The sequence below is a fragment of the Paenarthrobacter sp. NEAU-H11 genome, assembly GCF_050573415.1.
GTDB lineage: Bacteria > Actinomycetota > Actinomycetes > Actinomycetales > Micrococcaceae > Arthrobacter.
Map to the genome: position 1 here is coordinate 98,358 of NZ_JBNZGA010000010.1, position 55,239 is coordinate 153,596.

At 66.9% G+C, this 55,239-nt stretch carries 54 protein-coding genes (1 of these 54 cut by a window edge); 16 read left to right on the forward strand and 38 right to left on the reverse strand.

All coding sequences use genetic code 11. The annotated features are described in order from the left end of the window. Positions 1 to 101: 101 nt before the first annotated feature. The 6 genes from ACQ3DC_RS13900 to ACQ3DC_RS13925 all read right to left on the reverse strand — a co-directional run bounded on the left by ACQ3DC_RS13900 (position 102) and on the right by ACQ3DC_RS13925 (position 8,155). Positions 102 to 1,577 carry a DHA2 family efflux MFS transporter permease subunit gene (locus ACQ3DC_RS13900; protein ID WP_157239722.1) on the reverse strand — a complete coding sequence of 492 codons (1,476 nt, stop codon included), beginning with the start codon at positions 1,575 to 1,577 and terminating at the stop codon, positions 102 to 104. Positions 1,578 to 1,714: 137 nt separating this feature from the next. Then, on the reverse strand, positions 1,715 to 2,281 hold the full coding sequence (locus tag ACQ3DC_RS13905) for a type 1 glutamine amidotransferase domain-containing protein (RefSeq protein WP_157239724.1): 567 nt from the start codon (positions 2,279 to 2,281) through the stop codon (positions 1,715 to 1,717). Positions 2,282 to 2,422: 141 nt separating this feature from the next. Continuing rightward, positions 2,423 to 4,252, reverse strand: a complete 1,830-nt coding sequence (locus tag ACQ3DC_RS13910) for a glycoside hydrolase family 13 protein (protein WP_323057840.1) — start codon at positions 4,250 to 4,252, stop codon at positions 2,423 to 2,425. After that, positions 4,249 to 5,058: a sugar ABC transporter permease gene (locus ACQ3DC_RS13915; RefSeq protein ID WP_430752503.1), complete on the reverse strand. Its 810-nt coding sequence runs from the start codon at positions 5,056 to 5,058 to the stop codon at positions 4,249 to 4,251. Before ACQ3DC_RS13915 ends, ACQ3DC_RS13910 begins: the two co-directional genes overlap by 4 nt. A 119-nt stretch (positions 5,059 to 5,177) precedes the next feature. Beyond that, positions 5,178 to 6,794 carry an ABC transporter permease subunit gene (locus tag ACQ3DC_RS13920; protein WP_430752504.1) on the reverse strand — a complete coding sequence of 539 codons (1,617 nt, stop codon included), beginning with the start codon at positions 6,792 to 6,794 and terminating at the stop codon, positions 5,178 to 5,180. A gap of 80 nt (positions 6,795 to 6,874) precedes the next feature. After that, on the reverse strand, positions 6,875 to 8,155 hold the full coding sequence (locus ACQ3DC_RS13925) for a sugar ABC transporter substrate-binding protein (protein ID WP_430752505.1): 1,281 nt from the start codon (positions 8,153 to 8,155) through the stop codon (positions 6,875 to 6,877). 233 nt (positions 8,156 to 8,388) lie between these two features. Here ACQ3DC_RS13925 and ACQ3DC_RS13930 point away from each other — a divergent pair, with 233 nt between their 5' ends. Then, entirely contained in the window at positions 8,389 to 10,149 is a 1,761-nt protein-coding gene (locus ACQ3DC_RS13930; RefSeq protein WP_430752506.1) for a glycoside hydrolase family 13 protein, read from the forward strand. Beyond that, entirely contained in the window at positions 10,128 to 11,156 is a 1,029-nt protein-coding gene (locus ACQ3DC_RS13935; protein ID WP_321215065.1) for a LacI family DNA-binding transcriptional regulator, read from the forward strand. Before ACQ3DC_RS13930 ends, ACQ3DC_RS13935 begins: the two co-directional genes overlap by 22 nt. Here the strand turns inward: ACQ3DC_RS13935 and ACQ3DC_RS13940 are convergent. Then, positions 11,153 to 11,686, reverse strand: a complete 534-nt coding sequence (locus ACQ3DC_RS13940) for a TetR/AcrR family transcriptional regulator (RefSeq protein WP_430752536.1) — start codon at positions 11,684 to 11,686, stop codon at positions 11,153 to 11,155. The two genes, ACQ3DC_RS13935 and ACQ3DC_RS13940, sit on opposite strands and share 4 nt — an antisense overlap. Before the next feature lie 211 nt (positions 11,687 to 11,897). Here ACQ3DC_RS13940 and ACQ3DC_RS13945 point away from each other — a divergent pair, with 211 nt between their 5' ends. Next, positions 11,898 to 12,161 (forward strand): hypothetical protein, encoded by a 264-nt coding sequence (locus tag ACQ3DC_RS13945; RefSeq protein WP_157239737.1) that lies wholly within the window; start codon positions 11,898 to 11,900, stop codon positions 12,159 to 12,161. 50 nt (positions 12,162 to 12,211) lie between these two features. Here the strand turns inward: ACQ3DC_RS13945 and ACQ3DC_RS13950 are convergent, their stop codons facing one another. From ACQ3DC_RS13950 to dacB, 17 genes are all read right to left on the reverse strand, one after another. Next, on the reverse strand, positions 12,212 to 12,922 hold the full coding sequence (locus ACQ3DC_RS13950; protein ID WP_157239739.1) for a GAF and ANTAR domain-containing protein: 711 nt from the start codon (positions 12,920 to 12,922) through the stop codon (positions 12,212 to 12,214). A gap of 9 nt (positions 12,923 to 12,931) precedes the next feature. Beyond that, complete coding sequence (locus ACQ3DC_RS13955) at positions 12,932 to 13,627, reverse strand: GAF and ANTAR domain-containing protein (RefSeq protein WP_157239741.1); 696 nt, start codon at positions 13,625 to 13,627, stop codon at positions 12,932 to 12,934. 117 nt (positions 13,628 to 13,744) lie between these two features. Continuing rightward, positions 13,745 to 14,011 carry a hypothetical protein gene (locus tag ACQ3DC_RS13960; RefSeq protein ID WP_430752507.1) on the reverse strand — a complete coding sequence of 89 codons (267 nt, stop codon included), beginning with the start codon at positions 14,009 to 14,011 and terminating at the stop codon, positions 13,745 to 13,747. A 172-nt stretch (positions 14,012 to 14,183) separates the two neighbouring features. Further along, positions 14,184 to 15,101 (reverse strand): pantoate--beta-alanine ligase, encoded by a 918-nt coding sequence (gene panC / locus ACQ3DC_RS13965; protein ID WP_321215063.1) that lies wholly within the window; start codon positions 15,099 to 15,101, stop codon positions 14,184 to 14,186. Between the two features lie 2 nt (positions 15,102 to 15,103). Next, positions 15,104 to 15,997, reverse strand: a complete 894-nt coding sequence (locus ACQ3DC_RS13970; RefSeq protein ID WP_321215062.1) for a Rossmann-like and DUF2520 domain-containing protein — start codon at positions 15,995 to 15,997, stop codon at positions 15,104 to 15,106. Next, positions 15,990 to 17,570, reverse strand: coding sequence for a PH domain-containing protein (locus tag ACQ3DC_RS13975; RefSeq protein ID WP_430752508.1), 1,581 nt, complete (start codon positions 17,568 to 17,570; stop codon positions 15,990 to 15,992). Before ACQ3DC_RS13975 ends, ACQ3DC_RS13970 begins: the two co-directional genes overlap by 8 nt. Then, positions 17,567 to 18,079 carry a PH domain-containing protein gene (locus tag ACQ3DC_RS13980; protein WP_157239748.1) on the reverse strand — a complete coding sequence of 171 codons (513 nt, stop codon included), beginning with the start codon at positions 18,077 to 18,079 and terminating at the stop codon, positions 17,567 to 17,569. The genes ACQ3DC_RS13975 and ACQ3DC_RS13980 overlap by 4 nt, the downstream gene beginning before the upstream one ends. Beyond that, positions 18,060 to 18,632 carry a DUF3180 domain-containing protein gene (locus tag ACQ3DC_RS13985; protein WP_321215060.1) on the reverse strand — a complete coding sequence of 191 codons (573 nt, stop codon included), beginning with the start codon at positions 18,630 to 18,632 and terminating at the stop codon, positions 18,060 to 18,062. The genes ACQ3DC_RS13980 and ACQ3DC_RS13985 overlap by 20 nt, the downstream gene beginning before the upstream one ends. Further along, entirely contained in the window at positions 18,629 to 19,174 is a 546-nt protein-coding gene (gene folK, locus ACQ3DC_RS13990) for a 2-amino-4-hydroxy-6-hydroxymethyldihydropteridine diphosphokinase (protein ID WP_430752509.1), read from the reverse strand. The genes ACQ3DC_RS13985 and folK overlap by 4 nt, the downstream gene beginning before the upstream one ends. Further along, a complete protein-coding gene (gene folB, locus ACQ3DC_RS13995) occupies positions 19,171 to 19,563 on the reverse strand; it encodes a dihydroneopterin aldolase (RefSeq protein ID WP_321215059.1) in 393 nt (130 codons plus the stop codon). The genes folK and folB overlap by 4 nt, the downstream gene beginning before the upstream one ends. An 8-nt stretch (positions 19,564 to 19,571) precedes the next feature. After that, the gene (gene folP, locus ACQ3DC_RS14000) at positions 19,572 to 20,492 is read right to left on the reverse strand and encodes a dihydropteroate synthase (protein WP_321215058.1); all 921 of its coding nucleotides are present in this window, start codon (positions 20,490 to 20,492) and stop codon (positions 19,572 to 19,574) included. A gap of 10 nt (positions 20,493 to 20,502) precedes the next feature. Further along, positions 20,503 to 21,147 carry a GTP cyclohydrolase I FolE gene (gene folE / locus ACQ3DC_RS14005; RefSeq protein ID WP_321215057.1) on the reverse strand — a complete coding sequence of 215 codons (645 nt, stop codon included), beginning with the start codon at positions 21,145 to 21,147 and terminating at the stop codon, positions 20,503 to 20,505. 10 nt (positions 21,148 to 21,157) lie between these two features. Beyond that, the gene (gene ftsH, locus ACQ3DC_RS14010; protein WP_323057831.1) at positions 21,158 to 23,221 is read right to left on the reverse strand and encodes an ATP-dependent zinc metalloprotease FtsH; all 2,064 of its coding nucleotides are present in this window, start codon (positions 23,219 to 23,221) and stop codon (positions 21,158 to 21,160) included. A 222-nt stretch (positions 23,222 to 23,443) separates the two neighbouring features. Beyond that, positions 23,444 to 23,995 carry a hypoxanthine phosphoribosyltransferase gene (gene hpt / locus ACQ3DC_RS14015; protein ID WP_104996440.1) on the reverse strand — a complete coding sequence of 184 codons (552 nt, stop codon included), beginning with the start codon at positions 23,993 to 23,995 and terminating at the stop codon, positions 23,444 to 23,446. A 30-nt stretch (positions 23,996 to 24,025) separates the two neighbouring features. Beyond that, entirely contained in the window at positions 24,026 to 25,114 is a 1,089-nt protein-coding gene (gene tilS / locus ACQ3DC_RS14020) for a tRNA lysidine(34) synthetase TilS (protein ID WP_157242780.1), read from the reverse strand. Between the two features lie 102 nt (positions 25,115 to 25,216). After that, positions 25,217 to 26,350 (reverse strand): zinc-dependent metalloprotease, encoded by a 1,134-nt coding sequence (locus ACQ3DC_RS14025; RefSeq protein WP_430752510.1) that lies wholly within the window; start codon positions 26,348 to 26,350, stop codon positions 25,217 to 25,219. Positions 26,351 to 26,700: 350 nt separating this feature from the next. After that, positions 26,701 to 28,251, reverse strand: a complete 1,551-nt coding sequence (gene dacB / locus ACQ3DC_RS14030) for a D-alanyl-D-alanine carboxypeptidase/D-alanyl-D-alanine endopeptidase (RefSeq protein WP_430752511.1) — start codon at positions 28,249 to 28,251, stop codon at positions 26,701 to 26,703. Positions 28,252 to 28,405: 154 nt separating this feature from the next. Between dacB and ACQ3DC_RS14035 the strand changes: the two genes are divergently transcribed. The 3 genes from ACQ3DC_RS14035 to ACQ3DC_RS14045 all read left to right on the forward strand — a co-directional run bounded on the left by ACQ3DC_RS14035 (position 28,406) and on the right by ACQ3DC_RS14045 (position 31,071). Next, positions 28,406 to 28,894: an inorganic diphosphatase gene (locus tag ACQ3DC_RS14035; RefSeq protein WP_157239765.1), complete on the forward strand. Its 489-nt coding sequence runs from the start codon at positions 28,406 to 28,408 to the stop codon at positions 28,892 to 28,894. A gap of 87 nt (positions 28,895 to 28,981) precedes the next feature. Beyond that, complete coding sequence (locus ACQ3DC_RS14040; protein ID WP_430752512.1) at positions 28,982 to 30,310, forward strand: carboxylesterase family protein; 1,329 nt, start codon at positions 28,982 to 28,984, stop codon at positions 30,308 to 30,310. Positions 30,311 to 30,318: 8 nt separating this feature from the next. Then, positions 30,319 to 31,071 (forward strand): DUF429 domain-containing protein, encoded by a 753-nt coding sequence (locus tag ACQ3DC_RS14045; protein ID WP_430752513.1) that lies wholly within the window; start codon positions 30,319 to 30,321, stop codon positions 31,069 to 31,071. On the opposite strand, the gene ACQ3DC_RS14050 is transcribed toward ACQ3DC_RS14045, so the two are convergent. Then, positions 31,064 to 33,460 (reverse strand): phosphoketolase family protein, encoded by a 2,397-nt coding sequence (locus ACQ3DC_RS14050; RefSeq protein ID WP_430752514.1) that lies wholly within the window; start codon positions 33,458 to 33,460, stop codon positions 31,064 to 31,066. The genes ACQ3DC_RS14045 and ACQ3DC_RS14050 overlap by 8 nt on opposite strands. 128 nt (positions 33,461 to 33,588) lie before the next feature. Between ACQ3DC_RS14050 and ACQ3DC_RS14055 the strand changes: the two genes are divergently transcribed. Continuing rightward, positions 33,589 to 34,188, forward strand: a complete 600-nt coding sequence (locus tag ACQ3DC_RS14055; RefSeq protein ID WP_157239772.1) for a hypothetical protein — start codon at positions 33,589 to 33,591, stop codon at positions 34,186 to 34,188. A gap of 14 nt (positions 34,189 to 34,202) precedes the next feature. Here ACQ3DC_RS14055 and ACQ3DC_RS14060 read toward each other — a convergent pair whose 3' ends face one another. Both ACQ3DC_RS14060 and ACQ3DC_RS14065 read right to left on the reverse strand, forming a co-directional pair. Beyond that, the gene (locus ACQ3DC_RS14060) at positions 34,203 to 34,787 is read right to left on the reverse strand and encodes a histidine phosphatase family protein (RefSeq protein ID WP_157239774.1); all 585 of its coding nucleotides are present in this window, start codon (positions 34,785 to 34,787) and stop codon (positions 34,203 to 34,205) included. 147 nt (positions 34,788 to 34,934) lie between these two features. Then, positions 34,935 to 35,792 carry an HAD family hydrolase gene (locus tag ACQ3DC_RS14065; protein WP_323057826.1) on the reverse strand — a complete coding sequence of 286 codons (858 nt, stop codon included), beginning with the start codon at positions 35,790 to 35,792 and terminating at the stop codon, positions 34,935 to 34,937. A gap of 258 nt (positions 35,793 to 36,050) precedes the next feature. Here ACQ3DC_RS14065 and ACQ3DC_RS14070 point away from each other — a divergent pair, with 258 nt between their 5' ends. Beyond that, complete coding sequence (locus ACQ3DC_RS14070) at positions 36,051 to 37,046, forward strand: hypothetical protein (RefSeq protein ID WP_430752515.1); 996 nt, start codon at positions 36,051 to 36,053, stop codon at positions 37,044 to 37,046. Between the two features lie 72 nt (positions 37,047 to 37,118). On the opposite strand, the gene serS is transcribed toward ACQ3DC_RS14070, so the two are convergent. Further along, on the reverse strand, positions 37,119 to 38,399 hold the full coding sequence (serS, locus tag ACQ3DC_RS14075; RefSeq protein ID WP_430752516.1) for a serine--tRNA ligase: 1,281 nt from the start codon (positions 38,397 to 38,399) through the stop codon (positions 37,119 to 37,121). A gap of 89 nt (positions 38,400 to 38,488) precedes the next feature. Here serS and ACQ3DC_RS14080 point away from each other — a divergent pair, with 89 nt between their 5' ends. Further along, positions 38,489 to 39,544: a diacylglycerol/lipid kinase family protein gene (locus ACQ3DC_RS14080; protein WP_430752517.1), complete on the forward strand. Its 1,056-nt coding sequence runs from the start codon at positions 38,489 to 38,491 to the stop codon at positions 39,542 to 39,544. Between the two features lie 3 nt (positions 39,545 to 39,547). Here ACQ3DC_RS14080 and ACQ3DC_RS14085 read toward each other — a convergent pair whose 3' ends face one another. The 3 genes from ACQ3DC_RS14085 to ACQ3DC_RS14095 form a co-directional block, all read right to left on the reverse strand. Beyond that, positions 39,548 to 39,751, reverse strand: a complete 204-nt coding sequence (locus tag ACQ3DC_RS14085) for a hypothetical protein (RefSeq protein WP_157239781.1) — start codon at positions 39,749 to 39,751, stop codon at positions 39,548 to 39,550. A 137-nt stretch (positions 39,752 to 39,888) separates the two neighbouring features. Beyond that, complete coding sequence (gene pheA, locus ACQ3DC_RS14090) at positions 39,889 to 40,827, reverse strand: prephenate dehydratase (protein ID WP_430752518.1); 939 nt, start codon at positions 40,825 to 40,827, stop codon at positions 39,889 to 39,891. 13 nt (positions 40,828 to 40,840) lie between these two features. Then, positions 40,841 to 41,167, reverse strand: a complete 327-nt coding sequence (locus ACQ3DC_RS14095; protein ID WP_157239784.1) for a rhodanese-like domain-containing protein — start codon at positions 41,165 to 41,167, stop codon at positions 40,841 to 40,843. A 195-nt stretch (positions 41,168 to 41,362) separates the two neighbouring features. On the opposite strand from ACQ3DC_RS14095, the gene ACQ3DC_RS14100 reads away from it, so the two are divergent. From ACQ3DC_RS14100 to ACQ3DC_RS14115, 4 genes are all read left to right on the forward strand, one after another. After that, complete coding sequence (locus ACQ3DC_RS14100) at positions 41,363 to 42,838, forward strand: amidase (protein ID WP_321215046.1); 1,476 nt, start codon at positions 41,363 to 41,365, stop codon at positions 42,836 to 42,838. Between the two features lie 136 nt (positions 42,839 to 42,974). After that, on the forward strand, positions 42,975 to 43,229 hold the full coding sequence (locus ACQ3DC_RS14105; RefSeq protein WP_321215045.1) for a hypothetical protein: 255 nt from the start codon (positions 42,975 to 42,977) through the stop codon (positions 43,227 to 43,229). A gap of 86 nt (positions 43,230 to 43,315) precedes the next feature. Further along, the gene (locus tag ACQ3DC_RS14110) at positions 43,316 to 43,528 is read left to right on the forward strand and encodes a hypothetical protein (protein WP_157239786.1); all 213 of its coding nucleotides are present in this window, start codon (positions 43,316 to 43,318) and stop codon (positions 43,526 to 43,528) included. Between the two features lie 545 nt (positions 43,529 to 44,073). Continuing rightward, positions 44,074 to 44,328: a lipopolysaccharide assembly protein LapA domain-containing protein gene (locus tag ACQ3DC_RS14115; protein WP_321215043.1), complete on the forward strand. Its 255-nt coding sequence runs from the start codon at positions 44,074 to 44,076 to the stop codon at positions 44,326 to 44,328. Between the two features lie 17 nt (positions 44,329 to 44,345). On the opposite strand, the gene ACQ3DC_RS14120 is transcribed toward ACQ3DC_RS14115, so the two are convergent. From ACQ3DC_RS14120 to ACQ3DC_RS14130, 3 genes are read right to left on the reverse strand one after another with little or no spacing between them, the layout of a single operon-like run. After that, positions 44,346 to 45,854 (reverse strand): carboxyl transferase domain-containing protein, encoded by a 1,509-nt coding sequence (locus ACQ3DC_RS14120; RefSeq protein ID WP_430752519.1) that lies wholly within the window; start codon positions 45,852 to 45,854, stop codon positions 44,346 to 44,348. Between the two features lies 1 nt (position 45,855). Next, positions 45,856 to 47,067 carry a CaiB/BaiF CoA transferase family protein gene (locus tag ACQ3DC_RS14125; RefSeq protein WP_430752520.1) on the reverse strand — a complete coding sequence of 404 codons (1,212 nt, stop codon included), beginning with the start codon at positions 47,065 to 47,067 and terminating at the stop codon, positions 45,856 to 45,858. Between the two features lie 53 nt (positions 47,068 to 47,120). After that, complete coding sequence (locus tag ACQ3DC_RS14130; RefSeq protein WP_157239794.1) at positions 47,121 to 48,485, reverse strand: SLC13 family permease; 1,365 nt, start codon at positions 48,483 to 48,485, stop codon at positions 47,121 to 47,123. Between the two features lie 131 nt (positions 48,486 to 48,616). On the opposite strand from ACQ3DC_RS14130, the gene ACQ3DC_RS14135 reads away from it, so the two are divergent. Both ACQ3DC_RS14135 and ACQ3DC_RS14140 read left to right on the forward strand, forming a co-directional pair. Then, a complete protein-coding gene (locus tag ACQ3DC_RS14135; protein WP_323057818.1) occupies positions 48,617 to 49,315 on the forward strand; it encodes a FadR/GntR family transcriptional regulator in 699 nt (232 codons plus the stop codon). Positions 49,316 to 49,486: 171 nt separating this feature from the next. After that, positions 49,487 to 50,917: an FAD-binding oxidoreductase gene (locus tag ACQ3DC_RS14140; RefSeq protein WP_430752521.1), complete on the forward strand. Its 1,431-nt coding sequence runs from the start codon at positions 49,487 to 49,489 to the stop codon at positions 50,915 to 50,917. Between the two features lie 125 nt (positions 50,918 to 51,042). On the opposite strand, the gene ACQ3DC_RS14145 is transcribed toward ACQ3DC_RS14140, so the two are convergent. Both ACQ3DC_RS14145 and ACQ3DC_RS14150 read right to left on the reverse strand, forming a co-directional pair. Beyond that, a complete protein-coding gene (locus tag ACQ3DC_RS14145; RefSeq protein ID WP_430752522.1) occupies positions 51,043 to 51,606 on the reverse strand; it encodes a DUF4190 domain-containing protein in 564 nt (187 codons plus the stop codon). 51 nt (positions 51,607 to 51,657) lie between these two features. Next, positions 51,658 to 52,629: an NERD domain-containing protein gene (locus ACQ3DC_RS14150; RefSeq protein ID WP_430752523.1), complete on the reverse strand. Its 972-nt coding sequence runs from the start codon at positions 52,627 to 52,629 to the stop codon at positions 51,658 to 51,660. A 181-nt stretch (positions 52,630 to 52,810) separates the two neighbouring features. On the opposite strand from ACQ3DC_RS14150, the gene pgm reads away from it, so the two are divergent. Next, positions 52,811 to 54,463 (forward strand): phosphoglucomutase (alpha-D-glucose-1,6-bisphosphate-dependent), encoded by a 1,653-nt coding sequence (gene pgm, locus ACQ3DC_RS14155; RefSeq protein ID WP_157239802.1) that lies wholly within the window; start codon positions 52,811 to 52,813, stop codon positions 54,461 to 54,463. Here pgm and ACQ3DC_RS14160 read toward each other — a convergent pair. Continuing rightward, a complete protein-coding gene (locus ACQ3DC_RS14160) occupies positions 54,453 to 54,965 on the reverse strand; it encodes a 2'-5' RNA ligase family protein (RefSeq protein WP_430752537.1) in 513 nt (170 codons plus the stop codon). The genes pgm and ACQ3DC_RS14160 overlap by 11 nt on opposite strands. 131 nt (positions 54,966 to 55,096) lie before the next feature. Further along, positions 55,097 to 55,239, reverse strand: the 3' end of a protein-coding gene (locus ACQ3DC_RS14165) for a malonic semialdehyde reductase (RefSeq protein WP_157239805.1). 463 nt of this gene lie beyond the right edge of the window; the window shows 143 of its 606 coding nt (coding positions 464–606); its start codon lies beyond the right edge, outside the window — the gene reads right to left on this strand; it ends in the stop codon at positions 55,097 to 55,099.

Consider the following 55,239-nt stretch of genomic DNA (forward strand, 5'->3'; position numbering starts at 1 on the left):
TCCCTACGCCCCCCTCACCCCCAGTTTCTGCCGTCCTTTCGGCCGCCCCCCCCCCCCCCCCCCCCCCCCCCCGCTACTCAGTTGGGCAGGCCGGGGGCGGGTTAGTGGGCGGCGTGACCCGGCCCGGCACCTTCGGTCTTGCGCATCATCGCGGAAAGTACGACGGCGGCAAAGGCTATGACGGTTGCCGTCAGGAACGCGGCGCTCATCCCCGCCACGAGGCCGGACGCTGCCGAAACCACCGCGAAGATCGACACCAGCAGGGCTGTGCCGGCTGCGCCCGCCACCTGCTGCGTGGTGCTCATGATCGCGGACCCGTGCGAGTAGAGGTGCGGCGGCAGCGGGTTCAGGCCGGTGGTGAACGCCGGCGTGAACAGCAGTGCCAGGCCAAAACTCAGCCCCACGTGCAAGGTGACGATCCACGCAACGGACGTGCCGGCGTCGAGCATGGAAAACTGCCACAGGGACAAAACCATCAGGATGGAACCCGTGACGGTCAGCGGCAGCGGCCCCACTTTGTCGAACAGCCGGCCGATGACCGGGCCGAGCAGGCCCATGGCAAGGCCACCGGGCAGCAGGGCCAGTCCTGTCTCAAGGGAGCCGAGGCCGCGGATTTCCTGCAGGTAGAGCGGCAGCAGGATCACGCCGCCGAACAGCGCCATCATGGCCACCACCATCAGCAGGACCGACACAGTGAACATGCGGAAGTTGAAGGCGCGCAGGTCGAGCAGCGGGGCTTCGGCCTTCTGCAGCCGCACCTGGCGAAGCACGAACACGGCGAGGCTGGCGACGCCGATCACCAGCGCGGCGATGGCGGGCGCTCCCGGACCGGCCTGGCCGCCGTGGCCGCCGCCGATCTGGCTGAGCCCGTAGACCAGCCCGCCGAACGCGGGGACGGTCAGGAGGACCGAGAGGAAGTCGAGCCTGGTCTTCTCCGTCTCCCCCACGTTGGTCAGGTACTTCGCGCCGATGGCGAGCGCCACGAGGGCCACCGGGAGGACGAACACGAACATAAAACGCCAGGTGAAATGCTCAAGGATCAGCCCGGACACCGTGGGGCCCATGGCCGGAGCCACGGAAATGGCGATGCTGACGTTGCCCATTACGGCCCCGCGCCTGGCCAGCGGGACCAGGGTGAGGATGGTGGTCATCAGCAGCGGCAGCATGATGGCCGTGCCGCCCGCCTGGACGATGCGCGCCAGCAGCAGGACCTCAAATCCGGGAGCTGCCGCGGCGAGCGCGGTACCGCCGGCAAAGAGCCCCATGGCGAGCAGGAAGACGGCGCGCGTGGAAAGGCTCTGCAGGATGAACCCCGTGGTGGGGATGACAACGGCCATGGTGAGCATGAAGCCGGTGGAGAGCCACTGGACTGTGGGCGCATCCACCCGGAGGTCCACCATGAGCCGCTGCAGAGCTACGTTCATGATGGTCTCGTTGAGGATCACCACGAAGGTGGCCACCAGCAGCGTGCTGATGATGGTCACCGATTCACGGGACATCTTCTCCGGCGCGGCAGGCCTGGTTCCATCGGTCTGGACTGACTGCCCTTTGGCGTTTGGAGAAACTTCGGTAGACATGGGTGTTCCCTCCGGGAGTGTATGGATGATGCGCGAACATGGCCGCTGCAGGTGCCAACACTCTACCGGGTGGAGTAATTCCTCCGCACCGGAACTTTTTCTGAAGCCTGAGGGAACTGCCGGGGTTGGATCCGGAACTAGGCGGTCTGGCCCGCGTGCCGGCCTTCCGCGATTTCCTCAACCAGTTTGGCGTTGAAGGCGGGCAGGTCGTCCGGCTTGCGGCTGGTCACCAGGCCCTGGTCCACGACCACTTCCTCGTCCGTCCAGTTGGCGCCCGCGTTCTTCAGGTCGGTCTGGAGCGTGTGGTACGAGGTAACGTTCCGTCCGCGGAGCACGCCGGCTTCAATGAGGAGCCAGGGCCCGTGGCAGATGGAGGCCACCGGCTTGTGCTGTTCAAAGAAGCTGCGGGTGAAGCTCTGGGCATCCTTGTCCACGCGGAGGTGGTCGGCGTTGACGACGCCGCCGGGAAGCACCAGGGCGTCAAAGTCACCGGCGTTGGCCTCGGCAACGGTCAGGTCGACGTCGAACGTGTCGCCCTTCTCCGTGCCCTTGAAACCCTGCAGCTTGCCGCTCTTCGGGGCCACCAGGGTGGGCTGGCCGCCGGCGTCCTTGACTGCCTGCCACGGGCTGGTGAGTTCAACCTGCTCGACGCCGTCCGTCAACAGGAATGCGACCTTCTTGCCTGCGATGCTCTGTTCTGACATTGTTCCTCCTCGACTGAGGCCGGGCCGGCGCCTTGTGGGCACCGGACCACGCCCCGGAAGCTATTGCCTGACAGTTTCCAGCCTAGGAACACCGAAAGTGATAAGCAAGCTGAGCATTTTCTCTGCCCCGGCGCAGTGCCCTTAAGCGGACGGGTCACAGCTCCACATGGCAAAACCCGGCCCTGCGCCGGGCAGGGTGACCATTCCATCTGCCGCAGCGTGAAGGTCCGGGGTTCCTGCCAGGCCGCGCAGGCTGGTTCCGACGACCTGGGCGGGAACCCTGATGGCGGCATGGTCGGCCCGGGAGGCGTGGATCAGCACCGTTTCGTTGGCTGATTCACGAAGGAAGGCAAAAGCATCATCTCCGATTGCCAGCCACCGCAGTCCGCCCTGTCGAAGGGCTTCCGACTGTTTCCGCGTTTGGAAAAGAGCACGGGTGGTGGCCAGCCTGCCATGATCCCATTCATCCGGTTTGTCCCAGGGAAAGGGGCGGCGGCCATCTTCACCGTTCACGCCCTCCTGTCCGATCTCATCTCCCGCCCACAGCATGGGGATCCCTGGCATCGTGGCCAACAGTCCAAAGGCCACCGTGACCAGCCGCGGGTCCCCGAGCAGGGTGCTCACCCGGAACGTGTCGTGGGACCCAACAAGGTTGAGGGCGTGCGCGGCCGCGCGCCAGGGTACGGCCGCGGCGAAGTCCCGCATTGAGCCGACCACGTCTTTCCCGGAGAGCCGGGGGATGGACACGAACGGCCCTGGCTCCAGCGGTACGGCGGTTGGCGGCTTCAGCCATTGCCATACCGGGCGCGTGAAACCGGCGTAATTCATCACGCCATGCCAGCCATCCACCTGCAGGTCCTGTGATGCGTCGTGACTGTGTTCGGCCAGCAGCAGGGCCTCCGGATCGGCTTCAGCCATGGTCCGGCGCAGCGTGGTGGACACCATGTGGTTGAGGTCGGTCGTGCCGTGCCGCCCCGTCATGTTGGCGACGTCGATGCGCCAGCCGTCGAATCCGTGCGGTCCCAGCCAGCGGGCCACGACGGAATCCTCGCCCTCGTACAGGCGCCGACGCAATTCCGGATCGCTGTGGTTGAACTTCGGCAGCGATTTATGCCCGAACCAGCACACGTACTCATCAGGGTGGTTGGTGAAGAGGAAGAATCCCGCTTCGACGCTTTGCGGATCTTCAACCGCTGTCCTGAACCATTCGTGGGCGTCCCCGCAGTGGTTGGTCGTCAGGTCACCAAGCAGGCGCATGCCGCGGTCATGCAGGGCCCCGGAGAGGCGGCGCAGAGCTGCATCCCCGCCAAGCAACGGATCCACCTGGTCGAAACTGGATGCGTCGTACCGGTGGTTTGAACGGGCGGGAAATATCGGTGTCAGATACACGGTGTCGGCCCCCAAGGAGGCAATGTGTTCCAGGCGGGTGGTGATTCCGTCGAGGTCTCCGCCGAAGTATTGGTACGGAGTTTCGGGTCCCCGCCCGATCACTTTGTTTCCCCAGTCCTCGGGGATGGCCCAGTCCGGTGCCGGCCGGTCCACTGATTTTGCAAACCGGTCCGGGAAAATCTGGTAGAGGACGGCACTGTTTGCCCAGGCGGGCGGCGGGGAGTAGGCGGTGATGCGGAAGTCGCAGGCGTCCGTTACGTCGCGGGTGTGCAGGCCAGTCCCGTTGAACCACTGGTACCCGCTCGGGGATCCGTCGAGCAGCCAGCGGTAGTTCACCACCGGGTTCTCCAGCGGGAAATCAGCCTTCAGCCAGAACTCGTCCGCGTTTTGACGATCGATGCTCGTCTCAAGCAGCGCCTGTTCGCCGTCTATGCATACGCGCAGCAGTGCCTTCGTTACGCCGCTGGCGCGGGGAACCCGAAGGAACACCGTGACTGCGTCCCCCAGTTCAGGAGTGGGGTTGGAAACGTACATTGCGGAACCGTCATGGTGTGGATGGTCCCACAGCTGCGTGGCGCTCATCCCTTGACCGCCCCGGCGGTGAGTCCTCCGGTGATGAACTTTTGCAGGAACTGGAAGAGCAGGACCACGGGCAGGCTGGTGAGGAGGGCTCCTGCGGCGAACACGCCGAGGTTCCCGGACCGGTCAGCGTCGATGGTGGCGTACAGTCCGACAGCCAGGGTCTTAACGTCGTTATCGGTGAGGAAGATTGATGCCAGCACAAATTCGCCCAGCACGCCGATGAAGGACAGCAGGCCGGTGACTGCCAGGATCGGGGTTATCAGGGGGAAGATGACGCGGAAGAACACGGTGGCGTGGCCCGCTCCGTCCATCATTGCTGCCTCGTCCAGCTCCTTCGGCACCGAGTCGAAGAATCCCTTGATGAGCCACACCTGCGAGAGCGCGCCACCCATGAGCAGGAGTCCGTAGCCCAGGAGCGTGTTGAGGCCCAGCTGGGGAATGACGTCACCGATGGAAGTGAACATGAGGTACAGCGCCACTACGGCGAGGAACTGGGGGAACATCTGGATGAGGAGAAGGCTGAGCAAGCCAATTCGCCGGCCGCTGAAGCGGAAGCGCGAAAAGGCGTATGCTGCCAGGGCGCTGCACAGAATCTGGCCAAGCGTGACGACAGTACTGATGATCAGCGTGTTGGCAAACCAGCGGAGGTAAGGACGGTTGGGGTCCGTGAAGAGGGCTTCGAAATGCACGAAGCTCACTTCACGGGGAATCAGGCTGGTGGACGCCACCGTGCCCAGCGGGTTCAGCGCGGCCGAGACAATGAACAGCACGGGGAACAGGGCTACGGACACCGCCGCGATTGCCACAAGGTGACGCCATCCAACTTCTGTGAACCATCGGTTTCCCGGGTGGCTGCGGCGGGACTCCGGAGTCCTTTGCGGTTCCTGCTGGGGTACCGGAGCGAGACGTGTCTGGGCAGACGACATCAGTTCACCTCTTCCAGGGTGCGCGTGAAACGGAACTGAATTGCGGCGATGATGCCGGTGATGACGAACAGCAGCACTGACACGCTTGCGGCAAAGCCAAGCTGTGCGCCCTGCCCTCCGAAGGCCAGGCGGTAGGTGTAGCTGATCAGGATGTCAGTTGCTCCCGCCGTCGGGTTGGCGGGATCGAAGGGCCCGCCTTCGGTCAACAGGTAGATGGCGTTGAAGTTGTTGAAATTGAAGGCGAAGGTCGACACCAGCAAGGGGGCGACAGTGACCAGGAGCAGTGGGAACGTGATTTTCCGGAAGCCCAGGAATCCGCTGGCGCCGTCAATACGTGATGCTTCCTTCAGGTCTGCGGGGATCGCCTGGAGGGCTCCGGTGCACACCAGGAACATGTAGGGGAATCCCATCCAGAAATTGGTCAGGAGGATGGCTGCCTTGGCCAGGAAGGGGTCGCCGAGCCAGTTCAGGTCCAGGCCCAAGGCGTTGTTGATCAGGCCGAAGTCTTTGTTCCAGAAGCTGGACCAGACCAGCAGGGCGATAAACCCCGGGATGGCGTAGGGGAGGATGAGGATGGCCCGGTAGAAGCGCTGGCCTTTGATCCGCGGATCGTTGAGCGCGGCAGCGAGGCCGAGCCCAAGCAGGAAAGTTCCCGCGACCGAGACCGTTGCGAAGATGAAGGTCCATGCGAAAATCTGCAGGAAATCGGAGCTGATTCTTGTGTCTGTGAAGATGCGCTGATAGTTGGCGAACCCCACATCTGCCAGCCAGGACTGGTCGGACAGCCGCTTTCCCTCTCCGTCGACGAAGTACTCCTTGTCGCCCTGCAGGACGGGTGCGTAGTCCACGCCGGTCACCGTGTTTGAGATGACATCGCGGGCTTCGTCGTATGTGAGCGGCGAGGCGCCCTCGAAGGCCTGGCGGATGCCCAGCTGCCGGATGGCGCCACGGTCAGTGGGCACCGCAAGATTTTTCAGCGCGTCGCTGGCGCTGTTGACCTCTTGGGGCGTCAGGAGCTGGTAGCCCTCGGCCGCAGTGACGAACCCGCCGCTGACGGTGACGTCGGCCGGTTCAAGCTCCCGCAGCCCGTCTCCGGGGGTGCCAAGGAACACTGATCCGCTTTTGGGCTCCACAAGCAGAAAAGCGTACGGTCCGGTCGCGGGATTTCCTTCAGTCGCCACGGAGAGGTTGTAGCGCGGCGAATCAGGGCTTTGAACGACTGAAGCGCCGATGATTTGCGAGACGGTTTCTTCCTTTGACGTCCTGGTTCCGTCACCGAAGTTGGTTGTGGACATCTGGAACGTCATCACGATGGGGTACACCAGGAAGACCACTAGGAGGAGCGCGCCGGGCACAAGGTACTTGGCAGGCACACCGCGGCCGGTGATATATGTCAGCAGCAGGATGCCGGCGATGCCCCAGACCGCCGCGAGGAAACCCCACTTTCCTGTAGCGATAAGGGCCGGGGTAAGTGCTGCGGCTGAGCCGGCAACGGTACCCAGTGCAAGGATTTTGGCAAAGAGGGACACCGGTTTGGTCGTGATGTCACGACGGGTGCCGGGATCGTTTGCTGCAGCCGACGAGGGACGCTGCAGGCGCGTGAGTGTTTTGATCATGGGGGTTCTCCTGGAGGTCAATCTGGGCAGCAGGGCCCAGGGGGCCGAAGACTTGTGCAACGGCCACCTGGGCCTGTTTGCTACTTGCCGATTGCAGCAGCGATGGTTTCCCGCACGGAGCGCATCGTGCTTTCCGGGTCAGCGCCGCCCACGAGGGCCGCAAAAGCCTGGCCGAGGGGGGCGAAGACGGCAGCCATTTCAGGAATGGCCGGCATGGGCTGGGCGGACTCCGCTGCGGAGGCAAACGTCTCAATGGCGGGGTTTTGGCCTGCGATTTTTTCCCGGACCGTGGTCATGGTCGGCGGCAGCTTTGCGCCTTCGAACATCTGCGTCATGCCCGCTTCGGTGTTCATCGCGTTCTCCACGAACTCGTGGGCGAAGGCTTCGTTCTTTCCTTTCGAAGCGACGTAGAAGCCCTGAACGCCGGCGAAGGGCTGGGCAGCGGCCTGTCCCTCGAAACCGGGAATGGGTGTCACCTCGAAGGGGATTCCCGCTTTTTCAACCTGGTTCAGGGCCCAAGGACCGGCAACAAGGTACGGCGCCTTGCCGTCAGCGAACAAAGAGATCGAATTGTCAACGCTGATGGAGCGCTTCAGGATGCCGCTGCCCGCTTCCCCAAGGGCGTGAATCTTCTTGGCAGCAGCGACAGAGCCTTCACCACCCACACCCAGGTCAGACGGATCAGGGTCACCCTGTGGTGTCGAACCGAAGAGGTAACCGCCCATTGACGTGTACAACGGCTGCATGTGGTAGGCGTCGCCGCTGTTCCCTTGCGGCAAGCTGAAAGGAACTTCCGCCTTCTTGGCGGCCACAGCCTCCTGTCCCTTGGCGAAGGCATCCTCCAAGGTCAGGGGCGTCTCAGGGACGAGGTCTGTGTTGCGGAACAGGCCGAGGGTTTCGATTCCATACGGCAGTGCGTACACCGACTCGTTATAGGTCACAGCCTTCACTGCCGTCTCGGCGTAGCCCTTGAGCTGGTCCGGGGCAATCTGCAGCGGATCAATGGAGCCGTTCTGGACGAGATTGCCGATCATGTCGTGCGCTCCGGTGAAAACATCGGGGCCATTGCCTGCAGCATTTGCCGTCACAAGGGCGGTCTGGAACTCGCCCGAGATGACCTGGACGGCCACGCTGATGCCGTTGTCAGCCGCAAAATCCTCGGCGAATGCGCGGATCGAATCGGCCTTCAGGTTGTCCGTCCAGATCACCAGGTCGGCATCCGCCCGCTCGGGGGCGGCGGTGGACCCCGCCGCGGCCGGTGCTGATGAGGCTGCCTGCTTTGGTTCGGCACCGTTTCCGCACCCCGTAAGCAGCAGCACCGCGGTAGCGGTAACCGCGAGAGCACCCTGAATCCTACTCATTTTTCTCCTTTGAAAGCGTGCCGTTTTTCCGCGGAAGGGAGCCGGCTGGTGATTTGCGTCACCCAACTGTAAGCGCTTCCATTTTTTATTGTCCAGCCCTTCACGAAAATGGCGTCACATGCACCATTGCCTACATGGTAGGCGGCTAAAGACGCGCCCTGTCACGGGAAGCATCGGTATTACCTTCTTGGAAGCCTTTCCATTCTTGGGGCAATTGCGGCTACTATGGCCCGATGACGAACACACTTCTCCCCGTAGAGCCTGACCTCTCCGCCGCCCGCCTGGTACCCGTCCACCCGGCAGACGAAGGCTCTGAGTGGTGGCGGTCCTCGGTGATTTACCAGATCTACCCGCGCTCGTTCCGGGACCTGAACGGCGATGGACAAGGTGATCTTCCGGGCATCACAGCCGAGCTTCACCAGTTGGCTGAGCTCGACATCGACGCCGTCTGGCTGTCGCCCTTCTATGTCTCGCCGCAGCGGGACGGCGGCTACGACGTCGCCGATTACTGCGACGTCGACCCCGTGTTCGGCACCCTTGGCGACTTCGACGCCCTGGTTGCCCGGGCGGATTCCCTGGGCATCCGGGTCATCATCGACCTGGTGCCAAACCATTGCTCCTCGGACCACGCGCTGTTCCAGGCCGCATTGGCGGCAGGTCCGGGAAGCCCCGAACGGGACATGTTCGTCTTCCGGGACGGCCGCGGTGACACCGGGGAACTGCCGCCCAACAACTGGCAGTCCCACTTCGGCGGACCGGCCTGGACCCGCATTACGGAGCCGTCCGGCGAGCCGGGCCAGTGGTACGTGCACCTCTTCGATTCCTCCCAGCCCGACTTCAACTGGGACAACCCCGCCGTGCATGCCGAATTTGAGCGCATCCTGCGTTTCTGGCTCAGCCGCGGCGTTGCCGGCTTCCGGGTGGACGTGGCCCACGCCCTGGTCAAGGCGGACGGACTGCCGGACTGGCATGGACGGCCAGACGGCGTCAGCACCGATGACTTCCCGGGCCACCTGGCGCCGATGTTCGGCCAGCCGGAAATCCACGACATCTACCGGCGGTGGCGCGAGGTCCTTGCCGAGTTCGACGGCGAGCGCATCCTCTGTGCCGAAGCAAGCATCGACCCCCTGTCCCGGCTGACCAACTGGGTCCTGCCGGACCAGATGCACCAGGCCTTCAACTTCGCGTACCTTGGCACGCCGTGGGATCCCGCCAGGCTGCGTGCGGTCATTGAAAGCTCACTGCGGATGTTCGACTCCGTGGGCGCGCCCACCACGTGGGTGCTTTCGAACCACGACGTCGTCCGGCACGCCACGCGCTTCGGCATCGTCGAGCCCCCTGCCCGGCCCGGTGACGGCCTGGGCGCGGAAGACGTCCAGCCGGACGCTGAGCTTGGCCTGCGCCGTGCGGTTGCCGCGTCGATGCTTATGCTCGCGCTGCCCGGCGGCGTCTACCTGTACCAGGGTGAGGAGCTGGGCCTGCCGGACCACACCACCATGGACCACACGTTCCGCCAGGACCCCTCGTTCCGGCGGACCGCCGGAGAACGCATCGGCCGCGACGGCTGCCGGGTACCCCTGCCGTGGCAGGCGGCCGCACCGGCATTCGGCTTCAACAGCACAGGTGAGTCCTGGCTGCCGCAGCCTGAGGGCTGGGCAGCATTGTCCCGGGACGCGCAGCGGCAGGACGGGTCCTCCGCCCTGTCCCTGTACACCCGTGCACTGGGGCTTCGCCGTGGCCTGAAGCTCGGCGCCGGCTCCCTGGCCTGGGTTGACGGTTTCACGTCGCCAGACTGCATCATGTTTGCCAACAACGGCGTGCTGGTGATGATGAATATGGGCGCAGAGCCGGTTGACCTGCCTCGCTTGGACATCCTGCTTAGCACGGATGGGGACGCTGCTGACCAGCGTAAGCTGGGTCCTGCGCAGTGCATTTGGCTGCGCATGGCGCCAAGCGGAACAGCAGAGGGTCAGTGGCAGGAATTAGGGACGTAGCGCGTCTGGCGGGGGTTTCACAGGCGACGGCGTCGCGTGCGTTGAGCGGCAAGGGCAGTGTTTCAAGCCGGGCCAGGCAGGCCGTGACCGAGGCAGCCAGCGAGCTTGGCTTCGTCATGTCCTACCACGCCTCAAGCCTGGCGAGCGGCCGCAGCCACAACATTGGCGTGGTGCTGCCCTTCGTCAACCGGTGGTACTTCGCCACGCTGCTGGAGGGCGCCAATTCCGCCCTGATGGATGCCGGTTACGATCTCACCCTTTACGACTTCCAGGGCGACCGGTACCGGGAATCGGTGCTGGGGGATTTCCTGCTGCGCAAACGGCTCGACGGCGTCCTGGCAGTCTCGCTGCAGCTCAACGCCCACGAGACCGAACAGATCCTCGCTGCCGGAATCCCGGTGGTGGGCGTGGGCGGCCCGCTTCCGGGGATTCCCACCCTTCGGATCGACGATGTCGAGGTGGGCCGCCGCGCAACAAACCACCTGATCAGCCTTGGACACTCCCGGGTGGCCCACCTCGGCGGCGAGCAGGAGTATGGAAGGAATTTCGAGATCTCCAGCGGCCGCCGCGCCGGATACGAGGAAGCCATGGCCGCGGCAGGACTGCCGGTCCACGAGGCGTGGTCCCTGATCTCCGACTACTCGGCGAACGGCGCGTACAAGGAGACAAAGCACCTGCTGGCGGACGCCGAGGAACGGCCGACCGCGATCTTCTGCGCCTCCGATGAAATGGCCTTCGGCGCAATGCTGGCGGCCCGCGACCTCGGGCTGCGGATCCCCGACGAGCTGTCCGTCATTGGCGTGGACGGCCACGAGATGGGCGAAATCCTCGGCCTGACCACCATCGACCAGTTTCCCCGTGACCAGGGAATGCGGGCGGTGGAGCGCCTGCTGGCGCTGGTGCAGGATGATGCGGAGACTGCCGGGCCGGCCGATGAGCTGATGGAGACCCGGTTAGTGGTGCGGTCCAGCACTTCCGCTCCCCGGACGCCGGAGCTCAGCTTCTAGCCCCTGTGGTGCTGGATCAGCCAGCCGGCCATCTGCTGCGCGCGCTTGGCGGCCTGCATGTCCCCTTCGGTGGCTGAGATGATCGAGCCCTTCATGAGGATGTGCCAGGACCGGGCAAACTCCTCCGGCCGCTGCAGCCCCGCTTCTTCGGCCAAGGCCTGCACGTGCCCGCGGATCTTTGCCAGGTAGTCGATGCTTGCCTGCCCCAGTGGATGGGCCGGGCCCATCTCGAGCAGGATGTTGATGAAGGAGCAGGCTTCAAAGTCCTCCCGGAGGAACCAGTCGCCAAACACGTCGAAGATGGCCAGCAGCTGATCGGCGGGCGTGCTTCCCCGGCGGCGGGCCTCCGAGACGATGGCGCCCACTGTCCATTGCCTGTCCCGCTGCTCCAGGAAGGCCAGGACCAGCGAATCCTTGGAAGGGAAGTGCCGGTAGAAGGTCGCCTTGGCTACCCCGGACCGTTCAATAAGCTCATTGACGCCAACATCCCGCACGCCCCGCTGGGAAAAAAGCTCATAGGCCGCCGCCATGATCCGGTCCACGGAATTTGCATTGCCCTCAGTTGACGCCACCGGTGCCGGCACGGGGGTCGGAGGGACTTCTGCCTCTGGACTCATAGGATCTTCAGTCTACTGCGGAGGGAGACAGACCGGTCTTTCCCGTTGTAGTGTTTTTCCAACATGCTTTTTGACGCCGTGGAGGCCCTGACCGGCCCCCTCGGATTGGTGCAAGGAGGCCCCAATGTCAGCAGAGCGGATGTTCCCAGCCGTGCCCTCGGATCCGGACTCCTGGATGGCCGTTGACACGCCGGATGAGATCCGGCAGTTTGCCATCGAGTCCCTCCGGTGGCAGGCCCAGGAAGTCATCGACGAAGTGCTCTGCGGCAAGTCACCCGGCGAAGAGCTGGCACGGGCCCGGCTCCGCCGCTGCGTCGCACGGCATCCAGGCGAGCCGGAGCAGGCACTGCTGGAGCAGCTCATGTACCGCGGGCACCTGCCACTCTGACTGCCAGGCACCGTTCCGGGCGCAGGCACGATTCGGATTAGCAGGCCCGGCTAAAGCGTGAGGCTGCGGTCCACGATCCGGCTGGCGGTCTCGTGGAGTCCTTCATTATGTGCACGGGCGTGGTTCCGGAGCAGCGAGAAGGCCTCGTTCATGTCCACACCGGCCGTGTGGGCGATGACTCCCTTGGCCTGCTCAATCAAGATTCGGCTGTTGAGCGCACGCTGCAGCTGCTCGTTCACCAGGACGGCTTCCCTGATGGTGCGTTCGTGCATGAGGCTGATGGTGGCGACGTCGGCCAGCGCCTGGCCAATGGCGGAATCCTCCGCAGTCAGGGAACCGGGCGCAGAACCGAAGAGGCCCATGGCACCGATAGTCCGGCCGTGTATCCGCATGGGAACGGCGTGTACGGAACGAAACCCCTGGGACAGCGCCGCCGCCTTGAATTGGGGCCACCGGTCAAGGACCTGAATGTCCTCAACGGTCACCGGGTTACCGGTTGCGTAGCACTCTACGCACGGTCCTTCCCCGGCCCGCAACTGGAGCACTTCCACCAACTGGCTCTCCTCGCTGGTTGAAGCCAAAACCTGGAGTTCCCCGCTGGGGTCGGCCAGGACCAGGCCCGCCGCCGCGATGTCGAGGAGCCCCACGGATTCCTCGACCAGGGTGTGGAGCAGGTCAAGGACGTCATAGTCCGCAACCAGTGTGTCCGCGATCTTCACGAACGCCCCACTGACGCGCTCAGCGCGGGTTGTCGTTGCCATGTCGCTATTTTACTGCAGGGGCCGGGCACCAGGACCGCCGCCATGGCCGGGCTCGAACTTCAGGCGGCCTTCGAGCACTGCCTGGGCCGTCTCCCTCAGCGTGAGGTCATGGGCGAACGCGTAGGCGCGCAGCAACAGCAATGAGTCCGCCGCGGTCGCGCCGGACTGGGCAAGGACCATGCCCGTTGCCTGGTGGATTTCACGGCGCGACATCAGGGGTGGATCGAGGGCAGGGTCCGTGTCCGGAGAGCCGATCGTCAGGATCTTCCGCAAAAGGTACCAGGACGTCTGGCCGGCAAGTGTGGCCGCCGTTGCCTGGTGGGACCTGTTCAGCGTTCCCGCGGCGGAGTGATAAAGCTCAACAACGCCCAGGTCCGCAGCGCCGATAGTCAGCGGGAAGACAAACAGTGCAGCCGCGTCCGTCCCGTTAATCGCCCTGTGGAACATCGGCCATTCCGGGTGCGGAACACCTTGTGCGTCAGGAACCAGCACAGGCAGCCGGGTCCGGACCGCGCGCCAGCGGGGCCCCTCGCCCAGGCTGAACTGCAGTTCATCAAGCCTTGCAGCCAAAGCGTCACTGGCACAGATCAGGGATTCAGCTGTCGCGCCGCCGAAAAGGGATACGGCGGCGCCGGTAACGGGCAGTTTCTCCAGATAGGGGCCACACAGGTCCTCTTCACCCGCCAGCCCGGGTGCAATGTCCATGGTGAGCCCCTGTTTCCTGATTCATTCCGCTGTCGCCGGGTTGGCTGCTGGCTGAACCGGAACGGTGGTGTGGTCACCTAAGGATACCCACCGTCGCCGGTCAGTTCAGCCGCAAGATCACGGCAGCGTTTCGCCGCCCTTCGGGTTCACCAGGCTGGATGTCTCCATCAGGTGGGCGAGCAACGCCAGCTCCGGGCGCCGCGGATAAGCGGCCAGGCAGCGACGGAGCCGGAGCTTTATTTCCGCCAGCCCGGGCGAAGTGTCTTCGAGGATGGACGAGATGATGTCCAGCGACTGCTCTGCAAGGGGGCTTGCGTCAGGTGCTGCGGGATACCGGGTCCGGTCCACGAGCCCGCGGATGGGGGTAGCGAGACTTTTGCCCATTTTTACTTGGTCCTCCTGGATAGCCGTGATGGGCCGATGCCAGGGTCCGGGGCAATAATTTGAGCATATCGGATCAGTTGCCGGCCCAACAGGCCTCCGCTCCCCTATCAACACCCCCTATCAACGCCGGCCTGGCACCGGCGACGGCAGGGGTACCGGCCAGGGCGCCGGGTCAGGAATGTAGCGGCGCGTTGTCGATCAGCCGGACCGGCCCGACCTTGGCCGCAATGAGCGCCAGGGCCTCCCCCCGGAACGGGGTCTCCCGGCAGTTCTCGGCCAGCGGCTCCAGGGTGCCCGGGTCCACAACGTCGAAGTAGTCCAGGGCCACCAGGGGCTGCGACTCCACCATCGCCTGCGCGGACTCCAGGTCCAGCGGTTGCCGGGCATGCGCCCGTTCCTCAAGCAGGCGGAGGGCCCTGAAAAGCACCAGCGCCGCCTCCCGCTCCTCGTCCGACAGGAAGCGGTTGCGGCTGGACAGCGCCAGCCCGTCCACGGCGCGCACCGTGGGCACCCCCACAATCTCCACCGGAAAATTGAGGTCAGCCACCATGCGCCTGACCAGCGCCAGCTGTTGGGCGTCCTTCTGGCCGAAGTAGGCACGGTAGGCGGGCAGGCCGGCACGTGCCGCGCCGCCGTCCGGCAGCCCTGCGGCCGGCATCCCGTAGTGGAGCAGTTTGGCCACCACGGTCAGGGCACCGTCGAAATGCCCCGGCCGGGACGCCCCCTCCCACTTTTCCCCGAGCCGGCCGGACGTCACGCGCACCAGCGGTTCGCCGCCGGGGTAGACCTCATCGACTGATGGCGCAAACACCAGGTCCACGCCTTCGGCTTCCAGCAGCGCAAGGTCGGCGTCCAGGGTGCGGGGGTAGCGATCCAGGTCCACGGCGTCACCGAACTGCAGCGGGTTGACGAAGACCGTGGCCACCACCACGTCATTCTGTTCGACGGCGGTACGCGCCAGGGCGGCATGGCCCTGGTGCAGCGCACCCATCGTGGGCACCAGACCCTGTGAGGCTCCGTGCTTGGAGGCAAGGAGCCGGGCTCCCTCAGCGTGGAGGCCTGCCACCGTGGTGACGAGCTTGATGGGCATCTTCAGTCCTCCTTCGGTTCGAGGGCTTGGCGGAGTCCCTCCAGCTGTTCGGCTTTCAGCAGCCCGCGCCCTTCGGCGCGCAGGGCTGTGGCCCGGGCCATCGCAAGGTAGGCCTCGAGGACGTCGCCGTGGCCGCCGCCGTCGAACTCCCGCAGCGCGGCCGCGTGCGCGGAGACGGTTCCCACGTCGCCGCGGGCTACCGGCCCGGTCAGGGCGGACTCCCCTGACGCCAGTGCATTCTCCAGCGTGGCCCGCAGGAGCGGGCCGAGCATGCGTTCCGGCAGCTCCACTCCCACCGAGCGCAGCAGCTCGGATGCCTGGGCCACGAGGGTCACCAGGTGGTTCGAACTGTGGGCCAGGGCCGCGTGGTACAGCGTCCGGTCCGCCTCGGCGATGGCCACCGGTTCCGCACCCATCTCAACCACCAGCGCCTGGGCGATGGGGAGCATGGCGGCATCTGCGGTCACTCCGAACGTGCAGTCCAGCAGCCGGGTCAGGTCCAGGCTCATCCCCGTGAACGTCATGGCCGGATGCAGGGCGAGCGGGACAGCCCCGGCAGCGCGCACCGGGTGCAGGACCCCCACTCCGAACCGGCCGGAGGTGTGGGCAACCAGCTGGCCCGGCTGCCAGGCGCCGAGCTTTGCCAGCCCGTCCACCAGGCCCGGCAGGGCGTCGTCGGGCACGGCCAGGAGGACCAGTTCCGCGCGCTCCACAATGTCCTGGACCTCCAGGACAGGCACGCCGGGAAGCAGCGCCTCCGCCCGTTCACGGCTCGCCTCGGAGACAGCTGAGACCCCGACGACGGCATGTTCGGCAGCGCGCAGGGCGGCACCGAGCACCGCCCCCACTTTGCCGGCACCAATGATTCCGACGCCGAGGCGTCCGGGCTTAGCCATGCTGCCCGCCTTCCTGTTGTTGGGGCGTCCGGGTTTCGGCCGGTTCCACTGTCGGGCCGGGCTCCCCCGCCGGAGCATCCGGGACTACCTGCCGGAGCCACTGTTCCGTAGTCTGCCGCTTCCTGGCCAGCCGGGCGCGTGCGGACTGTGCATCGAACAGTGCCAGCGCCTGGGCAGTGCCGGCCTGCGTGAGCCGGGGCGCAACGGGACCGGGCGTGGTGTGCAGCACCAGGTCTGCCACGCCGAACCGGCGCGCCAGCGGGCCCTGGTGCAGGGCCATGGACTGGGTGCGCTGGTGCGGAACCACCACCAGCTGGCGCCACCAGCGGCCGGAGCGGAGAAGCAGGGCCGTGTCCGTGGCCGTGAACCCGTTCCGCCGCCAGCCCAAGGGGGCAAGCCAGCGTGCGCTGCGCGGAGTGGTGACGAAGCCGCCGTCGGAATCCAGGCCGGTGAGGCCGGCGCCGAAGACTGCAGCGGGATGCGCGGTGCCGGGGTCCGGCAGCACCAGCGCCAGCATGGCCATCACGTCTCCAAGTCTGCCCACGGGCAGCAGCGTGGTCCGGGCCGAGCCCTCGCCGGCGTTCTCCACGATGCCGTAACCGGCCACGTTGACCTGCATCCGGTACCAGCCGAGCGGCCGCCATAACGGCGGCTGGGTGATTTTCAACGCCTGGATGCGTCCCGGCGGCAGCGTCTGCGCCTGGGTGTCCAGCAGGCCGTAGCGCAGGCGGATGCCGTCCGGTGAGATCGCGGCGCTGAAGTTGTAGCCCTTGTTGAACAGTCCCCAGTAGCTCGCGGCGAGGCCCACGGCGGCCGGAATGAGGTAAAAGTAGAACCCCTGGTGTTCGGTGATGGCCGAGAGCACCACGGAAACGATGCCGCCAAGCACCACGAAGAAGCTTTGCTCGCTGAGCAGCAGGGAACCGACAAGGCGCGACGGCGGCACCGAAAGCACCGGATATTCCGGCGCCTCGGGGGCGGGCTCGCCGGGGCGGTCCGGGCCCGTGATGACACCGGCCGCCCGGGCGAGGATCGTGGCACGCAGCTGCCGGGCGTCGTCGATCTTCAGGTAGGCGAGCCGCACCGCCGACTCTCCGGCGTCCGCCACCTCGAACTTGAGTTCTGCCAGGCCGAAGATCCGGGCCAGCAGCGGCTGAACGATGTCGATTGCCTGGACCCGGTCCAGCCGTGCCTGGCGCTGCTGCCGGAACAGGAACCCGGTATTGACGCGGACGTAGCCGCCGGACACCTGGTACTTGGTGAAGTACCAGGTGAGGATGAACCCCAGCACCGAGGCCAGTAGCACTGCGCCGCCGCCCACCAGCAGCAAGGGGGCACGGCCGGCGAAGTCTTCCTCAACAACGGGCCGGCCCTGCAGCGCGCGTTCAAACACGTCACGGCCAAGGAAGAAGCCAATGGCCGCCAGGGCAACCCAGCCGCGGACAAACGGCGACGCCGGGTGCACGCGCAGCCATTCGCCGTCGGGCGCGGTGCCCGGCAGCGGTTCAGGGGCGTTGTTGCCGGACGCAGTGGCCGGGGCGCCGGGCCACTGCGGAGGTCCCTCTGCCGTCACAGTCCTGCCAGCCTGGCTTCCCCGCGCGCCGCCAGCTGCTCGCGGAGCCGTGCGCCTTCGGCGGCGGGCAGGCCGGGGATCTGGGCGTTGGTACCCGGCGCTGCGGTGTGGAGCTTGAGCGTGCACAGTCCAAGAGAGCGCTCCACCGGGCCCACTCCGATGTCCACGTACTGCATCCGGCCGTAGGGGACGGCCATGGTGCGCTGGAAGAAGATGCCGGTCCGGATCAAGAGGTCATCGTCCCGTTCGGCGTAACCGATGGCGCGGACCTGCCGCGGGATGAGCGCGAGCCGCCAGAGGGCCACCACCAGCATGGCGGCCGGCACGGTGGCGGCAAGCCACAGCGGCGGCCAGGCCCACGCCTCCGCGAGGACGAGGACCAGCGGCAGGGAGAGGACCAGCACGGCGGCCAGGTTTCCAAGGGCCCACTGCACCACCCTCACGGTGACATATTTGGGGGACACCCGCTGCCAGGTGATGCCGGGAGGATCAATCGCCCCGGTATGCATATTCGCCTTCCCCGGACGCCTCGCCAACGGCACGGCCGGGCTTCCCGTCGAGGCCTTTGGTTTCGCCGTCCTCCGGCGGGATCCTGCAGAACCGTTCCACCAGCAGGCCCACCACGATCATCACCAGTCCCCCGCCGGCCATGGCAAGCGCGAGCCAGGTGATGGCCTGGTCGCTGCGCAGGCTCCAGATGCGCAGCTGGTCCAGGAAGATGCCCACGTGCCAGCCCAGCAGCACCGTCCCGGCGTAGGCGCAGGCCTGCGCGAGTACCAGGGTGCGGGCGGCGAGGAGCGGATCCAGCACCGGCCGCTTACGGGCGGCGCCGCCCTTGCCGCCGTTCTTGGCGCCGTTGGCGCTGATGCTGTTGCGCCACCTGAGGACCCTGATCCCGAGGATCAGCGTGATGGCCACGATCACGCCCATGGTTGCCAGTGCCGTGGGCGGCAGGACGGGGGTGGACATGCCGTACCGGCTGGTCACCACGGTCGCGGACCAGCCCGCCACGGCCAGGATGAAGCCGATGAGCAGCAGGCGCAGCGGGTTGATGGGCTTCATAGTTCCTCCACCGCCCCGGCCGTGGGCATTCCGTCGAAGTCGCCAAAGCCGTCAAAGGGGACGAGGTCGTTGAAGTCGCCTGCCTTGGCGGCAAGGGTGCTGATCCGTTCACCGTCCAGGACGGCGGCGGGTTCAATAAGGGACCACGGATAGAGGACGAACGCCCGGCTGGCCGCGAGGGGATGCGGCAGGGTCAGGGCAGGGTCCTCGCTGCGGACGTCGCCGTAGGTGATGATGTCGACGTCGAGCGTCCGCGGCCCCCAGCGCACCTCCCGGACGCGGTGGTGCTTGTTTTCCACCGCCTTGCAGTGCTCCAGCAACTGCCGCGGGGTGAGGCTGGTTTCAACCGTGATGACCATGTTCAGGAAGTCGGGCTGCCCGGCCGGCCCGCCTACGGCCTTCGTCTGCACTACCGGCGAGACCGCCAGCAGCCGCACCTCCGGCGGGTCTACGAGGTCCGCGACGGCCGCGCTAAGGGTATCGTTGCGCTCGCCCAGGTTGCTGCCGAGTGCAAGGACCGCCTTGGTATAACCGCTGTTCATGGCCCCTCCCCCTGGGCTTGCCTTTCCGCGGCATTCCGGGTGCGGTGGACGCTGACTGACACATCGCCGAAGGGAACCTCGATGGGAGCCTGCGGTTTGTGCACGGTGATGTCCACGGCCTGGAGCCGGAATTCGGCCAGCAGGCCCTCCGCGATCCGCACCGCCAGCGCCTCGATCAGGTTCAGCGGCTCGCCCGCGATCCACTCGGTGATACGCTGCGCCACCTCGCCGTAGTGCGCGGTGTCCCGGACGTCGTCCGACTCGGCCGCCTTGGCGAAGTCCAGGTACAAGACGGCGTCCACAACAAAAGGCTGGCCCTCGCGGCGCTCAAAATCAAACACGCCGTGATGGCCGACGGCGGTCACGCCGCTCAGCGTAATCCTGTCCATGGGTGCGCTTAACTGCCGGCGCGGGGTGCGGCCATGCGCGCGGCCACCTTGACGGCGTCAAGGCTGGGGCCGACGTCGTGCACGCGGACGGCCCAGGCGCCGCGGTAGGCGCTGATGGCTGTGATGGCGGCGGTGGCCCCGTCACGTTCCTCGGGGGCGGCGGACTTGCCGGCCACGGTGAGCAGGGTGCCGAGGAACCGCTTGCGGGACGCACCAACGAGGATCCGGTGGCCCAGGCCTTCCAGCTGGTCCAGGTTCTGCAGGAGCTCCCAGTTCTGTGCGTCGTTCTTGGCAAACCCCAGGCCCGGATCGATGATGATCTGTTCCTGGCTGACGCCTGCGGCGTAGAGCTTGTCCCGCACCCCGGCGAGCTCGGCTGCCACTTCCGCCGCCACGTCCTTGTATTCGGCCAGCGAGTTCATGGTGCGGGCGTCGCCGCGGCGGTGCGTAAGGATGTAAGGCGCTTTGGAGGAGGCCGCGAGCTCGGCCATTTCCGGTTCGATGGTGAGCCCGGAGACGTCGTTGATAATGGCGGCGCCGGCCTTCAGGGCTGCGGCGGCCGTGGAGGCATGGGTGGTGTCGATGCTGACCAGGGCGCCGGCCTTCACCAGCGCCTCGATGACGGGAACTACGCGCCGCTGTTCTTCCTCCGGGCTGACGTCCTCGGCGCCGGGGCGGGTGGATTCGCCTCCGACATCGATGATGTCCGCGCCCGCGTAGAACATGCGGAGCCCTGCCGCGATGGCGGTGTCCGCCGTGGGGTGGCTGCCGCCGTCGCTGAAGGAATCCGGAGTGACGTTCAGGATGCCCATCACCAGGGTGCGGCCGGTGGGCAGGTCTTCGAACCGGGCTGCCGGGCGCGGTTTGCGCAGGACGGGCAGTGGCGAGGTTGCGGGGCCGGTTCCCGGCGCTGCAGCTAGTGAATCCATGGTCTGTTGATTACCTTCCGAGGATGAGGCTCATGGCTTCGGCGCGGGTGGCCGGGTCATGAAGCTGCCCGCGGACCGCACTGGTGACGGTCTTCGCTCCGGGCTTGCGGATACCGCGCATGGACATGCACATGTGTTCGCATTCAACAACGACGATGGCGCCGCGCGGCTTGAGGTGGCGGACCATCGCTTCGACGATTTCAGTGGTGAGGCGCTCCTGCACCTGCGGGCGGCGGGCGTAGATGTCCACGAGCCGGGCCAGCTTGCTGAGGCCCGTCACCTTGCCCTCATGCGACGGGATGTAGCCCACATGGGCCACGCCGTGGAACGGCACCAGGTGGTGCTCACACGTGGAATAGAAGGGGATGTCCTTGACGAGGACCAGTTCCTCATGGTCCAGGTCAAAGGTGGTGGACAGGACGTCCGCGGGGTCGTGGTGCAGCCCGGCAAACACCTCGGCGTAGGCCTTGGCCACACGCCTGGGGGTGTCTACGAGGCCGCCGCGGTCCGGGTCCTCTCCAATGGCCAGGAGAATTTCACGGACAGCTGCCTCGATCCGGGGCCGGTCCACTTTGTTGTGCTTTGAGTGGTGGGCGCCGCCCTCCGCCGGGTAGCCGGCGGAGGCGGAAACGTCGTCGTCGTCGAAGTGGGTCACGTAAGAAAGCTTAGCCGCGAAGGGCGTCAGGCCCCGCGTCCGTTACCCCGCCCCGGAACGGTGCATCCTCGGGAACACCCTGCGGGTGCGGCGGCTGCGCGTCCAAAGGCTCGTCCAGGCGCGCCTTCTTGGCCTCTTCCTGGGCCTCGCGCTCCGCCCTTTCCTGGCGGGACTCCACGGGGCCCGCCATCTGGACCGGGCGGCTCTCCTTGGACAGCCACACCTCGCGGAAGTCGCGCTTGCGGATGTCCCTGAAGATATCGGCGATCTCGGCCTGGTTCAGCGTTTCGCGTTCCAGCAGTTCCAGGGCCAGCCGGTCCAGGACGTCCCGGTTCTCGGTGAGGATGGCGTAGGCCTCGTCATGGGCCTGGTCGATGAGGCGGCGCACTTCCTCATCCACCACGTAGGCGATCTGGTCCGAGTAGTTGCGCTCGTGGCCGGCATCGCGGCCCAGGAACGGTTCGCCGCCGCCCTGGCCCAGCCGGACAGCGCCAACCCGCTCGCTCATGCCGTATTCGGTGACCATCTTCCGCGCGGTGCCGGTGGCCTTTTCGATGTCATTGGACGCGCCGGTGGAGGGGTCGTGGAACACGATCTCCTCGGCCACGCGGCCGCCCATGGCGTAGGCCATCTGGTCAAGCAGTTCGTTGCGGGTCACGGAGTACTTGTCGTTGTCCGGGACCACCATGGTGTAGCCCAGGGCGCGGCCACGGGGAAGGATGGTGATCTTGGTGACCGGGGCGGAGTTCCGCAGTGCGGCTGCCACGAGGGCGTGCCCGCCTTCGTGGTAAGCGGTGATCTTCCGCTCGTGTTCCTTCATGACGCGGCTGCGCTTCTGCGGGCCGGCCATGACGCGGTCAATGGCTTCATCCAGCGCGCGGTCGTCGATGAGGTTCGCGTTGGAGCGGGCGGTGAGCAGCGCGGCTTCGTTCAGGACGTTGGCCAGGTCCGCGCCCGTGTAGCCGGGGGTCTTTTTGGCCACGGCCTTGAGGTCCACGCCCGGTGCCATCGGCTTGCCTTTGGCATGTACCTGCAGGATCTGGTCGCGGCCGATCATGTCCGGTGCGTCCACGCCGATCTGGCGGTCGAAGCGTCCCGGACGCAGCAGTGCGGGGTCCAGCACGTCGGGCCGGTTGGTGGCGGCGATGAGGATGACGTTGGTCTTGACGTCGAAGCCGTCCATCTCCACCAGCAGCTGGTTGAGGGTCTGCTCGCGTTCGTCGTTGCCCCCGCCGATGCCCGCGCCGCGGTGACGGCCCACGGCGTCGATCTCGTCGACGAAGATGATGGCCGGGGAGTTGGTTTTGGCCTGCTCGAAGAGGTCGCGGACGCGGGAGGCACCCACGCCGACGAACATTTCCACGAAGTCGGAGCCGGAGATGGAGAAGAAGGGGACGCCGGCCTCACCCGCGACGGCGCGGGCCAGGAGGGTCTTGCCGGTACCGGGAGGGCCGTAGAGCAGCACGCCCTTGGGGATCTTGGCGCCAACGGCCTGGAACTTGGCGGGCTCCTGCAGGAATTCCTTGATTTCCTGGAGTTCCTCCACTGCCTCGTCGGATCCTGCGACGTCGGCGAACGTCACCTGCGGCATGTCCTTGCTGACCATCTTGGCCTTGGACTTGCCGAACTGCATGATCTTGGAGCCGCCGCCCTGCATGCGGGTCATGAGGAACCAGAACAGGGCGCCCAGGAGGATGACGGGAATCAGGAGGGAGAGCAGGCCGGAGAACCAGTTGCTCTCGATGGGCTGGTCCGTATAGCCCTGGGCGGGCTTGGCCTCGGTTACCGCCTTGACCACGTCCTGCGCACGGGCGTCCACGAAGAAGAACTGGACGCTCTTGCCCTTGTCCTGCCCGTCAAGCTGCAGGTTGTCCTTCAAAGTCAGGTCCACGCGGTTTTCGCCGTCGAAGATCTTGGCCTGCTCCACCTGGTTTCCGGAGAGCAGTTCCAGGCCCTTGTCAGTGTCGATCCGTGCCGCACCGCCTGGGGCCAGCGTTGCAAAGGCCACCAGGAGCAGACCGACCACGACGACGATCCAGATGCCCGGGCCTTTGAAGAAGTTCTTAGCTTTCATCTGTTCGGGGGCTGGCCCCGTCCCTTCCGGTAGTGCTGCACGGCGAGTAGTCTGCGCGCGTGATGGTGCTGCGTCAGCTTCTAGCTATACACCGTCCGGAGTAGATCACGCATGATGGACGGCAAAAGTTCCCTGTGGGCGTAGTGGCGCCAGGGCGGCGGAGGACCTGCTCCAGGGGGCGTGGTGTCACCGGACTATTTCCGACGGCGGCGTGCCGGGGGCCTACTCGTAGACGTGCGGGGCCAGGGTACCCACGAAGTCCAGGTTGCGGTACTTCTCCGCGTAGTCCAGGCCGTAGCCCACCACGAACTCGTTGGGGATGTCGTAGCCGACGTACTTGACGTCGATCTCCACCTTCGCGGCAGTGGGCTTGCGGAAAGCGGTGCAGATCTCCACGGATGCGGTGCCGCGGGACTCCAGGTTGGTCTTGAGCCAGGACAGGGTGAGGCCGGAATCGATGATGTCCTCGACGATCAGCACGTCCTTGCCCATCAGGTCCGTGTCCAGGTCCTTCAGGATCCGGACCACTCCGGAGGACTGGGTGCCTGAGCCGTAGGAGGACACCGCCATCCAGTCCATGGAGATGTGGCTGTGCAGCGCCCGGGCCAGGTCCGCCATGACCATCACCGCACCCTTGAGCACGCCCACGATGAGGATTTCGCGGCCCTCATAGTCCTTGTCGATCTGCTCAGCCAGCTCCGTGATGCGCTGCTGGATCTGTTCCTTGGTGTAGAGAACGTGCTTGAGGTCTGCCTGGACGTCGTTTGAATCCACCAATGGCTCCTGTGTAGATGCGGGGTGCGACTATTTTGCGGGCGGTTTTTGAGGCCGGAATACTAGCTTCCCACAGCGGGCCGCTTCGCGGGGAACGGGGTTGGCGTTATCGGTTGCGGCCTGGCCGCTTACGGTTCCCGCCGCCTCCAGCTCCGCGAGGGACAGGCGGTAGGCGCTCACCCCGCCGGGCAGCTCCACCGGCCCGGCCGAGCCCTGCCTCCGCAACAGCGCCTCCGCCGCCAAAAGGCGCTGGTAGCCGGGCTGCTGCCCGCCGACGTCGGCCGCCGCCTTGGCGATGACGCGGTACCTGATGGCCGGGGCGAGGGCGCGCAACGCCTCCTCCGGGAGGCTCACTTCGGCGCCGTCCCGTTCAACGAGCGCCGAGAACGTGGTTTCCGCCACGTCCTCAAGGTAGTCGGCGTCCAGCTGGAGGATTGAAGCGGTCCGGGCGAGGGATTCGGCGACGCCGGGGCCCAGTTTTTCCTCAAGGTGAGGGAGCACTTCCACCCGGGTACGGGAACGTGCGAAGGCCGGGTCCGAGTTGGTGGGATCATGCCAGGGCTGCAGCTGCTCCACCTCGCAGATCTCCTCCGTATCCGCCCGGCGGAGCCCCAGGAACGGCCGCAGCAGGAGTCCCCGCTCCGGCCTCATGCCGGCAAGGGAGCGCGTGCCGGAGCCGCGGGCCAGGCCAAGGAGCACCTGTTCCGCCTGGTCGTCCAGCGTGTGGCCCAGCAGGATGGCTCCGGCGCCCTGGCCGGCGGCGGCGGCTTCAAGCGCTTCATGCCGGGCCTCCCGGGCCGCTGCCTCCGGACCCATGCCGGCCGTTGCCACCGTCACGGCACGGATCTCCACGGGCGCCAGGCCCAGGTCCCGCAGTGTCCGCGCGGTTTCCGCAGCCACGCCTGCGGACCCTTCCTGCAGCTGGTGGTCCACCACCACCGCTCCCACCGTGACCGGGTGGCCGTCCACGTGCCCGCGCCGGGCAAAGTAGGCGGCGACGGCGGCCAGCGCCAGGGAGTCCGGCCCGCCGCTGCAGGCCACCAGGACATGCCGCGGGTAACCCGCCTGCGCCAAGGCGTCCTGGAGCGCCTTACGCGCCTTGCCGACGACGGGCGCCAGCCTCCCGGGCCGTCGTCGTCCGCTCTGGAAGCCGCTCCTCCCGCCGGTGCTGTCGCCGCCCGGGCCGCCGGATGCTGCGTCAGGTGACTCGCTGCGAGGCAATCAGAGTCCCATCCGGTCAAGCCACAACTTGGCGTCGTGGATCTCCGGCTCGGTGGGCAGGTGGTCTGCGGACTCCCACACCTTGTTAAAGCCTTCCATGCCGGCCACATCCACCACGGCCCGCACAAACCTGGCGCCGTCCGAGTATTGGCGCATTTTGGCGTCCAGGCCAAGGAGGCTGCGGATGAACTTTTCGATCACGCCGCGGTCCTTGCCGCGTTCGTTGAACCGCTGCCGGATGGTCTTTACGGACGGGATGATGCTGGCGTCCACGGCATCCATCACCACGTTCGCGTGGCCTTCGAGGAGGCTCATCACGGCGGTGAGGTGGGAGATGGCCGCCTTTTCCTCCGGGTCCTGGAGGAGGTCCAGGATGGCACCGCGGCCGGGGGTGTTTCCGGAGGCGGTGCGGTCCTTGAGGGAGCGTGCGGCGGCGGTGGCCCGCTCCATCAGGGAGTCGACGTTGCCCAGCAGGTGAACGCTGAGTTCGTCGATCTGCTCAAGCATGTGGTGCCGCAGCCAGGGGGCGGCTGCGAACTGCACGCGGTGGGTCTGCTCGTGCAGGCACACCCAGAGGCGGAAATCCTCAGGCGCGACGTTGAGTTCGCGCTCCACGGCCACGATGTTCGGGGCAACAAGGAGGAGCCTGCCGCCGGCAGGGGCGGTGGAGCCTTCCGCGAGTGCGGCGAAGGGATCGTACTGCCCCAGGACCTTGCTGGCCAGGAATGCCAGGACGGCGCCGAGCTGGCTCCCGGTGATGGCCCCGCTGACGCTGGCGGCGCCGGGGCTCAGCGTGCCGCGCCGGCTTTCCAGCATCTTTTCCATGGCAGGCTTGAGCATCACCGCGAAGCTCTGCGTGTTGGCCTTGGCCCATGACGCCCGGTCCACCACCAGCACGGAGGAGTCCCGGAGGTCGCGTGCCGCCTCCAGCCCGGTGATCTGGTGGACGTGCTCAACGGACACATCCGCCAGGCGGCGCAGGCTGTCCACGGCCTCACCCATGGCGGCCTCGCTGAGCACGGGCCCGGCCGGGGCCAGGCGTGCGGCGGTGGAGGCGGCGAGGTCCCAGTTGATCAAGGACTGTGCCGTGGCGGACAACGTCTGGGTTGACGACTCGCGTGCAGTGGGCTCCATGGTTCCCATCAGAACACAGCATGCTGTGGATAGTCCTTAAGTTCGCTGACCGGCGAACCCTTCGGAGCACCCGGCCGGCCACGGACGCACTTGCACAGGCGATTCACAGGATGCGGAAAGCGCGGCTCTATCCCGTCCGGCAGGGTAGTAACCAAGAGCCGAACAACCCGACCGCCACCAGCAGGAGCGGCCCCGCCCCGCATGAGCGGTGCTGGCCCGGACCGTTTATGCGGGGCAGGACCGCGCCCACGGAAAACACGCGGCAGGAAGTGTCACCGCACTGGACGTTGAGTCCGGGTTCGTCGCACCGCCAACGGTGCCGGCCGCGCCGGCCCGTCGCACTTGGTACTTCACCGGCAGCCGCAGCCTGCGAGCGCGGTGGCGGCGCGGTCCAGGGCTTCCTTGTTGCCCGCAGTCCCGGGGGTGAGCCCGTTGCCGATGAAGGAAAAGACCAGGAGCCTGCCGTCCGCGTCAACCACATAGCCGCTCAATGCGAGCACTGTGTTCAGCGTGCCGGTCTTGGCCCGCACCAGCCCGGCGCCGCCGGCAGTGGCGTCGCCGCCGTAGCGGGTGTCCAGGGTTCCGGTCAGGCCGGCCACCGGGAATCCGTCCAGCGCGGCCCGCAGCCTGGGATCCGTGCCCGAGGTGATGGCCCGCACCGCCTCGGTAAACTGCCGGGCCGAGACCTTGTTGCCCATGGCCAGTCCACAGACGTCCACCAGCTTCAGGGCATCCGTGGCGAGGCCGGCTGCGGAGAGCTGCGCACGGACTGCCGCCGTGGCGCCGTCGTTGCTGCCGGGCAGCCCGTCCGCCAGTGCCGTGAGCCGGCCCAATGCTTCCGCCAGGTAGTTGTCAGAGTCCTGCAGCATCACGTCCACCTGTTCGGCCACGGTGGCGGACTGCACCTCCGCCAGCAGCCTCGGTTCACTGGAATCCTCCCCGGGAGCGGCCGTTGCCGCCGCGCGGGCTGCCGCGGCGCCTGCTCCCGCCGGCTGGGGTGAACGTTCGACGGCGGCTGCCACAGTGAGTCCCGCGGCGGCGCCTGCCGTCCGCAGCCGGGCGGCAAACTCCTCGCCGGCAGCCATGGCGGAGTCCTGCGGGCGTGCACCGGTGGTGACAGCGGGATCGTACCGGGCTGAGTTCAGGGCCAGGGGGAACAAGGGTGCCACTTCGCCGGCGGCCACATCCCCGCTGTCCCAGGCCGGGTTCAGCGCGGGTCCGGTGAAAAGGGAGTCGTCCACGAGGACCTTGAGCTCCCCCGCCGCGCCGTCAGCCTTCAGCGCCTCCACCGTGCCGGCAGCCAGGGATGCCAGGCCGGCGCGTCCCATTGCCCGTTCGGGGTTCGACTCACCAGGCCCCAGGAGCACGTCCCCGCCGCCCACCAGCACCACCTGCCCGGGCGCCGGCCCGGCAACAACAGTTGTGCTGAAACGGTGCCCGGGCCCCAGGGACCGCAGGGCGGCGACGGCGGTGAGCAGTTTCATGTTGGACGCCGGAACGCGGCCTTCCGATCCGCCGCGGTCAAACAGGACCTCGCCGGTCAGCGCATCCTGGACCAGCGCGGTGAACGTTCCGCCGCCGTCGGCCTTTAACAGCGGATCCAGCTGCGCCGTGACGGCGGCCCGGGCCGGGACGTCCGCCGAAGGATCGAGTGTGGCCAGGCCCGGCCGGGCAGAGAGCGTGGCGGGAGCCTGCTGCCATGCGGGCGCGGGCGGAGCGGGGGCAGGGGCCTCGGGACCCAGGAAGCCGGGGGCCACCAGCAGGGCCGCCGGGACGGAAAGGGCAACCAGGAGGGCCGCCAGCAGGACCAGCAGCCAGGACCTCCGCAGACCGGTGACGCCCCTCAGCGCTGCCTGCCGGACACGGCCGTACTGCCGGTCCGTGCCGATTGTCTTGGTCATGCTGGTGCCGGTCCTCAAGTCCTGAAATTTCCCCACAAGTTCCTGATTCCAGGGCCTCTCGCTATATCCTCAATAATAGTCGGCGGCACCGACAGTGCTTTTTGTTGCCCGTCAGAAGTGCCGCGAACCCCCTGCAATTGCCGAGGAGCATTCCATGAAGCATGACGTGACCATCGAGATCCCCAAGGGATCACGCGTCAAGTATGAAGTTGACCACGAGACCGGCCGCGTCCGCCTGGACCGCGTCCTCTTCACCTCCATGCAGTACCCCACGCACTACGGATACTTCGAGAACACCCTCGGCGAGGATGGCGACCCGTTGGATGCGCTGGTGCTGCTGCAGGACTTCGACCTGCACCCGGGCGTCATCGTTGAGTCCCGCCCCATCGGCGTCTTCAACATGACGGACGACGGCGGCGGAGACGCCAAGATCCTCTGCGTGCCGGTGGACGCCCGCTTCGACCACATCCAGGAGGTCAGCGACGTCAACGACTTCCTGATCAAGGAGATCGAGCACTTCTTCACCCGCTACAAGGACCTGGAGCCGGGCAAGTGGGTCAAGGCCGAGGGCTGGGGCGACCGCGCTGCCGCCGAGGCCGAGCTGGAAGCTTCCATCAAGCGTTACGTGCCCACCAAGCACTGATTTCCTGAAGCAACGCGGGGTCACTCCGCGCCGAATTCTTCGCCAGAATTGGGCCGGAAGTGACCCCGCGTTGTGGTTTAAGGTGAATTGGTGAGCTCAGCGCCAGTCTTCAACCCGCCCTGCGGTCCTGTCACCGGCTGGCGGGACGGGGACGTCGTCCGCGCAACCGGGATCCCTTACGCCACCGCCGGACGTTTCCAGCCTCCCGCCCCGGCGCCTGGCTGGACGGTTCCGTTTGCCGCCACCTCCCCCGCGCCCGCCTGCCCGCAGGGGCCGGTGCCGTTCCTCGATGACGTCCTGGGCACCCGCTACGGGGAGCTGCCGGGGAGCGAGGACTGCCAGAACCTCTCCATCACCATGCCCGCCGGCGTTGCCTCCGGCGAACAGCTCCCCGTGATGGTCTGGATCCACGGCGGCTCCTACACCACCGGCTCGGGCGATCTTGCCATCTTCGACCCCGCGGCGCTGGTGTCCGAGAACCGGGTGGTGGTGGTCTCTGTGACGTACCGCCTGGGGCTGTTCGGCTTCCTGGCGACCCGCACCGGCCGGCCGGGGAACCTGGGCCTCCTGGACCAGCTTGAGGCATTCCGCTGGGTGCAGCGGAACATTGCCGCGTTCGGCGGCGACCCGGGCCGGGTGACGGCCTTCGGCCAGTCGGCCGGAGGTGACGCGATCGCGCACCTCATGGCCACAGCCGAAGCACCGTCCCTCTTCCAGCGGGCCATCATCCAAAGCGCCCCGCTGGGAATCTCCCGCGGCAGGGCGAAAATGAACCATGCCATGGGCATCGTTGCCGAAGCCGTGAACGAGGAGACGCCCGCCATGGACATCGTTGAGCGGGAGGACCACGTTGCCCAGGTAGCTCGGAAATTCGGCATGCTGGCCGCCATGCCTTTCGGAACCCAGTATGGCCATGCACCGCTGCCGGCGGAACCGGATATTGAAGCCGCCTGGAACCGCGCCGCGCCCGGCGTTGAGGTGCTGATCGGGCATACGTCCGAGGAAGCACGGCTGTTCCTGCCCCGCAGCCCCTACCTCAGCCGGCTGGCGCGCGTCCCGCTGGTGGGGTCTGCCGCCGTCCGCGCCATTGACTGGGTGGTCACCGAGACCGTCTATGCGAAGGCGGCGCGGAGGTTCGCCCGGCGCCATGCCCGGGCTGGCGGGAAGGCCCACCGCTACGTCCTGAGCTGGCATGCCCCGGGAAACATCTTCGGCGCTGCCCACACTGTTGACCTCCCGCTGCTTTTCGGCAACCGGAACACGTGGGACGGCGTGGGCCTGATTGCCGGCGCCAGCTGGGATGAGGTCAACGCGGCCGGACGCGAGCTGCGGGCGCTCTGGGCACGGTTCGCCCGCGGCGATGACCTCGGCAAACACGGCACCATCCCGGGAACGCTGCGCTACCGGGCAGCTTGAGGGTTCCGATGCGGACTTTAGGCGTCGACCTGGCCGCCGCCACCAGGAAAACCGCCGTGGCGGTCCTCGAATGGGGCAAGGATTCCGCCGGCCTGGTGCACCTGGCGCTGGATGTGGGCGACCAGGAGATCGTGGAACTGTTTGGCGGCGCCGCCATGACGGGGATCGACTGCCCGGTGGGGTGGCCTCGGGCCCTGATCCCGTTCCTCACCGGGCACCTTACCTTCGACGCCGACCCCGTGCTTGCGCATGACGGCATCGAAGGCCGGCGGCTGCTTGCCTACCGTGACACGGACAGGTTCGTCACCCGCCGGACCGGACTGATCCCCCTCAGCGTCTCCGCGGACCGGCTGGCGCACCCGGCCATGCGGTGCGCGGTGATCCAGGCAAAGATCGCAGCGCTCCACGGCCCCCAGCCCAGGGACGGATCGGGACGCCTCGCGGAGGTCTATCCGGCTGCTTCCCTGAAACTGTGGGGACTGGTCGCCCGCGGCTACAAAGGACGGGGGACCCCGGAAGCCGACCGGCTTTCCATGCTCCTTGCGAACCTGCGGCAGCAGGCCCCCTGGCTGGACCTGGCCGGGCAGGAGGACAGGCTTGCAGCCTCGGACGACCTGTTCGACGCCGTCGTCGCGTCCCTCACCGCCCGCGCGGCCGCCGTCGGGCTTACCGCGCCCCCTGACGGCGCGCACGCCGCAGCCGCCCTCGACGAGGGGTGGATCCACCTGCCCTCCTGCGGGCTGGCGGAACTCGTCAGCTAGCGGGATCCTCGCCGCCAAGGGTCCAGTTGCGGATCTCCTCCGGGTCCTCCCCATGCAGCCGGGTGTGTTCCCGGGCCCTCATCCGCCGGTCCTGGAGGTTCTGCCGGAGGAGGGAATGCCTCTCGGCCAGCCCGGGCACGCGGTCGATCGCGTCGATGGCCAGCTGGAACCGGTCGATCCCGTTCAGCATGGCCATGTCGAACGGCGTGGTGGTGGTCCCCTCTTCCTTGTAGCCGCGCACGTGCAGCCCGTCCTGGTTGGAGCGGCGGTAGGCAAGCCGGTGGATCAGCGCGGGGTAGCCGTGGTAGGCGAAGATGATGGGCTTGTCCGCCGTGAAGATCCCGTCGAAATCCCGGGCAGGAAGCCCGTGCGGGTGCTCGCTCACGTCCTGCAGCCGCATCAGGTCCACCACGTTGACCACCCGGACCTTCAGTCCGGGCGCGCCTTCCCGGAGCAGTTCGGCTGCCGCAACGGTCTCCACGGTGGGCACGTCACCCGCGCAGGCCATCACGACGTCGGGCTCCTCGCCGGGCACCTCGGACCCCGCGAACGCCCAAATCCCCAGCCCCCGTCGGCAGTGGTTGGCGGCGTCGGCGGGGCCTAGCCAGGTGGGCGAGGGCTGCTTTCCGCTGACCACGATGTTCACGTAGTCGGTGGAGGCCAGGCATTGGTCCATGACGTACAGCAGGGTGTTGGCGTCCGGCGGCAGGTATACCCGGATGACCTCCGCCTTCTTGTTCACGGCATGGTCAATAAAACCCGGGTCCTGGTGCGAGAAGCCGTTGTGGTCCTGCTGCCACACGTGGGAGGACAGCAGGTAGTTCAGCGATGCCACCGGCTGGCGCCACGGCAGCTGCCGGTGCACCTTAAGCCACTTGGCATGCTGGTTGAACATGGAGTCGACGATGTGGATGAAGGCCTCGTAACAGTTGAAGACCCCGTGCCGGCCGGTCAGGAGGTAGCCTTCCAGCCAGCCCTGGCACAGGTGTTCGCTGAGCACCTCCATCACGCGGCCGGACCGCGCAAGGTGCTCGTCGGCGTCGTCAATCCTGTACTGCCATACTTTGTCCGTGACCTCGTAGACGTCCTGCAGCCGGTTGGAGGCGGTCTCGTCCGGGCCAAAGAGCCGGAACGTTTCCATGTTCCGCGAGATAACGTCCCGCATCCACGAGCCCAGCGTGACCATCGGGCTGACGCGCTCGGTCCCCGGCTCCGGGACCTCGACGGCGTAGTCCCGGTAGGCAGGCAGCCTTAGCGCCTTCCGAAGCAGTCCGCCGTTGGCGTGCGGCGTTGCGCTCATCCGGAAAGCGCCCGTGGGCGCGGCCTCGGCGACCTCGGGCCGGAGCCTGCCGTCGCCGTCGAACAGCTCCTCCGGGCGGTAGGACTGCAGCCACCCTTCCAGCTGCTTCAGGTGCTCCCCGTTGGTGCGGACTTCGGAGAGCGGGACCTGGTGGCTGCGCCACGTCCCCTCAACCTGCAGCCCGTCCACTACGCGCGGTCCGGTCCAGCCTTTCGGCGAGCGCAGCACGATCATGGGCCAACGGGCAGCGGCATCCGCCCCGTCCTGTCCGGCCCGGGGAGACCGCCGTGAGTCCTGGATGGCGCGGATGCCGGCCATGCAGCGTTCCAGCGCATCCGCGAAGTCGCGGTGCGCCTGCTCCGTGTTGTCCGGGTCTTCCACTGTCACGAAGTAGGGCTCATGCCCGTAACCGCGCAGCAACTGCTCCAGCTGCTCTTCGGGCATCCGGGCCAGGATGGTGGGGTTGGCGATTTTGTACCCGTTCAGGTGCAGGATGGGCAGCACCGCGCCGTCAGTGGCCGGGTCCAGGAAGTTATGGGAGTGCCAGCTGGCGGCCAGCGGGCCGGTTTCCGCTTCGCCGTCACCAATCACGACGGCGGTGACCAGCTGGGGGTTGTCAAGGACCGAGCCGTACGCGTGGGCGAGGGAATACCCGAGTTCGCCGCCCTCGCTGATGGAGCCGGGGCTTTCCGGCGCCGCGTGGCTGGGGATGCCGCCCGGGTAGGAAAACTGGCGGAAGAGTTCGGCCATGCCGTCGCCATCGTTGCCCACGTGGCCGTAGACCTCGGAGTAGGTGCCTTCCAGCCAGGCATTGGCGACGACGGCGGGGCCGCCGTGGCCGGGACCCGCCACAAAAAGCATCTCGGCGGAGTCGCGGCGGATGATGCGGTTCAGGTGGGCATAGACGAAATTTAGCCCGGGGGTGGTGCCCCAGTGGCCCAGCAGCCGGGATTTGGTGTGTTCGGCCTGCAGCGGTTCGCGCAGGAGCGGGTTGGAGCGGAGATAGATCTGCCCGACGGAAAGGTAGTTGGCGGCGCGCCACCAGCGGTCCACAAGTTCAAGTTCGCCCTGCCCCATGCTGCCGGCCATAACCATCCTCACGTCGCGTTCGCCCACCCTTGCCAGGTGCAGCCGTTCCCCCATCGCACCAGATGGGCCAGCCCGAGGCAACCCCGCTTGCCTTGGCGCTGCTACCTGCAGGTAGTCTTTGGATTCAGATGTTCACGCTGACAATCAACCAGACCGATAGCCGGCGCGATGGCGACCGGGTGCCGCAGCTGCTCAGGGACCTGCGGCACATTCCTGCGCGCCTTGATTTTGACCGGTCCGTGGAGGACGAGGTCCAGGGCATTGTGGACTGCCCGCACCAGGCGGTGGAGGCGGCCCTGATCGCGCTCCGGGACGGCTCCTGGTACGTGGGCATCGGCGTAGGGCCCGTCAATGAACCGTTGCCCAACCAGATCAAGGACGCTTCGGGCCACGGGCTGGTGTATGCCCGGCGCGCCGTGGACCGCCTGCGAAGCAGCAAGGACCGGGTTCCGGTTGCAGTGGAGGGGCCGCTGGCTGACGTGGCCCACGACGCCGAGGCCGTGCTGCGGCTGCTGGGGCATATCGTGCGCGACCGCTCCGGTGCCGAGTGGCGGGTGCTTGACCTGCTGACGCCCGGCGTGCGGGGCCAGCAGAAGGCTGTGGCCCAGGAACTCGGAATCACCACGCAGGCGGTCAGCAAGGCGGTGGCACGGGCTCAGTGGAACGAGGAGCACGCGGCCCGGCCCGCGGCAGCCCGGCTGCTGGGGTTGATCCTCGCGGTCCGGTAGGGGCTGCGGCCCCCTCAGGCCTGGGTTGCCGCCATCACCGGCTCGCCGTTGAAGTATTCGAGCTGCCAGCCGTCGATCGCGTGGTGGTGCGCCAGGTTCAGCACAGCGTTGTCGATGCTGGCCAAAGCGGTCCCTACGGCCCGGCTGAGGCTCACCCGGAGCAGTGTTCCGTGCGCGACGACGAGAACACGGCTGCCGCTGTACTCCTTGGCCAGTGCCTCCAGGGCGGCGAGACCGCGGTCAGCTGCCTCGTCCTCGCTTTCGGCGCCGCGGAAGCCCCCGGGGATGCGGAGTGCCTCCAGTTCCGGGCCCGCCTGCATTCCCTCCGCCGGTCCGAAGCTCCGCTCCGTGAGCTCCGGCAGGCGGCGGACCTCGCCCAGCCCGAGTCCGCCGGCTATCACATCTGCGGTTTCGGCAGCGCGGCTCAGCGGCGAAGACACTATGGCGTCCCATTCGTACGCCGACAAAACGTCAACGGCGTCACGCGCCTGGGCCCGGCCGACGTCGTTCAGTGGAATGTCCGTGGATCCCTGCAGGCGGCGCTGCGCATTCCAGTCTGTCTGGCCGTGGCGGATGAGGGCGAAGGTGGTGAGGGTCATGCTTTCCATTCTGCCCGACGGCGGGCTTCCGCCGGACGCGGGGACAGTCAGTTGCGCGGTCCAGCCAGCTGCGCAGCCCGGCTGCCGCGTAGGCGAAGCCCGCGTAAGGCTGCCAGCTGAACCGGAATCTCGGGAGGTTTGCCGCAGCTACAGCAGGCTGCGCAGCACGTGGGCCGCGCCGTCGTCGAACACTGAGTGGGTGACCTCGTTGGCGACGGCGATGACTTCCTCCGGCGCCTGGCCCATGGCCACTCCGCGTCCTGCCCAGGTGAGCATCTCGATGTCGTTGCGGCCGTCGCCGATGGCCACCGTGAGGTGGCGTTCGATGCCGAGCCTGCCGCGGAGGTTTTCCAGCGCGCTGGCTTTGGTCACGCCGGCGGCGGCGATGTCCAGCCACGCGGTCCAGCCCACGGAGTAGGTGACGCCGGCGAGGCCCACGTGTTCAATGGCCTCATTGAACTCTTCCGGGGTGTTTTCGGTGCTGAAGACCACCACGCGCACTGCCGTGGCTTCAAGCATGGTGTGGAAATCGACGCCGATGGCCTCGACGCCGAAACTCGGGTCCTGGAAACGCTCGGTGGACAGGAAGTTTCCGTCCGCATCCTCCAGCGCATACTTGGCAGAAGGAAGCCGCTCGCGCAGTGCCCGGAGTGCGGGTGCGGGGTCGAACGTGGCCTTGTGGATGACCTCGTAGCCGCCGTCCAGTGCCGGATGGAGCCGCAGCGTCACGCCGCCGTTGCAGCAGACGGCGTAGCCGCGCTCAATCCCGATTTTCTCGATGATGGGCAAGGTGGCGTTGAGCGAACGGCCTGTGGCGATCATCACCTCGTGCCCGGCTGCCACTACGGCCTGCGCCGATTCCCGGACACCCTGGGACATGTGGCCGTCGTGGTCCACCAGCGTGCCGTCCACGTCCAGTGCGACCATCAGCTTGCGGCCGTTGTTGTTGTTGTTATCTCGCCGGTCATCGTTGCCGGCGACTGAGGTTTCAGTCAGCGTTGTCATTCCAATAGTGAACCAGACGCCCCGAAACGCCGCTAGGACGCGCGCCACAGAGTTATTGAACAGTTGGTTAATACCCACAGGTTGTCCCCGGTGTGAGTGTTAACCTCCGTGTTCTGAGGCGTGCACCCTCCCACGGACAAAGCACCCGCGCACGCCCCGGTGCAGGGACCGTTTCCCGGTGCAGCTCGGGTGCCGCCGTTGTCCACATGGGGCAGAACCGTCCTGCCCTTCCCTCGGTGGTGCGGCGACCATGGAGGCATGCAGCTGATTGATGCCGCCGCATTGCACCGCAGTACCGGAGACTCGCGCTCGCTCCGCAGGCGGTATGCCCGCGGCGAACTGGTCCGTGTCCGCAAGGGAGTGTACGCGGCAAAGGACGAGTGGATCTCGCTGCCACCATGGGAAAGGTACCGGCAGACAATCCTTGCCGTGAACCTTGAACTGCCTTCGTCAAAGTTCTGCCTCAACACAGCCGCTGTCCTGTGGAACCTGGAGATGCTCGCTGTCCCCGACCACGTCCACCTTGCAGGTGCTTCACGGGGCCATAGGGGCCGGAGCCTTCCCACTACGTCCGCTGCTCGAATGCCATCCGGATTGTGCGGACTCGAGGGACTCACCTCCTATGGTGTCGCCCGGCATGCTTCCCGGGGACCAACCATCGCGTTCGGAGGGCTACAGATAACGCCATTGCCCGAGACGGTGGTGGCGGTCATCGCAAGCGAGAACTTTGCGGCCGGAACAGTGCTGGCCGATCATGCTATCGGCATGCGTCGTACTTCAGGCCCCCGGGTGAGCAAGGACGAGTTGCTGGGGCACGCCGCGCGTCTGGAGTCGGGCGCACGCCGGCGATGGGTCACCCAGGTGCTCAAGTTCGCCGTTGCCAACTCCGGATCAGCAGGCGAATCACTCAGCCGGGCACAGATGCACCTCCTGGGTTTCCCCGCGCCCCTGTTGCAGGCAAACTTCCGCGCGGGAGGCCACTTCATTGCCCGGACCGACTTCTTCTGGCCGCAGTTCAAACTTATTGGCGAGTTCGACGGCGACGCGAAGTACCTGCGCGATGAGTACTTGGGCGACCAGACCTCCCGCCAAGCCGTCCTGGCCGAAAAGAAGCGCGAAGACAAACTCCGTGCGGCCGGGTTCAGAGTGGTGCGCTGGGACTGGGCGACTGCTTCGGATGCAGCCAGGCTGGGCGCTGTGCTGCGGAATGCCGGGCTGCCTAACAGCGGCATCAGGGCAAAAAGAACCCTCTGACGGACTTTGCACCCGGGAATGCCCTGGTGCAAAGTCCGTCAGAGGGTGCGATGCCCCGGGAAGCAGGCGAAGCTAGAGGACCGGGAGGACCTCGAGGCCGCCCAGGTACTTCTGCAGGGCCTTGGGCACGTTGACCGAGCCGTCCGCGTTCTGGTGGTGCTCCAGCAGCGCCACGATCCAGCGCGTGGTGGCCAGGGTTCCATTCAAGGTGGCTACGGCCCGGGTGCCCTTCGCGACGCCCTCGGCGTTCACCGCGCGTTCGCGGATGTTCAGCCGGCGGGCCTGGAAGGTAGTGCAGTTGGAGGTGGAGGTCAGCTCGCGGTACGCGCCCTGGGTGGGAACCCACGCTTCGCAGTCGAACTTCCGGGCGGCGGACATGCCGAGGTCGCCGGCCGCGGTGTCAATCACCCGGTACGGCAGCTCGCACTTGGCCAGCATCTCCTCTTCCCACGCCAGCAGCCGCTGGTGCTCGGCGGCGGCCTCTTCAACGGTGGTGTAGATGAACATCTCCACCTTGTTGAACTGGTGGACGCGGATGATGCCGCGGGTGTCCTTGCCGTGCGACCCGGCTTCGCGGCGGTAGCAGGAGCTCTGGCCGGCGTAGCGGATGGGGCCGGCGGCAAAGTCCAGGATTTCGTCCGCGTGGTACCCGGCGAGGGCAACCTCGGAGGTGCCCACCAGGTAGAGGTCGTCTTCGGCGAGACGGTAGATCTCGGCGTCGTGCTTTACGTCAAAGCCGGTGCCCTGCATGGTCTCCGGGCGCACCAGGGTGGGCGTGATCATGGGGACGAAACCGGCCTCGATGGCCTGGTCCATGGCCATCTGCAGCAGCGCCATCTCCAGCCGGGCACCTACCCCGCGCAGGAAGTAGAAGCGGGCGCCGGAAACCTTGGCGCCGCGCTCCATGTCGATCGCGCCGATAAGCTCGCCGATTTCCAGGTGGTCCTTCGGCTCGAAGTCCGGGAACTCGCGGGGCGTGCCGACGGTCTTGACCACCACGTAGTCATCCTCGCCGCCCTCAGGAACGCCGTCCTCAACCAGGTTGGGGATGGTGCGCAGCAGTTCTTCCTGCTTCGTCTGGGCGGCATCGGCCTCGGCGGAGGCGGCCTTGACCGAGTTGGCCAGCTCCTTGACCTCGGCCAGCAGCGCCTTCTTTTCGTCGCCCTTGGCCTGTGCCACCTTCTTGCCGAAAGCGTTCTGCTCGGCGCGGAGGTTCTCGAAGCGGATCAGCGCCGCACGGCGGGCGGAATCCGCGGAGATGATCGCGTCCACCACTGATTCATCCGCACGGCGGGCACGCTGGCTTGCACGGTATTTATCCGGGTTTTCGCTGAGGTCTTTTACGTCGATCACCACACAAGGGTATCCAATACCGCGGAAGACGGCGGGCGGCAGCGGGCGTGCCGGACCGGAAGGCTTCGCCGGGCTACTGTTGAACCACCATGAGCGACTGGATCCTGTACCTGCTGATTGGGGTGGCCCTCGCGTTTGCCATCTCAAGCTGGTGGGGCGTGCGCAAGCTCAAGGCCCTGCACATCCGCAGTACCGTAGGCGCCGACGCGCACGAACCTGGCCTGGCCCGGCAGCGCGTGGCCGTAGTCCTCAACCCCATCAAAACCCGCGCGGGCGAAGCGAAAGGCATCATCCAGCGGGGATGTCTGGCGGCGGGCTGGGAGAACCCCGTGTTCTTCGAGACGACGGCGGAGGACCCCGGCTATTCGCAGGTCAAGGCGGCCCTGGCGTACAAGCCCGACGTCGTCCTCGTCGGCGGCGGCGACGGCACAGTCCGTGTGGTGGCCGAGTCCCTCGCGCATACGGGCGTGGCCATGGGACTCATCCCGCTGGGCACCGGCAACCTGCTGGCACGGAACGTCGACCTGGACGTCAACGACCTTCACGCCAGCGTCAATACTGCGCTTTTCGGCCGGCAACGGTACATCGACACCGCCCGGATGAGCATTGAAAACTCCTGGACCGGGGAATCAACCGAACACTCGTTCCTGGTGATCGCGGGAATCGGCATGGATGCCGAAATCCTGGCCGACACCAATGCCGGACTGAAGAGGGCCGTGGGATGGCTCGCATATACCGAGGCCGGCATGCGGCACCTCCCGGGACCCAGGAAGAAGGTCACGATTTCCCTGGACGGCAGTCCGGGGCAGGTCCGCAGCATCCGCAGCGTTCTGTTCGCCAACTGCGGCCTGATCCCCGGCGGCATCGATTTCATACCCCAGGCCATGATCGACGACGGCATGCTGGACGTAGTGGTGATGAGCCCCCGCAGTGCCGTCGGATGGCTGCTGATGTACGTCAAAATCATGTTCAAACACACCGGGAAGCTGCCCGACATGACCGTTTACCGCTCCGGGAAAGTGGTCATAAAGTGTCCGGAACCGATGCCCATCCAGCTGGACGGCGACACCTCCGGCGAGGCCACCAAGCTCACGGTCCAGGTGGAGCCGCGGTCTCTCTTGATCCGGGTCAAAGGGGAGGATTAGCGGTCAGTTGCGGCTGCGTTTGTGCTCCTCGGCAGCTTTGGCGGCGGCATGGGCCTCGGACTGCTCGCGGATCATGGCTTGTTCTTCTTCAAAGCGCAGGCGATCTGCACGGTCGGCGTCGTCGCCGTCCCAGTCCTGGTTGTCGGCAGTGGGCCGGGGGTTGACGATCATCCCCTGGCCGTCGTTTTCGGTGCCGCTGGTGGTCATGACGCGCTCCCTTCGCTAGGGGCCATCCCCCATGTGGATCAGGCAAGCATACGCATTGTCAACAGCCCGCGAAAGTACTTCAGGGGGCATTTGCGTACGCTTTGGGCGAAGCGGGCAGGGCCGTTTTCGGCGCCCTGTCATGCAGGCCGGAGAATGCCTTCCACCCACTCCCGCGCTGCGCGAAACGCCTGGTCAGCTGTGTGCGGTTCCACCACTGCGCGTTGCATGTCCGCGCGGGGATATGACCCGAGGAAGCGCGTGGCCGGGCTGAGGCGGTGGAGCCCGGCCAAGGCATCGGCCATCCGCTCGTCGCCCACGTGCCCGTCGGCGTCGATGCTGAAGAAGTAGTCCCCCAGGAACTGTCCGGTGGGCCGGGACTCAATACGGCTGAGGTTTACGCCGCGGCTGGCAAACTGGTCCAAGATCTCCATCAGGGCTCCCGGACGGTCCTCCGGAAGCGGCACCACAACGGTGGTTTTGTCCGCTCCGGTGCGCGAGGGCAGCGCGCCCGGGCGGCTGACCAGGATGAAGCGCGTCACGGCCTCCGGGTTGTCACCGATGTCCTTCGCCAGAACGGTCAGCCCGGGCTGTTCCCGGGCTACCAGGGGAGCGCAGATGGCCGCGTCATAATGGCAGGCCTCGTCCAGGAGCCCCATTGCCGAAGCGGCAGTGGATGAACCGGGTACATATTCCGCTGATGGGATATTCCTGTCCATCCACAGCCGGCACTGCGCCCAGGCATGGCCGTGGGTTGACACCCGGCGCACGTCCGCCAGCCCGACCCCCGGCCTGGCCACAAGCACGAAGCTGATGGGCACCAGGACCTCGCGGATTATCCGCAGTTCCTTGCCGCCGGCGATTGCGTCCAAGGTAGCGGTAACGCCGCCCTCCACCGAGTTCTCTATTGGGACCATGGCAGCAAACGCCGAACCGTCACGCACTTTATCCAGGGCAGCATTGACGTTCGACGACGGCACGCGGGTAGCCTGCGCGGCATCCGGCACCTGCATGAGGGCAGCCTCGGTGAAGGTACCCGCGGGCCCGAGGAAGGCATAGGTCACGGAGGACTCGGACATGAATATTCCTCGCCTACAGCACCATCGGTTTCAGCCCGTTGTCCGAGACGAGGGGCTTGCCGGCTTCCAGCCACATGTCCATGCCGCCGGAAACGTTAATGGCGGTGTAGCCCTGGCCCGTGAGCCATTGCGCCACGCGGAAGGACCTGCCGCCGGTGCGGCAAATGACGTAGACGTCCTCGTCAGGGTCGAGTTCCTCCAGACGGCCCGGAAGCTGGTCCATGGGAATGTGGAGGGCGCCCTCTGCATGCCCTGCCACCCATTCGTAATCCTCACGGACGTCCAGGATGACCGCATCATCGGGGATGTCGTTGACGGGAACGTTGTCGAAATCGCTCATGGTGATTCCTGCCTTCGCGGATCGGGGGTCGCTTTAAGCCTAGTGCTTTACCTCCCGGAGGGGCTTGCGCGCAGCCAAGTTAAGCTTCTGTGTGAACCCAAGGAGGAAAGTTGCTTCCTGAACACCGCGTCCTGGCCGCAGCCGGAGGCCGAGGCCGAACGGGCCGCGGCCATCCTGCCCTGGCCGCGGGCTCCCGTGGCTGAACTCCACGAACTGCCCGCAGTGGCCCTCCGGGACCAGCTGCGGCAGGGGAAGGTCTCAGCAGCGGAGGCGGCAGCCCATTTCCTGCAGCGGATAGACCGGCAGAACGTCCCCCTGGGCGCCTTTGTCACCGTGACGGCGGACCAGGCGATGGAGCAGGCCCGCTCCGCCGACTCACTGCGGTCCCGGATTCCGGCCGGGGAGTTGCCCCTCCTGCACGGCATGCCCTTGGCTTACAAGGACCTGACCGACGTGGAAGGCGTGCCAACCACGCACGGCAGCGCCGCGGTGGACCACAAGCCGGCCCTCAGCGACGCACCACTGGTGGCCCTGCTCCGTAAAGCGGGGGCTATTTCGCTGGGCAAGACCCAAGTGCCCGAGTTCGGGTTGACCGCCTACAGCGAAAACCGGATCGCGCCGCCGTCGCGCAATCCCCATGCCCTGAGCAGGAGCTCGGGGGGATCCTCCGGCGGCAGCGCTGCTGCTGTGGCCGCCGGGCTGATTCCTTTCGCGCCGGGGACCGACGGCGGTGGATCTGTCCGGATTCCCGCTGCAGCCTGCGGACTGGTGGGGCTCAAGCCCGGCCGGGGCCTGGTCCCGGCCGGGGAAAGCCTCGGGGATCCCGCCCGGCTGGTGGTGGCCGGCCCCATCGCAAGGACCTCCGCCGATGCCGCACTTATGATGGACGCCCTGGTGCCCGCCGGGCCCTCCTCCGCAATGTCCACGCCCGCTGCACGCACGCGCGGCATGCCCGGGGATGTTCCCGAAAAGGACGGCGGCTACCTCGCGGCGTTGAAGCAGGAACCAGCGAAGCTCCGAATCGGGATTACGCTGGACAGCCCGTGGTCCGGGACGTTTCCTTTCAGCCCCGAGCAGGAAGCGCTGGATGCCCTCAATGCGGGCATCCGCCTGCTTGAACATGCCGGGCATTCCCTCGGCGAGGCTTCCATCCGCTATGACAACCGCTACCCGGACGCCTTCACGACGGCCTGGACTGCGGCAGTGGGGACGGCCAGGATCAGCCCGCACCGTGAGGCGCTGCTGGCTCCCCTGACCCGCACCTTCCGGCGTCGGGCACAGCAGCGCAGCCCGGCGAAACTCGCTGAATCCCTGGCCTTCCTGCGGCAGTTCCAGCACGATACTGTGGCGCAGTACGCCCGGTGGGACCTGATGCTGATGCCGGCGCTCGCGCAGACGCCGCGTCCGGTGGGCTGGTTCACCGGCATGCACGGCGGCGACCGGTGGCCCGCGGCCCAGTGGCCGGGGGACGCCGACGGGGACTACCGCAAGCAGTGCGAGTACGCGCCATGGTCCTCCGTGGTCAATGTCTGTGGCCTGCCGGCCGTCACCCTTCCTGTCCACTGGACCGGAGGAGCACCCGGCCAGGGATTGCCGATGGGCATCCAACTGGTGGGGCCGGCCGGTTCCGAGGCCCTCCTGCTCCAGGTGGCCAATCAGTTGGGGTACTAAAAGCCGCGTGGAGGGCTTGTTGACCTGGATCTAACACCCGCTTAATGCTGCCGTAACCGTGCGGGACCAGACTGGCAGAGTCCGCCCGGCTTTCGCTTCCCTTATCCGGCTATCACTCAACGAGGAGTTGCCGACCATGAATGCTGAACACTCCCGCGCCGCTGCCAGCGAAACACCCCACGGAGCGAACCCGGCCAGGCCGGACCTGAACAACGCCACCATCCGGGAGGACCTGGCCGAGAGGGGCCGCTGCGGCATGGTCCACCTGCCCACTGGACGGACCTGCCTCCTGCCCCTCCGGCACCATGGCCCGTGCGAGTTCCACCGCCCGCAGGAGGCCGAGGACGTGATCACGGCGGACAACCACCCTTCGGGCATGACTGAACAGTGACGCCGCAGAGGCTTTGCGCAAAAGGTGTCGACTCCCCACGGAAACGGGAGGACGATTAAAGGGCAGTCACTGTAAGGAGGTCTGTGATGTGCTATTCATCCAGCAAGGACTTCGGGTGGGGCGATAGGAAGGAAACCCGCCGCCGGCCTGAAGCCAAGCAGGACACCCCGGAAACCCCGGTAGAGACGCCGGAGAAGACAGTCAAGGCGCAGGACTTCACGTTCTGGGCTTTCCCGGCCTGGTGGAAGACACCGAAGCCCGGCACCACCTCTGCTGAACGGCGCAGGGAGAGGGTATGACGCTGGCGCAAAGTCCGTGGAAAAGTCAACGGAGGGGTCTTCGCTGAGGGCCCTTCCGCTGTCTTCCGGACGCGGTCCCGGCGAAACCCCTGACATTGCGGACGACCTTTGCCGCCGAACCGCGGCGGGAAAGTGGGGTCCGCCGCCGTACTGACAACGCACTGGCCCCGCGGATCGCAGCCCGCCCCGGACGGCACTGTTACCCGGTGGACTCTTGTGGCGGACGAAGCGGGTGAGCTGACGACCGTCGAAGAGCGAATATGAGGTGCCGGAGCGCCGGGGCTCAGCGGAACTGGCGTTGTGCCTGCCGAACCCCGCCCGCTAAGGTGGCATTGTAAGCATGCTTAGCATTTTGGAAGGGGACACGAATGAGTGCTGGACAGTACACGCCGGGGCCTGAGGGGCAGCCGGAGCCGAGTGGTGAAGGAATGCCGCCGGCGGACCGAACCGGCACTGCGGCTGCGCCGAATGCGCGGCCGGCAAGCGGCTCGCCCGTTACCCCCAGTCCTACAACACGTACCCCGGCGGCTGCGGATCAGCCCCGGGTGACGCGCGCAGGGGTGGTGTGGGCTGCCGTGGTGGCGGCCCTGGTGATCCTGATCCTGCTGATCATCTTCATCCTGCAGAACCAGGACCAGGTGGTGGTCCGCTACTTCGGGCTGGAAGGAATGGTCCCGCTGGGCATGGCCTTGTTCATCGCCAGCGTGACCGGCGGCGTCCTCGTTGCGATGGCGGGCGGCGCCCGCATCCTCCAGCTGCGCAGGAACGCCCACCGCGCGAGGGTCCAGCAGCGGAGGTAGCGCGCGGAGGGGCCATGTCACCCCGCGCCCAGGCTCCGATACTTCGCGGACCGCGCGGCAACGAGGCCTGGAACCGGAAGGCCAGCGAGCGAGCCCAGCTCATACTCGATGGCCTTTGCCATGCGCCGGCAGAATTCGCGCGGCTCCAGGGAGGCGTCGTCCCGCTCATCCACGATGTGGTCCACGAGGCCGTTGGCGTACAGCGATGCGACGTTTACGCCCTGCGCCTGGGCCATCGCGGGGGCATGTGCCGTTGTGCGGTGCACGATGGCGCTGGCACCCTCGGGAGGCAGCGGTGAGAGCCAACTGTGCTGCGCCGCAATGGTCCGGTCCGCCGGCAGCAGCGCCAGCGCCCCTCCCCCGGCGCCCTGGCCGAGCAGCACGGAGACCGACGGGGCGGCCAGGCCAATGAGTTCGTGGAGCGAGCGCGCGATCTCCCCTGCCAGCCCGCCTTCCTCCGCATCCTGCGAGAGCGCCGCACCCGCCGTATCGATGACTGTGAGCAGCGGCAGCCGCAGCTCCTCGGCCAGCTTCATACCGCGGCGCGCTTCCCGCAGGGATCCGGGCCCCATGCCGGCAGCGTCCCTGCGGAGCGGCCGGGCGTGGCCCAGGACGATGCAGGACTGGCCGCCGAAGCGGGCCAGGGCCAGCAGCAGCCCCGGGTCCTTCTCCCCCTGGCCCGTTCCGTTGAGGGGCAGGGCATCCACTGCGCCGTATTTCAGGAGCTGCCGAAGGTCAGGACGCCGGGGACGCCGGGAGATGCCGATCGATGTCCACGCATCCACGGGAGCAGGCCGGACGCCAAGCGTCGCGGGCTTCGCCGGAACGCCGGCCCGCTTCGCGCACAGGATGTCCAGGGCCCTGGCCACCAGGTCGGCGAGGTCGGCAGGCTCCACCACGCCGTCGATCAGTCCCTTGTTGAACAGGTTCTCCGCTGTCTGTACGTTCTCCGGGAAGGCTTCGCCGTGCAGGGCCTCGTAGACCCGGGGGCCGAGGAATCCCAGGAGGGCGCCGGGCTCTGCCACGTTGATGTGGCCTAGGGATCCCCACGAGGCCATGACGCCGCCGGTGGTGGGGTGCCGCAGGTAGACCAGGTAGGGAAGGCCGGCCTGGCGGTGCGCCCGCACGGCCCCGGTAATTTTCACCATGGACAGGAAGGCCAGTGTCCCTTCCTGCATCCGGGTGCCCCCGGACGCAGGGCCGGCCAGCAGCGGCAGCCCCTCAGCCGTGGCCCGCTCGACGGCGGCCACGATCCGCTGGGCCGCCGCGTGGCCGATCGATCCCGCCAGGAAGGAAAACTCACTGACGATCACCGCCACCCGGCGCCCCCGGATGAGCCCGGCGCCCGTGATTACGGACTCGTCCGTACCGCTCCGGCCCCTTGCCTTGGCGAGGTCGCGGAAGTACTCCCCGGACAGCGGCGGCTCCTGCACCGGCGTGTCCCAGGAGACGAAGGAACCCTGGTCCACCACGTTGTCCAGCAGTTCGGCGGCGCCCAGGTGCCGCACCTTTTCCGTCGTCGCCATGCTATTTCGCCCCCGCGGCTACAGCACCGAGGCCCAGCCACTCGCGGATGGCCTGCCCGTCCTCGTCCAGCAAGGGCGGCGCGTCGTGTTCGGTGACGGTGGTTTCCGCAGCGTCACCGGCGGCAAAGAACCTCAGCGGCGGCCCGGGCAGGCTGACGTTGCCGAGCAGCGGGTGGTCGACGTCCACTACCAGGCCCTGGGACGCAACCTGTTCCCACGCATACACCTCGTCAAGCGAGCGCACCTTGCCTGCGGGGATCCCGGCGTCGTTCAGCTTCTGCAGCAGCTCTGCTGCCCCGTAGCCGGCAAAGGCGCGTTCGACGGCGGCAATCACGCCGGAGCGGTTCCCCACCCTTTCGGCGTTGCTGGCAAAGCCGGGCGCCGCCGCGTCCAGGCCGAAGGCCGCGGCGAACGAGGCCCACAGTTTTTCGCTGCCGACGCTGATCTGCACGCTCCCGTCCCGGCAGGCAAAAAGGCCATAGGGAGCAATGGACGGATGGTGGTTGCCCTGCGCCTGCGGAACTTCCCCTGCCACCGTGGTGCGGGTGCCCTGGAACGCGTGCACCCCGATCAGTGATGCCAGCAGTGAAGTCCGCACTACCTGCCCGCGGCCGGTCCTGTCCCGTTCAACCAGCGCCGCCACCACTCCGAACGCCCCGTTCATGCCGGAAAGCAGGTCGGCAATGGGAACCCCGACGCGCTGGGGGTCGTCCGGCCCTGACCCCGTGAGGGACATGAGCCCGGCCTCGCCCTGCAGGATCTGGTCGTAGCCGCTGCGCCGGGATTCCGGCCCGTCGTGGCCAAACCCGGTGATGGAGAGGATTACCAGGCGCGGGTTGAGTTCGTGCATGGCGGCCGTGGAGAAGCCCAGCCTGTCCATCACCCCGGGACGGAAGTTCTCGATCACCACGTCGGCGCGCTCCAGCAGCCCCCGCAGCACCGCCTGGCCATCTCCGCTCTTCAGGTCCAGGCTGATGGATTCCTTGTTGCGGTTGCAGGACATGAAGTAGGTGGACTGGGGGTCCTCAGGGGGGCCCACGAAGGGCGGGCCCCAGCCGCGGGTGTCGTCCCCGGTGCCGGGGTTCTCCACTTTGATGACGCGGGCGCCCAGGTCCGCCATCATCATGCCGGCATGCGGTCCGGCCAGGGCCCGGCTCAGGTCCACCACGAGGTGGCCGGACAAGGGTCCTTGCGTACTGTCGGTTCTGCTCATGCGCTGGTTCCTTTTCTGGTGGAACGGGAAAGGCGGGTGCGGAGGTTACGTGGCTAGAGCCATCCGGGGACCACCAGGGCGAGCCAGGCAAGGACGGGCCCTGCGACGATGACGATGCCGCTGTAGCCCAGGATCTGCTTGTAGAACCGGTCCTTGTCCACGCCCTCGGGCGCGTTGGCCAGGACCAGCGCACCGTTGGTGGAGAAGGGCGAAACGTCCACGATGGTGGAGGCAACTGCCAGGGCGCAGATCACGCCGACCGCTCCGATTTCGCCGGTGGACAGGAACGGCACCGCGAGCGGGATGAGTGCGGCGAGGATGGCAGTGGACGATGCGAAGGCGGAGACCACGGCACCGATGAAGCAAATGAGCAGGGCCGCCAGCAGCGGCATGCCCAGGCCGGCCACGCCGTTGGAGACGAACTCGATGGTTCCGGCTTCCTCCAGCACTCCAACGAACGTCAGCATGCCGCAGATCAGAAGCACGGTGGACCAGCTGATCTTGTTGATGGCGCCCTTCTGGGCAGCGGGCGAGACGAGCGCCACCACGATGGCAATGGTGATGGAGACAAATCCAACGTCCACCTTGAAGCCGAGGGCGATGACGGCCAAGGCGATGAGGCCGGCGATGGTCACCAGCTGCGGGACGCGCTCGGAGCGCTCCTTGGTGGCTGCCACGCCGTCGCCTGCCGGATCCCGGGGTCCGTACATGCCGGAGCCGAAGCCCTTGAAGGGGACGTCGCCGGACTTGGCCCCGACGCTGACAGCCATCCGCGCTTCGGCTGCCTGCTCCACGAAGTGGCTCACCTTGGAGGACAGCAGTGCACGGCCGCCCAGGACCACAAAGAGCACCAGGGCGATCACGAGGTTGAAGACGAGGCTGGACAGGAACAAGGCGGTGGGGCTGAAGTCCAGGTCGGTTTTGGCGAGGATGCCGTTCACCGTGACGCCGTACACGGCGATGGGCGAGAACCCGCCTGCCTGCGCTCCGTGGATCACCATCATGCCCATGAGCAGGGGCTTGATCCTGTACTTCCCGGCGAAGCTGAGGGCGATCGGGGCAATGATGGCGACGGCGGCCGGAGACAGGGCGCCGACGGCCGTGATGACGGCGGTGATGGCGAACATGACCCAGGGAATCAGGGCTACGCGGTTGCCCACCAGCCGCACGGCGCCCCTCACCAGTAGGTCGATGGTGCCGTTGTTCTGGGCGATGGCGAAGAGGTACGTGACGCCGACGATGGTCAGGAACAGGCCGCCGGGGAAGTTGGCCAGGATGTCACTGGTGGACATTCCCAGCACAACGGTACCCAGCAGGAAGGCGCCCACGAACGCAAGGGCGCCCATGTTCAGGGGCAGGACGGTGGCGAGCAGGAACATCGCCGCAAGAATGATGATGGACAAAACAGGAGCGGACATCGTTGGTCCTCCGTTGGACGAAAGTGTGACGTGAGTTACTGGCTCACTGGACTAGCCTCCTAGAGACCGAGTCTATCTGTCAATAGGAGAAGGCTGTATTGTGGAGGGACCGACGACGTAGCGAGGGCTTTGTGGAGAAGGCATCACGGCTGGGACTGGAACGAATCACGCGGCCCCGGCTGTACGAACAGCTCGTGGAGCAGATCCTGTCCTACATCGAGTCTGCCCAGCTGCGGCCCGGCGACCTGCTGCCGGCGGAGCGCGACCTTGCCGAGCGCCTCGGCGTTTCCCGCGCCACGCTAGCCCAGGCCCTCGTTGCCCTTGAGGTGCTCGGGGTGATCGACGTGCAGCACGGTACCGGCGCCGTCCTGGCCCGGCGGCCCAGCGTGGCCTCGGTCATCAAGGGCCTGCGGGAGCACCAGAGCCGGCTGCCGGAAATCGTGGAGGCGCGCAGCACCCTTGAAGTGAAGCTTGCCGCCCTCGCCGCTGTCCGGCGTACCGATGAAGACCTGGCTGCCATCGACGAGGCGCTCGAGGTCATGGCGAAGGAGATCAGCGACGGCGACCGCGGAGCCCGCGGCGACGAGCTGTTCCACCAGGCGATTACGGCGGCAGCGCACTCCTCGGTGCTGGCGCAGCTCATGGCCTTCATCGCAGAAATGATTTTGGAGACCAGGATGGAATCCCTCGGCCAGCCGGGCCGGCCCGAGCAGTCCCTCGCCTCCCACCGCAAGATCGCCGATGCCGTCAGGGGGCAGGATGCCGACGGCGCCGCCGAAGCCATGCTTGCCCACATCGAGCTGGTCTCGGACGTGGAGCTGCTCCGCTGACGCGCGGGTAGCGCGCGCTTATTGACCCCGCGGTGCGGCGGTTTTACACTCTGGACATCGCATCCTGCTTCCGGCCAAATTTGCCGGCAGTTCCTCATCACAGGCGCCTGACGCCTTCCATATCTTCCTTATCCCCGGGGGCTTAGCCCCTTAAGCGGAAGAGCACCGACGATGTCCACAGTCCATGAGAACACCAGGGAACTGGCGGTACAGCAGGCACTGCACGAGCTGCGCGGGAAGCTGTCCGGCTCCCTGATCGAGCCCCATGACCCCCTGTACGAGGAAGCCCGGCGGGTGTGGAACGGCATGGTCGACCTCCGGCCGCGAGCCGTCGTCCGGGCCGGGGCCATGCCGGATATTGACGCCGTTCTGGACGCAGTGCGGCGCACGGGGTTGGCGTTGGCCGTCCGCGGCGGCGGCCACAATGTTGCAGGACACGGCACTGTTGACGGCGGACTGGTCCTGGATCTGGGCCAGCTCAAGCGCGTCCAGGTCTACGCCGGCAGCAAACTGGTGACCGTTGAACCCGGAGCCACCCTTGCCGACGTCGACCGCGAAACTGCCGCCCACAACCTTGCCGTCCCCCTGGGAGTGATTAGCGGAACAGGCGTGGCAGGACTGACGCTCGGCGGGGGCGTGGGCTGGCTGACGCGGTCAAGCGGCCTGAGCCTGGACAACCTGGAATGCGTGGACATCGTCACCGCCACCGGAGAACACCTGCACGCCGCCGCCCACGAGAACCCGGAGCTGTTCTGGGGCCTGCGCGGCGGCGGCGGAAACTTCGGCGTGGTGACGTCCTTTACCTTCCATGCCCGCGCGCTGCCGCCGGCCCCGCTGGGCGGGAACCTGTTCTACCGGCGGGAACACTGGCGGAACGCCCTCCTTGCCTTTGCCGACTGGACCCGGAACCTGCCCGATGAAATGAACCCGATCGTCTCGTTCCTGGTCTTCCCTGCGGAATTCGGAATGGGCAGCGACCCGTGGATGATCATCGGGTTTGCGTGGGTCGCGGAGGACCACGGGGCCGGGCTCGCCCTTGTCGACCGGCTCCGGGCCGGCGCTCCGCCCGACGAAGAGGAAGTCGGCCCCACCTCCTGGCTGGACTGGCAGAGCGCCATGGACAGCGTCTTTCCCAAAGGCTCGCGCGGTTACTGGAAGAACGTCTCCTTTTCCCGCCTCGATGAGGACTCGGTGGATGTCCTGCTGGGTTTCGCCTCCGAGCTTGCGTGGGAAGGCACCGGCATCGATATCCACCATATGGAAGGGGCGTTCGGACGGGTACCTGACGATGCCACGGCGTTCCCGAACCGGTCTGCCCGGTATTGGCTGAATGTCTACGGGTTCTGGCGCGATCCCTCCGAGGACGAGCGGCTGACCGCGTTCGCCCGCAAAGCACACGGGCTCATGCAGCCCTTCGCAGAGCACGGGGAGTACGTCAATTTCCTGGGTGCGGAAGTCGGGCTCAAGGGGCCGGATGCCGCTCGCGCGGCGTACGGACCGGAGAAGTTCCAGCGGCTGTCAGCCCTGAAGGACCGGTACGACCCCCACAACATCTTCCGCCTTAACCACAACATCCCGCCGACGCAGGCTCCGCGAGGCTGAACGCACGGCGGCGTGAACGCACGGCGTAAAGACACGCTTTAGACGCACGACGGCGGCCCGGGCGCGGGAGCGCCGGACCGCCCCAGCGGCTGGTTCAGGCGGTTGGCCTGGCCCATGACTGGCGTTCAGTACATGTTGCCCGAACCGCTGGTGGTGCCGGCTATGGTCATCCCGATGATGGCCAGCAGCCAGAGCGCACCGTAGCCCAGCAAGCACAGGTAGCCCAGGACCAGGCCGGCGATGGACATGCCCCTGCCCGCCGGTTCCCGCTTGAGCGCCATGTGTCCGGTGATGATCGCGGCGACCTGCGGCAGCAGGAGCCAGCCCATGATGACGGAGGCGATCCCGCACACCATGCTGGCAATGCTCAGCGTTTTCGGCTCCGCCTGCATGCCGTAGTACGCCGGCTGGCCATAGGGGCTGGCAGGCTGGCCGTACGGGCCCGGCTGCTGGGCATAAGGGCTCGGCTGCTGGCCGTACGGCGTCGGGTACTGGCCCGGTTCGCCGTAGGCGTCCTGACCGGAAGCGCCCTGCCCATAGCCGGCCTGCCCGTAACCACCCTGCCCGTACTGCGGCTGCGGTGGTGTCCCGCCGGCGGAGGGCGCGGCGAAACGGGGCGGCTCAAAGCCCGACGGCGCGGCGGACTCGGGCTGTCCGGATTCGGGACGCTGGCTGGGCTGGTCGGACATGGTTTTCCCCCTTGGATTTTGTTCCAGCCTACTCCCGGCCGGTTGGGGGATCTATTGTCCCCAGTAGGGCAGGACGTACACCGCAAAGATCACAAAAGCGGCAAGGAGGGCAAGCCTTCCTGCGCCGCCAGCTCCGTGCTGGCGCGCCGCCGAGCCGGCACCGTGCCGAGCCGAATTGTGCCGCCGGACCGGGCCAAGTCCGGCCGGCATGGTCCCGGAGGGGTTGTCCTGGACCACCGGACGGGACGGCGAGGCCGCCCTCGGGGCAACACCTGCTGGCCCTGCTCCATCACTTGCGGACGTTCCGGCGGGCGGAACCGCAGTTCCGGGCCGTATGCTCCGCAGCGCCGTGATGCCGGCTTCCTGTTCGTGGGTCAGCTCCTGGCCGAGGTGTTTGTACAGACCCTCCACGGCCTGCCGGTCTAGGACCGCAGGCAGGGCTTCTATTGCCCCCACGACGCGGCCGGTTCCGGCCACTGCAACATCCGAGTTCGTCACGCCGAAGAGGTCCGGCTGGGCAGCCATGCAGATTAAGGGACGCACCAGCCTCCGGTGCGTCGGGGGAACCACGGACGTCACGGCGGCGCACTGGGCCAGCGCCCCCTCCACGGCCTGGGTCCGGGCGTATCGTCCCTGCCACAGCACGCCGGAGGCAACACGGACCTCCCCGGTCCAGTCCTTGCAATCCACCACAACCACGCCGCCCGGCCCCACCAGGACGTGGTCCAGGCTTGCCTTGGGCCGGCCGGGCCAGTGGACATCATGCAGCACGTGCCAGCCCAACGGCACCAGCTCGCCCAGCTTCTCGGCTACTGCCGTCGTGCCCTCGGCGCCTGCCTTCTCGGCGCCCGCGTCCCACGGCTTCGTGGAACGCTCCGCTTCGTCGAGCCGGCGCTTGAGCCTGGCCACCCTCTCCGCGGCCAGCCTGGACTGCTCGGCTGCCCCGTCTCCTGCCCCCATGGCGTCCCTGCTTCCCTGCCGGAAGGACGACGGCGGCCGCCCGCCGTCGTGCCTTGCTTCCATACGTTTTGCCGGATTTTTTCGAAGGTAACAGGGCACGCAGGCAGCGGTATATAAGTACTTTCCGGGGCAGTACTCAGGTTGACTACTCGCTTGATGACGTTATTCCGTCATAGGCCGGACACACCGGCCGCATTCCGGACGGATCGTTTTGACTCCGGCCCCCGTCTGGCATGCTGGTGGCATGGCTAGCCGCGCGGGCACAGTTGCCCAACCCCAGGACCTTGTTGACATCACTGCGCTCCTCGATGCGTACTACGACATCACGCCGGATCTGGGTGATCCAGGCCAGCGCGTGGTGTTCGGAACCTCCGGGCACCGCGGCTCCAGCCTCAAGGCGTCCTTCAACGAGAAACACATTGTTGCCATCACCCAGGCGATCGTGGAATACCGGGCAGGGCAGGGCATCACCGGTCCGCTGTTCCTGGCCAAGGACACGCACGCCCTGAGTGAACCTGCGCAGAACTCCGCACTTGAGGTGCTGGCAGCCAACGGCGTCCAGGTCCTCGTGGATGCCCGGCACGGCTACACCCCGACGCCCGCCCTGAGCCACGCCATCCTCACCTACAACCGGAAGGCCCCGGCCGGCGCCCCCCAGGCGGACGGCATCGTAGTCACCCCCAGCCACAACCCGCCGGCCGACGGCGGCTTCAAGTACAACCCTCCGCACGGCGGCCCGGCCGATTCCGATGCCACCGGGTGGATCGCCAACCGCGCCAACGAACTGCTCGGGAACGACCTGCGCGGGGTGAAGCGAATTCCCGTCGCCGACGCACTTGCCGCGGATACCACCGGCAAGTTCGACTTCCTCAGCAGCTATGTTGACGACCTCCCGTCCGTGCTCAATTTGGATGCCATCCGCGAGGCCGGGGTCAGGATCGGTGCCGACCCCATGGGCGGGGCGTCCGTTGACTACTGGGGTGAGATCGGCGAGCGCCACCAGCTGGACCTGACCGTCGTGAACCCCACGGTGGACCCCCAGTGGGCGTTCATGACCCTGGACTGGGACGAAAAGATCCGGATGGACTGCTCCTCGCCGTCCGCGATGGCGTCGCTGATCAAGCGGATGTCCGACGGCGGGTCCGCCTTTGACATCGCCACGGGAAATGACGCCGACGCCGACCGCCACGGCATCGTGACACCGGACGGCGGGCTGATGAACCCGAACCATTACCTCGCCGTCGCCATCGACTACCTGTACCGCAACCGCAGCGGCTGGAACCCGGCCTCGGTAGTGGGCAAGACCCTCGTCTCGTCCTCCATCATCGACCGCGTGGCGGAAAGCCTGGGCCGCAAGCTCGTTGAGGTTCCGGTCGGCTTCAAGTGGTTCGTGCCCGGCCTGCTGTCCGGCGAAGGCGCATTCGGCGGCGAGGAATCGGCCGGCGCCTCCTTCAACAAGAAGGACGGCACCGTCTGGACCACGGACAAGGACGGCATCCTGCTGGCCCTGCTCGCCTCGGAGATCACCGCCGTTACGGGCAAGTCGCCCTCACAGCTGTACAAGGGCCTGACGGACCAGTTCGGCGCGCCCGTCTACGCCCGCATTGACGCAGCAGCCACGCGGGAGCAGAAGTCGGCACTCGGCAAGCTGTCGTCGTCGGACGTCACGGCGACGTCCCTGGCCGGGGAACCCATCCTGGCCAAGCTGACCGAGGCCCCCGGCAATGGCGCGCCCATTGGCGGGCTGAAGGTGGTCACGGAGAACGCCTGGTTTGCCGCCCGCCCCTCGGGCACCGAGGACGTCTACAAGATCTACGCCGAGTCCTTCAAGGGCGAGGAACACCTCAAGCAGGTCCAGGCGGAAGCCAAGGCCTTGGTGGACAGCGTTATCTCCTAGGCGGCTCTTCGGTTTCCGGCAGGGTCCACAGGCGCAGGATGCGCCGGACGGTGCGGTCACCGTCCGGCGCCATGTCCACCAGTGCAATACGGTCAAGCACGACGGCGTCGCCCGGGTTGAGCCGTTTGCCACCTTGGTGCGAGACATGGGGCCGGTAGCCTGCCATCGTGTGGGCCGGCGTCAGGATTGTGCCGCCCAGGCTGCCCGCCGCAGCGACCAGCTGCTCGTGCAGGGCCTGCAGGTCCGGCTGGGGCTGGATGAGGTTCACGGGCACGGAGCCGTTCCGGCCGAAGCCTGCGTCCTCACCCACGGTCAGCCCGGCACCCAGGGCGGCCATCGCCGGGCCCTCAGCAAGGCCGGCGATGCGCTCGGCCGCGTCGGCACTGTCCGGGGCGTCGGCGTCGAACCTCACCAGGGTGATGTGCAGCGGCCATTCGCTGCGGGGGAAGACCAGCCCGTCCGCCACCGGCTCGACGAAGGCCACCAGGACGAGGTTCCGCATCGGCATAGCCCCAGTCTGCCACCGCCCCTGCCGACGCTCTCTCACTTAATGCGGCTTAAGCGCCATCGCTCTCTCAGGGGTGAGAGAGCGATGGCAGAAAAGGCGCATTAAGTGAGAGAGCGTCCCGGGGGTCAGACGGTGCGGACGACGTCCTCGTAGGCGAACTTGGGCTTGGCTTCGCCCCAGGCGTCTTCGGCAGGCTGGCCGATGTTGACCACCAGGAAGCTCTTCTGGTCCCCGGCGGGGAAGAACGCTGCGTCGATCGCGCCAAAGT

Coding starts and splice junctions, on each gene's coding strand:
- ftsH (WP_323057831.1), bottom strand. CDS start 23,221: ATGAAAGCTAAGAACTTCTTCAAAGGCCCGGGCATCTGGATCGTCGTC.
- panC (WP_321215063.1), bottom strand. CDS start 15,101: ATGCCCATCAAGCTCGTCACCACGGTGGCAGGCCTCCACGCTGAGGGA.
- dacB (WP_430752511.1), bottom strand. CDS start 28,251: ATGACCAAGACAATCGGCACGGACCGGCAGTACGGCCGTGTCCGGCAG.
- ACQ3DC_RS14085 (WP_157239781.1), bottom strand. CDS start 39,751: ATGACCACCAGCGGCACCGAAAACGACGGCCAGGGGATGATCGTCAAC.
- ACQ3DC_RS14035 (WP_157239765.1), top strand. CDS start 28,406: ATGAAGCATGACGTGACCATCGAGATCCCCAAGGGATCACGCGTCAAG.
- ACQ3DC_RS14070 (WP_430752515.1), top strand. CDS start 36,051: ATGCAGCTGATTGATGCCGCCGCATTGCACCGCAGTACCGGAGACTCG.
- ACQ3DC_RS13920 (WP_430752504.1), bottom strand. CDS start 6,794: ATGATCAAAACACTCACGCGCCTGCAGCGTCCCTCGTCGGCTGCAGCA.
- ACQ3DC_RS14065 (WP_323057826.1), bottom strand. CDS start 35,792: ATGACAACGCTGACTGAAACCTCAGTCGCCGGCAACGATGACCGGCGA.
- ACQ3DC_RS14025 (WP_430752510.1), bottom strand. CDS start 26,350: ATGGAGCCCACTGCACGCGAGTCGTCAACCCAGACGTTGTCCGCCACG.
- ACQ3DC_RS14160 (WP_430752537.1), bottom strand. CDS start 54,965: ATGCGGAACCTCGTCCTGGTGGCCTTCGTCGAGCCGGTGGCGGACGGG.
- ACQ3DC_RS14045 (WP_430752513.1), top strand. CDS start 30,319: ATGCGGACTTTAGGCGTCGACCTGGCCGCCGCCACCAGGAAAACCGCC.
- ACQ3DC_RS13980 (WP_157239748.1), bottom strand. CDS start 18,079: ATGCATACCGGGGCGATTGATCCTCCCGGCATCACCTGGCAGCGGGTG.
- folP (WP_321215058.1), bottom strand. CDS start 20,492: ATGGATTCACTAGCTGCAGCGCCGGGAACCGGCCCCGCAACCTCGCCA.
- ACQ3DC_RS14095 (WP_157239784.1), bottom strand. CDS start 41,167: ATGAGCGATTTCGACAACGTTCCCGTCAACGACATCCCCGATGATGCG.
- ACQ3DC_RS14125 (WP_430752520.1), bottom strand. CDS start 47,067: ATGAGCAGAACCGACAGTACGCAAGGACCCTTGTCCGGCCACCTCGTG.
- ACQ3DC_RS14080 (WP_430752517.1), top strand. CDS start 38,489: ATGAGCGACTGGATCCTGTACCTGCTGATTGGGGTGGCCCTCGCGTTT.
- ACQ3DC_RS14060 (WP_157239774.1), bottom strand. CDS start 34,787: ATGACCCTCACCACCTTCGCCCTCATCCGCCACGGCCAGACAGACTGG.
- pheA (WP_430752518.1), bottom strand. CDS start 40,827: ATGTCCGAGTCCTCCGTGACCTATGCCTTCCTCGGGCCCGCGGGTACC.
- ACQ3DC_RS14105 (WP_321215045.1), top strand. CDS start 42,975: ATGAATGCTGAACACTCCCGCGCCGCTGCCAGCGAAACACCCCACGGA.
- pgm (WP_157239802.1), top strand. CDS start 52,811: ATGGCTAGCCGCGCGGGCACAGTTGCCCAACCCCAGGACCTTGTTGAC.
- ACQ3DC_RS13985 (WP_321215060.1), bottom strand. CDS start 18,632: ATGAAGCCCATCAACCCGCTGCGCCTGCTGCTCATCGGCTTCATCCTG.
- ACQ3DC_RS13910 (WP_323057840.1), bottom strand. CDS start 4,252: ATGAGCGCCACGCAGCTGTGGGACCATCCACACCATGACGGTTCCGCA.
- ACQ3DC_RS13945 (WP_157239737.1), top strand. CDS start 11,898: ATGTCAGCAGAGCGGATGTTCCCAGCCGTGCCCTCGGATCCGGACTCC.
- ACQ3DC_RS13950 (WP_157239739.1), bottom strand. CDS start 12,922: ATGGCAACGACAACCCGCGCTGAGCGCGTCAGTGGGGCGTTCGTGAAG.
- ACQ3DC_RS14050 (WP_430752514.1), bottom strand. CDS start 33,460: ATGGCCGGCAGCATGGGGCAGGGCGAACTTGAACTTGTGGACCGCTGG.
- ACQ3DC_RS14150 (WP_430752523.1), bottom strand. CDS start 52,629: ATGGAAGCAAGGCACGACGGCGGGCGGCCGCCGTCGTCCTTCCGGCAG.
- ACQ3DC_RS13970 (WP_321215062.1), bottom strand. CDS start 15,997: ATGGCTAAGCCCGGACGCCTCGGCGTCGGAATCATTGGTGCCGGCAAA.
- ACQ3DC_RS13940 (WP_430752536.1), bottom strand. CDS start 11,686: ATGGCGGCGGCCTATGAGCTTTTTTCCCAGCGGGGCGTGCGGGATGTT.
- ACQ3DC_RS13960 (WP_430752507.1), bottom strand. CDS start 14,011: ATGGGCAAAAGTCTCGCTACCCCCATCCGCGGGCTCGTGGACCGGACC.
- ACQ3DC_RS13900 (WP_157239722.1), bottom strand. CDS start 1,577: ATGTCTACCGAAGTTTCTCCAAACGCCAAAGGGCAGTCAGTCCAGACC.
- folB (WP_321215059.1), bottom strand. CDS start 19,563: ATGGACAGGATTACGCTGAGCGGCGTGACCGCCGTCGGCCATCACGGC.
- ACQ3DC_RS14130 (WP_157239794.1), bottom strand. CDS start 48,485: ATGTCCGCTCCTGTTTTGTCCATCATCATTCTTGCGGCGATGTTCCTG.
- ACQ3DC_RS14055 (WP_157239772.1), top strand. CDS start 33,589: ATGTTCACGCTGACAATCAACCAGACCGATAGCCGGCGCGATGGCGAC.
- ACQ3DC_RS14110 (WP_157239786.1), top strand. CDS start 43,316: ATGTGCTATTCATCCAGCAAGGACTTCGGGTGGGGCGATAGGAAGGAA.
- ACQ3DC_RS14120 (WP_430752519.1), bottom strand. CDS start 45,854: ATGGCGACGACGGAAAAGGTGCGGCACCTGGGCGCCGCCGAACTGCTG.
- ACQ3DC_RS13925 (WP_430752505.1), bottom strand. CDS start 8,155: ATGAGTAGGATTCAGGGTGCTCTCGCGGTTACCGCTACCGCGGTGCTG.
- ACQ3DC_RS13905 (WP_157239724.1), bottom strand. CDS start 2,281: ATGTCAGAACAGAGCATCGCAGGCAAGAAGGTCGCATTCCTGTTGACG.
- ACQ3DC_RS14145 (WP_430752522.1), bottom strand. CDS start 51,606: ATGTCCGACCAGCCCAGCCAGCGTCCCGAATCCGGACAGCCCGAGTCC.
- ACQ3DC_RS14140 (WP_430752521.1), top strand. CDS start 49,487: ATGTCCACAGTCCATGAGAACACCAGGGAACTGGCGGTACAGCAGGCA.
- ACQ3DC_RS13930 (WP_430752506.1), top strand. CDS start 8,389: ATGACGAACACACTTCTCCCCGTAGAGCCTGACCTCTCCGCCGCCCGC.
- ACQ3DC_RS13955 (WP_157239741.1), bottom strand. CDS start 13,627: ATGGACATTGCACCCGGGCTGGCGGGTGAAGAGGACCTGTGTGGCCCC.
- folK (WP_430752509.1), bottom strand. CDS start 19,174: ATGAACAGCGGTTATACCAAGGCGGTCCTTGCACTCGGCAGCAACCTG.